Origin of the sequence: Achromobacter mucicolens, from assembly GCF_029866465.1 — a bacterium.
In the GTDB taxonomy this organism is placed as follows: domain Bacteria; phylum Pseudomonadota; class Gammaproteobacteria; order Burkholderiales; family Burkholderiaceae_B; genus Achromobacter; species Achromobacter mucicolens.
This window is the reverse complement of the sequence record NZ_CP123364.1, coordinates 3,397,193-3,454,569: the sequence shown is the minus strand read 5'-3', so window position 1 is coordinate 3,454,569 and position 57,377 is coordinate 3,397,193. Positions and strand designations below refer to the sequence as shown.

49 protein-coding genes and 1 pseudogene (2 of these 50 running past the window's edge) are annotated in these 57,377 nt (G+C 67.1%); 27 read left to right on the top strand and 23 right to left on the bottom strand.

Annotated elements, in window-relative coordinates; genetic code table 11:
• Together QEP15_RS15730 and QEP15_RS15725 are read left to right on the top strand one after the other, a co-directional pair.
• Positions 1–777 carry the 3' portion of a Bug family tripartite tricarboxylate transporter substrate binding protein gene (locus QEP15_RS15730; RefSeq protein WP_280147679.1) on the top strand. 222 nt of this gene lie to the left of the window's left edge, so only the last 777 of its 999 coding nucleotides appear in the window; its start codon lies beyond the left edge, outside the window; its stop codon occupies positions 775–777.
• Positions 778–843: 66 nt separating this feature from the next.
• Positions 844–1,290 (top strand): carboxymuconolactone decarboxylase family protein, encoded by a 447-nt coding sequence (locus QEP15_RS15725; protein ID WP_152384824.1) that lies wholly within the window; start codon positions 844–846, stop codon positions 1,288–1,290.
• 57 nt (positions 1,291–1,347) lie between these two features.
• Here QEP15_RS15725 and hpnE read toward each other — a convergent pair whose 3' ends face one another.
• The 3 genes from hpnE to hpnC are packed head-to-tail and all read right to left on the bottom strand — an operon-like array spanning position 1,348 to position 4,374.
• A complete protein-coding gene (hpnE, locus tag QEP15_RS15720) occupies positions 1,348–2,670 on the bottom strand; it encodes a hydroxysqualene dehydroxylase HpnE (RefSeq protein ID WP_280147678.1) in 1,323 nt (440 codons plus the stop codon).
• On the bottom strand, positions 2,667–3,530 hold the full coding sequence (gene hpnD, locus QEP15_RS15715; protein WP_056324191.1) for a presqualene diphosphate synthase HpnD: 864 nt from the start codon (positions 3,528–3,530) through the stop codon (positions 2,667–2,669). The genes hpnE and hpnD overlap by 4 nt, the downstream gene beginning before the upstream one ends.
• A gap of 13 nt (positions 3,531–3,543) precedes the next feature.
• The gene (gene hpnC, locus QEP15_RS15710; RefSeq protein ID WP_142054634.1) at positions 3,544–4,374 is read right to left on the bottom strand and encodes a squalene synthase HpnC; all 831 of its coding nucleotides are present in this window, start codon (positions 4,372–4,374) and stop codon (positions 3,544–3,546) included.
• Positions 4,375–4,523: 149 nt separating this feature from the next.
• On the opposite strand from hpnC, the gene alr reads away from it, so the two are divergent.
• The 6 genes and pseudogenes from alr to QEP15_RS15680 form a co-directional block, all read left to right on the top strand.
• Complete coding sequence (gene alr / locus QEP15_RS15705) at positions 4,524–5,651, top strand: alanine racemase (protein ID WP_056324196.1); 1,128 nt, start codon at positions 4,524–4,526, stop codon at positions 5,649–5,651.
• Positions 5,652–5,778: 127 nt separating this feature from the next.
• Complete coding sequence (locus QEP15_RS15700) at positions 5,779–6,498, top strand: SDR family oxidoreductase (RefSeq protein ID WP_056324199.1); 720 nt, start codon at positions 5,779–5,781, stop codon at positions 6,496–6,498.
• A 167-nt stretch (positions 6,499–6,665) separates the two neighbouring features.
• Positions 6,666–7,217, top strand: a complete 552-nt coding sequence (locus QEP15_RS15695; RefSeq protein ID WP_280147677.1) for a sigma-70 family RNA polymerase sigma factor — start codon at positions 6,666–6,668, stop codon at positions 7,215–7,217.
• Entirely contained in the window at positions 7,214–8,197 is a 984-nt protein-coding gene (locus QEP15_RS15690) for a FecR domain-containing protein (protein WP_217617505.1), read from the top strand. Before QEP15_RS15695 ends, QEP15_RS15690 begins: the two co-directional genes overlap by 4 nt.
• A gap of 87 nt (positions 8,198–8,284) precedes the next feature.
• Positions 8,285–10,711 (top strand): TonB-dependent siderophore receptor, encoded by a 2,427-nt coding sequence (locus QEP15_RS15685; RefSeq protein ID WP_217617506.1) that lies wholly within the window; start codon positions 8,285–8,287, stop codon positions 10,709–10,711.
• Positions 10,708–11,817, top strand: a pseudogene (locus QEP15_RS15680) (PepSY-associated TM helix domain-containing protein); the annotation flags it as partial. The gene QEP15_RS15685 and the pseudogene QEP15_RS15680, both read left to right, overlap by 4 nt.
• A 71-nt stretch (positions 11,818–11,888) precedes the next feature.
• Here QEP15_RS15680 and hpaI read toward each other — a convergent pair.
• The 3 genes from hpaI to QEP15_RS15665 all read right to left on the bottom strand — a co-directional run bounded on the left by hpaI (position 11,889) and on the right by QEP15_RS15665 (position 13,973).
• A complete protein-coding gene (gene hpaI, locus QEP15_RS15675; protein ID WP_152384817.1) occupies positions 11,889–12,689 on the bottom strand; it encodes a 4-hydroxy-2-oxoheptanedioate aldolase in 801 nt (266 codons plus the stop codon).
• 37 nt (positions 12,690–12,726) lie between these two features.
• Positions 12,727–13,188 carry a homoprotocatechuate degradation operon regulator HpaR gene (hpaR, locus tag QEP15_RS15670; RefSeq protein WP_056324211.1) on the bottom strand — a complete coding sequence of 154 codons (462 nt, stop codon included), beginning with the start codon at positions 13,186–13,188 and terminating at the stop codon, positions 12,727–12,729.
• A 107-nt stretch (positions 13,189–13,295) separates the two neighbouring features.
• Positions 13,296–13,973 (bottom strand): hypothetical protein, encoded by a 678-nt coding sequence (locus tag QEP15_RS15665; RefSeq protein WP_280147676.1) that lies wholly within the window; start codon positions 13,971–13,973, stop codon positions 13,296–13,298.
• Positions 13,974–14,392: 419 nt separating this feature from the next.
• Here QEP15_RS15665 and radA point away from each other — a divergent pair, with 419 nt between their 5' ends.
• The 3 genes from radA to QEP15_RS15650 all read left to right on the top strand — a co-directional run bounded on the left by radA (position 14,393) and on the right by QEP15_RS15650 (position 16,927).
• Entirely contained in the window at positions 14,393–15,754 is a 1,362-nt protein-coding gene (radA, locus tag QEP15_RS15660) for a DNA repair protein RadA (protein WP_056324216.1), read from the top strand.
• A gap of 28 nt (positions 15,755–15,782) precedes the next feature.
• On the top strand, positions 15,783–16,562 hold the full coding sequence (locus tag QEP15_RS15655; protein WP_280147675.1) for a sulfite exporter TauE/SafE family protein: 780 nt from the start codon (positions 15,783–15,785) through the stop codon (positions 16,560–16,562).
• A 146-nt stretch (positions 16,563–16,708) separates the two neighbouring features.
• Positions 16,709–16,927, top strand: a complete 219-nt coding sequence (locus QEP15_RS15650) for a hypothetical protein (RefSeq protein ID WP_056324221.1) — start codon at positions 16,709–16,711, stop codon at positions 16,925–16,927.
• A gap of 161 nt (positions 16,928–17,088) precedes the next feature.
• Here the strand turns inward: QEP15_RS15650 and QEP15_RS15645 are convergent, their stop codons facing one another.
• The 3 genes from QEP15_RS15645 to QEP15_RS15635 all read right to left on the bottom strand — a co-directional run bounded on the left by QEP15_RS15645 (position 17,089) and on the right by QEP15_RS15635 (position 20,224).
• Positions 17,089–18,045 (bottom strand): 2-hydroxyacid dehydrogenase, encoded by a 957-nt coding sequence (locus QEP15_RS15645; RefSeq protein WP_217617508.1) that lies wholly within the window; start codon positions 18,043–18,045, stop codon positions 17,089–17,091.
• Between the two features lie 130 nt (positions 18,046–18,175).
• Positions 18,176–19,147, bottom strand: a complete 972-nt coding sequence (locus tag QEP15_RS15640) for a Bug family tripartite tricarboxylate transporter substrate binding protein (RefSeq protein ID WP_152384813.1) — start codon at positions 19,145–19,147, stop codon at positions 18,176–18,178.
• Between the two features lie 75 nt (positions 19,148–19,222).
• A complete protein-coding gene (locus tag QEP15_RS15635) occupies positions 19,223–20,224 on the bottom strand; it encodes a Bug family tripartite tricarboxylate transporter substrate binding protein (RefSeq protein ID WP_280147674.1) in 1,002 nt (333 codons plus the stop codon).
• A gap of 223 nt (positions 20,225–20,447) precedes the next feature.
• On the opposite strand from QEP15_RS15635, the gene QEP15_RS15630 reads away from it, so the two are divergent.
• The 5 genes from QEP15_RS15630 (at position 20,448) to garL (ending at position 26,073) form a co-directional block, all read left to right on the top strand.
• On the top strand, positions 20,448–21,377 hold the full coding sequence (locus QEP15_RS15630; RefSeq protein WP_056324227.1) for a dihydrodipicolinate synthase family protein: 930 nt from the start codon (positions 20,448–20,450) through the stop codon (positions 21,375–21,377).
• Between the two features lie 187 nt (positions 21,378–21,564).
• Positions 21,565–22,266, top strand: coding sequence for a FadR/GntR family transcriptional regulator (locus tag QEP15_RS15625; RefSeq protein ID WP_175155985.1), 702 nt, complete (start codon positions 21,565–21,567; stop codon positions 22,264–22,266).
• A gap of 119 nt (positions 22,267–22,385) precedes the next feature.
• Positions 22,386–23,426 (top strand): Ldh family oxidoreductase, encoded by a 1,041-nt coding sequence (locus QEP15_RS15620; protein WP_280148916.1) that lies wholly within the window; start codon positions 22,386–22,388, stop codon positions 23,424–23,426.
• A gap of 84 nt (positions 23,427–23,510) precedes the next feature.
• Positions 23,511–25,256, top strand: a complete 1,746-nt coding sequence (gene araD, locus QEP15_RS15615; protein WP_280147673.1) for an L-arabinonate dehydratase — start codon at positions 23,511–23,513, stop codon at positions 25,254–25,256.
• Between the two features lie 49 nt (positions 25,257–25,305).
• Positions 25,306–26,073: a 2-dehydro-3-deoxyglucarate aldolase gene (gene garL / locus QEP15_RS15610; protein WP_142054657.1), complete on the top strand. Its 768-nt coding sequence runs from the start codon at positions 25,306–25,308 to the stop codon at positions 26,071–26,073.
• 13 nt (positions 26,074–26,086) lie between these two features.
• Here the strand turns inward: garL and lysA are convergent, their stop codons facing one another.
• Positions 26,087–27,319 carry a diaminopimelate decarboxylase gene (lysA, locus tag QEP15_RS15605; RefSeq protein WP_152385536.1) on the bottom strand — a complete coding sequence of 411 codons (1,233 nt, stop codon included), beginning with the start codon at positions 27,317–27,319 and terminating at the stop codon, positions 26,087–26,089.
• Positions 27,320–27,433: 114 nt separating this feature from the next.
• Between lysA and QEP15_RS15600 the strand changes: the two genes are divergently transcribed.
• Positions 27,434–28,351, top strand: coding sequence for a LysR family transcriptional regulator (locus QEP15_RS15600; protein ID WP_152384810.1), 918 nt, complete (start codon positions 27,434–27,436; stop codon positions 28,349–28,351).
• A gap of 127 nt (positions 28,352–28,478) precedes the next feature.
• Here the strand turns inward: QEP15_RS15600 and rpsT are convergent, their stop codons facing one another.
• The 10 genes from rpsT to QEP15_RS15550 form a co-directional block, all read right to left on the bottom strand.
• A complete protein-coding gene (gene rpsT, locus QEP15_RS15595) occupies positions 28,479–28,742 on the bottom strand; it encodes a 30S ribosomal protein S20 (protein WP_043542310.1) in 264 nt (87 codons plus the stop codon).
• Between the two features lie 264 nt (positions 28,743–29,006).
• A complete protein-coding gene (locus tag QEP15_RS15590; protein WP_062840668.1) occupies positions 29,007–29,978 on the bottom strand; it encodes a FecR family protein in 972 nt (323 codons plus the stop codon).
• Between the two features lie 195 nt (positions 29,979–30,173).
• Positions 30,174–31,733 (bottom strand): murein biosynthesis integral membrane protein MurJ, encoded by a 1,560-nt coding sequence (gene murJ, locus QEP15_RS15585; protein WP_152384809.1) that lies wholly within the window; start codon positions 31,731–31,733, stop codon positions 30,174–30,176.
• Between the two features lie 103 nt (positions 31,734–31,836).
• The gene (locus tag QEP15_RS15580; protein ID WP_056324250.1) at positions 31,837–32,595 is read right to left on the bottom strand and encodes a 3-hydroxyacyl-CoA dehydrogenase; all 759 of its coding nucleotides are present in this window, start codon (positions 32,593–32,595) and stop codon (positions 31,837–31,839) included.
• A gap of 134 nt (positions 32,596–32,729) precedes the next feature.
• Positions 32,730–33,386, bottom strand: coding sequence for an adenylate kinase (adk, locus tag QEP15_RS15575; RefSeq protein ID WP_056324253.1), 657 nt, complete (start codon positions 33,384–33,386; stop codon positions 32,730–32,732).
• 91 nt (positions 33,387–33,477) lie between these two features.
• Positions 33,478–34,242, bottom strand: a complete 765-nt coding sequence (kdsB, locus tag QEP15_RS15570) for a 3-deoxy-manno-octulosonate cytidylyltransferase (protein ID WP_062840671.1) — start codon at positions 34,240–34,242, stop codon at positions 33,478–33,480.
• Positions 34,243–34,252: 10 nt separating this feature from the next.
• The gene (locus QEP15_RS15565) at positions 34,253–34,435 is read right to left on the bottom strand and encodes a Trm112 family protein (RefSeq protein WP_056324258.1); all 183 of its coding nucleotides are present in this window, start codon (positions 34,433–34,435) and stop codon (positions 34,253–34,255) included.
• A 69-nt stretch (positions 34,436–34,504) separates the two neighbouring features.
• Positions 34,505–35,686, bottom strand: a complete 1,182-nt coding sequence (gene lpxK / locus QEP15_RS15560) for a tetraacyldisaccharide 4'-kinase (protein WP_280147672.1) — start codon at positions 35,684–35,686, stop codon at positions 34,505–34,507.
• Entirely contained in the window at positions 35,683–36,096 is a 414-nt protein-coding gene (locus tag QEP15_RS15555; RefSeq protein ID WP_056562648.1) for an ExbD/TolR family protein, read from the bottom strand. Before QEP15_RS15555 ends, lpxK begins: the two co-directional genes overlap by 4 nt.
• Positions 36,093–36,716, bottom strand: a complete 624-nt coding sequence (locus QEP15_RS15550) for a MotA/TolQ/ExbB proton channel family protein (protein WP_152384807.1) — start codon at positions 36,714–36,716, stop codon at positions 36,093–36,095. The genes QEP15_RS15555 and QEP15_RS15550 overlap by 4 nt, the downstream gene beginning before the upstream one ends.
• Positions 36,717–37,066: 350 nt before the next feature.
• Here QEP15_RS15550 and xseA point away from each other — a divergent pair, with 350 nt between their 5' ends.
• The 3 genes from xseA to sodB all read left to right on the top strand — a co-directional run bounded on the left by xseA (position 37,067) and on the right by sodB (position 42,416).
• Positions 37,067–38,434, top strand: a complete 1,368-nt coding sequence (gene xseA, locus QEP15_RS15545; RefSeq protein ID WP_152384806.1) for an exodeoxyribonuclease VII large subunit — start codon at positions 37,067–37,069, stop codon at positions 38,432–38,434.
• 45 nt (positions 38,435–38,479) lie between these two features.
• A complete protein-coding gene (locus tag QEP15_RS15540) occupies positions 38,480–41,683 on the top strand; it encodes an ankyrin repeat domain-containing protein (RefSeq protein ID WP_152384805.1) in 3,204 nt (1,067 codons plus the stop codon).
• Between the two features lie 154 nt (positions 41,684–41,837).
• The gene (sodB, locus tag QEP15_RS15535; protein ID WP_056324270.1) at positions 41,838–42,416 is read left to right on the top strand and encodes a superoxide dismutase [Fe]; all 579 of its coding nucleotides are present in this window, start codon (positions 41,838–41,840) and stop codon (positions 42,414–42,416) included.
• Positions 42,417–42,500: 84 nt separating this feature from the next.
• Here the strand turns inward: sodB and QEP15_RS15530 are convergent, their stop codons facing one another.
• Positions 42,501–42,725 carry a hypothetical protein gene (locus QEP15_RS15530; RefSeq protein ID WP_193725382.1) on the bottom strand — a complete coding sequence of 75 codons (225 nt, stop codon included), beginning with the start codon at positions 42,723–42,725 and terminating at the stop codon, positions 42,501–42,503.
• Here QEP15_RS15530 and QEP15_RS15525 point away from each other — a divergent pair.
• From QEP15_RS15525 to pcaF, 3 genes are all read left to right on the top strand, one after another.
• Positions 42,697–44,412, top strand: coding sequence for a methyl-accepting chemotaxis protein (locus QEP15_RS15525; RefSeq protein WP_152384804.1), 1,716 nt, complete (start codon positions 42,697–42,699; stop codon positions 44,410–44,412). The two genes, QEP15_RS15530 and QEP15_RS15525, sit on opposite strands and share 29 nt — an antisense overlap.
• A gap of 94 nt (positions 44,413–44,506) precedes the next feature.
• Positions 44,507–45,901 (top strand): chloride channel protein, encoded by a 1,395-nt coding sequence (locus tag QEP15_RS15520; protein ID WP_152385535.1) that lies wholly within the window; start codon positions 44,507–44,509, stop codon positions 45,899–45,901.
• Positions 45,902–46,067: 166 nt separating this feature from the next.
• Positions 46,068–47,273 carry a 3-oxoadipyl-CoA thiolase gene (gene pcaF, locus QEP15_RS15515; protein WP_142054672.1) on the top strand — a complete coding sequence of 402 codons (1,206 nt, stop codon included), beginning with the start codon at positions 46,068–46,070 and terminating at the stop codon, positions 47,271–47,273.
• A gap of 101 nt (positions 47,274–47,374) precedes the next feature.
• Here the strand turns inward: pcaF and QEP15_RS15510 are convergent, their stop codons facing one another.
• Both QEP15_RS15510 and QEP15_RS15505 read right to left on the bottom strand, forming a co-directional pair.
• On the bottom strand, positions 47,375–47,818 hold the full coding sequence (locus QEP15_RS15510; protein WP_371825557.1) for a DUF192 domain-containing protein: 444 nt from the start codon (positions 47,816–47,818) through the stop codon (positions 47,375–47,377).
• Between the two features lie 195 nt (positions 47,819–48,013).
• Positions 48,014–48,259, bottom strand: coding sequence for a cold-shock protein (locus QEP15_RS15505; RefSeq protein ID WP_006220277.1), 246 nt, complete (start codon positions 48,257–48,259; stop codon positions 48,014–48,016).
• A gap of 226 nt (positions 48,260–48,485) precedes the next feature.
• On the opposite strand from QEP15_RS15505, the gene clpS reads away from it, so the two are divergent.
• The 4 genes from clpS to clpA form a co-directional block, all read left to right on the top strand.
• A complete protein-coding gene (gene clpS, locus QEP15_RS15500) occupies positions 48,486–48,800 on the top strand; it encodes an ATP-dependent Clp protease adapter ClpS (RefSeq protein ID WP_056324280.1) in 315 nt (104 codons plus the stop codon).
• A 168-nt stretch (positions 48,801–48,968) separates the two neighbouring features.
• On the top strand, positions 48,969–54,191 hold the full coding sequence (locus QEP15_RS15495; RefSeq protein ID WP_425285956.1) for an alpha-2-macroglobulin family protein: 5,223 nt from the start codon (positions 48,969–48,971) through the stop codon (positions 54,189–54,191).
• Positions 54,188–56,398, top strand: a complete 2,211-nt coding sequence (gene pbpC, locus QEP15_RS15490; protein WP_262760856.1) for a penicillin-binding protein 1C — start codon at positions 54,188–54,190, stop codon at positions 56,396–56,398. Before QEP15_RS15495 ends, pbpC begins: the two co-directional genes overlap by 4 nt.
• Positions 56,399–56,453: 55 nt before the next feature.
• Positions 56,454–57,377 carry the start of an ATP-dependent Clp protease ATP-binding subunit ClpA gene (clpA, locus tag QEP15_RS15485; RefSeq protein ID WP_056324674.1) on the top strand. The gene runs 1,389 nt beyond the window's last position, so the window shows 924 of its 2,313 coding nt (coding positions 1–924); the start codon lies at positions 56,454–56,456; its stop codon lies beyond the right edge, outside the window.

Genomic DNA, 57,377 nt, shown 5'->3' with positions numbered 1-57,377 from the left:
ATCGAGAACAAGGGCGGCGCCAGCGGTTCCATCGGCGCGGCGTTTGTGGCGCGGGCCAAACCCGACGGCTACACGGTGCTGTTCGACGCGTCGTCCTTCGCGATCAATCCGGTGCTGCGCAAGCTGCCCTACGACGCCAAGAAAGACTTCATCCCGGTTTCGCAGGCCATCAGCGTGCCCAACATCCTGGTGGCCGCGCCGGGCTCCAGCTTCAACAACCTGCAGGACTTCATTGATGCCGCGCGCGCCAAGCCCGGCCGTATGACGTTTGCGTCCTATGGACCGGGCAGCCTTGCGCAGATGGCCGCCGAGCTGCTCAAGAAGGATGCGGGCCTGGATATGGTGCACGTGCCCTACAAGGGCGGCGCACCGGCCATCGTGGACGTCATGGGCGGTCAGGTCGACGTCTACTTCGCCAACGCCGCGTCCAGCCTGAACTACGTCAGCGGCGGCAAGTTGAAGGCGCTGGCGGTCTCGTCGGACAAGCGCATGCCCGAACTGCCCAATGTGGCGACGGTGGGCGAAGCCGGCATCAAGAACTTCAACGTGGTCGAGTGGAACGGCTTCTTCCTGCCGGCTGGCACCAGCCCGGAAGTGGTGGCCAAGCTGCAGGAACTCGTGCAAAAGGCGCTGACGCGTCCCGATACCCGCGAGAAGCTCGCCAAGCTGGGCCTGACGCCGGTCGGCAGCAGCGCCGCCGATTTCGCCAAGTTTGTCGATGCGGAACAGTCCCGCTGGGCCGAGGTCGTGAAAACCAATAACATCCAGGTGAATTGATCCTCCGGGGGCGGGCGCGGCATCGTTTGCACGCGCCAGCCCCCGATCCGAATGGAGATTGACCTGATGAGCCGGCAAGACGATTTCGAACGCGGCCTGGCGAACCGCCGCGCCGTGCTGGGCGATGAATGGGTGCAGCGATCGCTCGATCGCGCCACTACGTTCACTGCCGACTACCAGAACATGATCACGCGCTACGCGTGGCACGACATCTGGAGCCGCCCCGGCCTGCCGCACAAGGCGCGGCGCATGATGGTGCTGGCGGTGACGTTGTCGCTGGGCCGATGGGAAGAATTCGAGCTGCACGTGCGCGCCGCGCTGACGGTGCAGGATGCCTCGCGCCTGACACCCGACGAACTCAAGGAAGTGCTGCTGCAGAACGCCATCTATGCAGGCGTGCCGGCGGCCAATACCGCCTTCAATCTTGCGCAGAACATCCTGCGCGATGTCGCCGCGCAGATCGGCCATGAATTGGCCCCGGCGGACCCGCGCCAAGCCGACCTGTTCGACTAGCAGGCCGGCTGACCGGCCTTTTCAAGGCGAGGGCGACGCGCGATTCGTCCGGCCTTTTCAGTCCGCGCGGGGGTTGAGCACGCGGGCAGCCAGCAAGCCGCTGCGCACGGCGCCTTCCAGCACCCCGGGGTAGCCCGTGTCGGTCCAGTCGCCGGCCAGCGCCAGCGTGGGCCACGGCGTGGAGTTCAGCGGGCGGATAAGTCCTGGCACCGCGGCGAACGTCGCGCGCTTTTCAATGAAGAGTTCGGCGGCCGACACGTCCGGCATCGGCGGCAGCCTGAGCGGATGCGCGGCGGCCTGTTCGGCCACCTGGTCGATCAGGGCTTCGATCACCTGCCGCCGGTTGCGTTCGCCCATGCCGACCGCGGCGCTGGCTACGAGCGCCAGTTCGCCGGCCTTGGTATCGCCGGCAAGCTGGGCGCGGTCGAACACCCACTGGCCGGCATGACCGCGGGCCGCGTCCTCACGCAGCATCATCATCGGCTCGGGCAAGCGCCACGGGCTTGCCAGGCGGATGTTCAGCGTCGCGATGGGCAGGTAGTCGAAGGCCTTGAGCGCATCGAGCAGCCCGGGGGCGCCGGCCTTGCGTAGCGGGCCGTCCAGCAGCCGCGCGGCGAAGGTGGGCGGCACGGCCAGCACGGCGGCGTCAAAGCGTTCCTGGTTGATGTCGATGCCATCGGCTGACGGATGCAGCTGGCGCACCGTGCTGCCATACCGCATGGTGACCTGGCGGGCGGCGGCGTCCGGCCACAGCGCCGACAGGTCGGTGCAGGGCAGAAGCAGATCGCTGTCCTCGCGCGCGCCGGCCAGGCTGTCGCGCAGCACCCGGGCGAACAGCACGGCGCTGGCCTTGGCGATCGGTGTGTTCAGCGCGGCCAGGCATAGCGGTTCCCATACCTGCCGGATCAGCACGTCGGACTGCGCGTGATAGTGCAAGAGGTGCAGCACCGTCCAGTCGCGCGGCGGCGTCCAGGACATGGTCTTCAAGCCGCGCATCAGGCGCAGCATCGCAAACCGGTCGCCCCACGAAAGGCCGCGCGCACGCAGCACGGCCAGGGCCATGTTCAGCGGCGCCGGAATGCGAGGTGCGGACAGGTTAAAGCGCCCATCCAGGCTGGCAAGCCGCAAGGGGCGCCGCATCAGCAGGGCGTCCGGGTTGCGGCCCACGCGGCGCATCAGCGCCAGGGTTTCCTTGTAGGCGCCGCACAAGAGGTGCTGGCCGTTGTCCAGCGGTGCATCGAATTCGTCGTGAAAGACGCGTCGCGCGCGTCCGCCCGGGGTGTGCCCGGCCTCGAACACCGTGACTTTCGCGCCAGCTTCACGCAGGGCGACGCTGGCCGCCAGCCCGGCCCAGCCCGCGCCAATGACTGCCGCCTTCACCGCGCCAACCGGCGGACCAGGCCGCGTCCGCCGCCCACCCAGGTTTTCCAGGCAAGCCAGAGTTTGCGCAGGGGCGTGAGCGAAATGCGCTGGTGCAGCACCTGCCAGTTGTCACGCTCGATCTCGTCGAGCAGCGCGTGGTAGATGGCGGCCATCATGAGTCCGGGCCGCTGCGCGCGGCGGTCCGCCTCGGGCAGGTTGCTCATCGCCTCGCGGTACAGCTCGCGGGCGCGGTCGGCCTGGAACTTCATCAGCGCGCTGAAGCGGTCGGAATACTCGCCATTCAGGATGTCCGAGGCCTTGACCTCGAACTGCTGCATGTCGTTGACCGGGATATAGATGCGGCCGCGGCGCGCGTCGTCGCCCACGTCGCGGATGATGTTGGTCATCTGGAACGCCAGGCCCAGCTTTTCGGCGTACACCAGCGTCTTGGGATCGGAATAGCCGAACACGCCGGCGGACAGCTCGCCCACCACGCCGGCGGCATGCCAGCAATACTTGCGCAGGCCGGGCCAGTCCAGGTAGCGGGTCTGGTCCAGGTCCATTTCCATGCCGTCGATCACGGCCAGCAGGCGGGCGCGGGTGATCGAACAGGTCTCCAGATGCGGCTGAAGTGCGCGCGTCACGGGGTGATCGGGCTTGCCGTCGAACATCTGGTCGACCTGCGTGCGCCACCACGCGAGCTTGATGCGCGCCAGCGACGGATCGGTGCATTCGTCGACCACGTCGTCCACTTCGCGGCAGTACGCGTACAGGGCCGTGATGGCGCGCCGGCGCTCGGGAGGCAGGAACAGGAAGGAATAGTAGAAGCTGGAACCGCTTTTGGCGGCTTTTTCCTGGCAATACTCGTCAGGGGTCATTAGGCACGGCCTGTTACTTGATGGAGCGCCACAACATGATGGCCCAGTCTTTGGCGCCCAATTCGGGGCGATTCATGAAAACATCGTAGCCGCTCGCCTCGATCCGCTCCAGGACGCGCAGCCCGCCTTGCACCACCAGGCGCAGCTCCAGGCCGATGCGGCCGGGCAGGCGGCGCGCCAGCGGAGCGCCGAAGTGTAGCAGCGCCCGCGTGCGTTCGACCTGGAAGGCCATCAGCTCGCGCCAGGCGGGCGTAAGGCGGCAGGCGGCCAGGTCTTCGTCCGAGACGCCGTGGCGGCGCAGGTCTTCCTGTGGCAGATAGACGCGGTGCTTGTGCCAGTCCACCCGCACGTCCTGCCAGAAGTTCACCTGCTGCAGGCCCGTGCAGATGGCGTCGGACTCGGTGATGTTCTGCGGCGTGCTGGCTTCAAAAAGGTGCAGCATCAGGCGCCCGACCGGATTGGCCGAGCGGCTGCAGTAGTCCATGAGGGCAGGGTAGTCTTCGTAGCGCTTGACGGTGAGGTCCTGCTCGAAGGCGGACAGCAGGTCGTAGAAGGGCGTGATCGGCAACTGGTGCCGGGCGATCGTCTGCGCCAGCGGCGCGAAGATGTCGGACAGGGGCGGCAGGCCGGGCGCCGGGGGCGTGCCGGGTTCGGCGCCGATGCGGTGCAACTCGGTGCGGAACGCGGCCAGTTGGGCCAGGCGCTCCTCGTCGGTCGCGCTGCCTTCGTCGGCAATGTCGTCCGCGGCGCGGGCGAACCGGTAGATATCGGTCACGGCGCCGCGAAGCCTGCGCGGCAGCAGCAGCGAGGCAACGGGAAAATTCTCGTAGTGATCGATGGACATGGAAAGTAGCCTGTGAACAGACCAGGTCTGCAAAGACGGCGCAAAGCGGAAAACGGTCTCATTTTAGAGTAGTCGCCCGCGCTTGATCTGACCGCCTGCCGACGGGGGCGCCGGATCAGTTAGACTTGGACGCCACAGGATCTCACACCATGCCGCGCCCAATCTCCGCTACCGTTTCCGTTTCTGCCCTTGCGCACAACCTTGACGCCGTGCGCCGCCACCTGGACCAGACCGCCGCCGCTGCCGGCGGGGTGCCGCCATCGATCTGGGCCGTCATCAAGGCCAACGCCTACGGACACGGCATCGAACAGGCGGTGGCCGGCTTTTCCAAGGCGCAGGGCCTGGCCATGCTCGACCTCGAAGAGGCCGTGCGCTGCCGCGAGGCCGGCTGGGGCGGGCCGATCCTGCTGCTCGAAGGGTTCTTCAACCCCTCCGACCTGGACATCGTCGACCGCTACCACCTCAGCACCACCGTCCATCAACGCGATCAGCTCGACATGCTGGCCCGCGCCCGCCTGTCGCGCCGCGTGGACATCATGCTCAAGCTCAACAGCGGCATGAACCGCCTCGGTTTCACCCCGGCGGCCTTTCCCGCCGCCTTCGAGCGCGCCATGCTGCTTCAACAGCAGGGCACGCTGGGCTCGGTCGGCAAGATGACCCATTTCGCTTGCGCGGACGGGCCGCAGGGCGTGAACGAACAACTCAGCGTCTTCAATTCGGTGACACATAAGCTGCCGGGCGCGATCAGCGTCTGCAACTCGGCCGCCGCCTTGCGCTTTGCCGACATCGCCGTCGGCTCCGAGAGCCAGTCGCACTGGGTGCGCCCGGGCATCTGCCTCTACGGCGCGTCGCCGTTTGCGGACGCCGAAGCCGCGTCGTTCGGGCTCAAGCCCGCCATGTCGCTCAATTCGGAAATCATCGCCGTCCAGGAAATCAAGGCCGGGGACTCGGTGGGCTATGGCGCCTTGTTCCGCGCGGAACGCGCCATGCGCATTGGCATCGTGGCCTGCGGCTACGCTGACGGCTACCCCCGTCACGCCTCCACCGGCACGCCGGTCGTGGTCGCCGGCATCCGTACCCAATTGCTGGGCCGGGTGTCGATGGACATGCTGGTCGTGGACCTGGGGCCCGTGCCGTCCGCAGGCGTTGGCTCGCCGGTTTGCCTATGGGGCGAAGACGGCCCCTCGGTGGATGAGGTCGCCAGCGCGGCCGGCACCATCGGCTACGAATTGCTCTGCGCCCTGGCCCCGCGGGTCCCGGTCACCCGGGATGCCTGACGCGTCCGGTGGGCAAGAATTGCTACGCAAATTACAAGACACACGACGCCGGATGGTGTCTACTTTGAAAACCGGGCGCTCAGGGGCCCGTTTTTGACCAAGAAAACAGACTGCGAGGTTTCATCCCATGAAGGACAAATGTGTGCTCATTACGGGCGCCACCAAAGGCATAGGCTGGGCGCTTACTCAGCGGTTGTCCGACATGGGCTGTCATGTGGTGGGCATCGCGCGCAACACGGCCGACGTCGATTTTCCGGGGTACCTGTACGCCTGTGATCTGGCCGACGCCGGCCGTACCGAAGAAGTCCTGCGCGAAATCCGCGAAAAATTCCCGGTCGACGCCGTCGTCAACAATGTGGGCATCGTGTCGCCGCAGCCCCTGGGCGAAATCGACCTGGCCACGCTGTACAACGTGCTGGACTTGAACGTGCGCGTGGCGGTGCAGGTGACGCAGGCGTTCATCGAATCCATGAAGGCCCGCCGCGCCGGGCGCATCGTCAACGTGGTCAGCCGTTCCATCCACGGCGCACTGGACCGCACCGCCTATTCCGCCGCCAAGAGCGCGCTGGTGGGCTGCACGCGCACCTGGGCGCTGGAACTGGCCGAATACGGCATCACCGCCAATGCCGTGGCGCCGGGCCCCATCGAAACCGAAATGTTCCGCGCCACCCGGCCCGCCGGCAGCGACAACGAAAAGCGGGCGCTGGCATCGGTGCCCATGAAGCGGCTGGGCACGCCGGCCGAAGTGGCGGCAGCAATTGCCTTCCTGCTGTCGGACGACGCCGGCTTCATTACCGGCCAGGTCCTGGGCGTGGACGGCGGCGGCAGCCTGGCCGGGCGTTCATGAATCCCGGCGCTGCCCGCATGAACAACGCACCTTCGGGTGCGTTTTTTTTGGCCGGCGGTGCTTGCGAACGTTTCGCGCGCGCGTCCCGCCGGGCAGGGGAACCTGTCCAACCGGACCCGCCATTGTTTGTATAATAATAACTATCATTTCCATTTTGGATGCTCGCCGTGTCGGACCGAGAGCACGCAGTTGCCGCATCGCTTTCCGCCCTGTACACCGCGCACTGCGGCTGGTTGCAGAAATGGCTGAATCGCCGTCTTCAGGACAATCATCAGGCCGCCGACCTGACGCAAGACACCTTCGTGACCTTGATGGTGCGGCGGCAGGCGCTGGCCGACGTGCGCGAGCCGCGCGCATTCCTGACCACCATCGCGCGCGGCCTGCTGGTCGATTTCTGGCGCCGCCGCGACATCGAGCACGCATGGGCCGAGACCCTGGCGGCGCGTCCTGAAGTCACCCACCCATCCCCCGAAGTGCAGGTCCAGGCGCTCCAGGCGCTGGTCGAGATCGATCGCAAGCTTCATCGCCTGGGCGTGCGCGCGCGCGCAGCCTTCCTGATGCATCGCATCCACGGCATGACGCACGAGGCGATCGCGGCGCAATTGCGGGTGTCCGAACGGACCGTCCGCAACGACATTGCACAGGCCATGCTGTGCTTTCTGCTCGACACCGACCTGCAGCCGGACGGCTTGTGCCGCGGCACGGCGAGTAGCCGATGAGCGCCGCCGCCGTCGACTCACGCATCCTGGAAGCGGCCGCGCGTTGGTACGCGCTGCTCACCTCGGGCGCGGCCAGCGCGGCGGATCGCGCGCGCTGGCAGGCCTGGCTGGACGCCGATACGGCGCATCGCCGGGCGTGGCAGCGCGTTGAGGACGTGGGCGCGCAATTCGATGCGTTGATCGCGCAGCCGATGGGCCGGGAGGCCAGCGTCGCCAGCCTGAACGCCGCGGCGCAGGGCCGGCGTGAGCGCCGCCGGCTGCTGACGGTTGCGCTGATCGCGGGCGCGGCAGGACTGCTGGGCCTGGGCGCCGCGCAGTCGCCGGTGGGGCGCCGCACCTGGGCGGCCTGGCAAGCGGACCTGGTCACGCCGGTGGGTGGCTCGCACGAGGCCCAGCTTGCCGATGGCACCCGAGTCCGGCTCAATACCGATACCGCGGTGAAGGTGGACTACACCCGCGACCAGCGCCGCCTGGTGCTGCTGCGCGGCGAGATCATGATCGCCACCGCGGCCGACCCGGGGCGCACCTTCGTGGTGGACACACCTGAAGGCCGGATGCAGGCGCTGGGCACGCGGTTCAACGTGCGCAGCCTCGATGGAGAAACCACGCTGGCGGTGCTGGAGGGCGCGGTGCAGGCGCATTTCACGGGCGCGCCGCCGGCGGGCTATCGGGTCGACGCCGGCATGCGCATGCGTGGCGGCGCGCAAGGCATCGAGGCGCCCGCGGCGCTGCGAGCCGCCGACCACAACTGGACGCGCGGCATCGTGCAATTCGAGGAGGCACCGCTGGCGCAGGTCGTGGCGGAACTGGCGCGATACCGCCGCGGGCATCTGGGCTGCGCCGACGACGTGGCCGCGCTGCGCGTGACGGGCACGTTCCCTCTGCATGACAGCGATCGCGCGCTGCGCCTGCTGAGCGAGGCCTTGCCGCTGCGGATCAGTCAGCCGATGCCGTGGTGGACGACCCTGCAGCCACGCTGAGATCCCGCCGTTACAAATTAGTTTGCCGCTTTTGCCGCGCTCATCCGGCCTATGGGCAATTCAACACCCATATCGCGGATTCGTGGCATGACCAACCCCCTGATTGTTTTTCCCCTCCGTCCGATCCGCCGTGCGCGCATCCTTCCGCTGGCGCTGGCGATCGGCGTGGCGCTGGGCGTCGCGGCGCCCGTCAGCGCTGTCCACGCGCAGGCGGCCGAAACCCAGGTCCGCCAGTTCGACATTCCACCCGGCCCATTGAGCCAGGTGCTCAATCTGTACTCGGCCGAAGCCGGTCTGTTCGTCAGCGGCCACGGCGACCTGAGCGCCGGCCGCCATAGCCCCGGCGTGCGCGGCCGCTATTCGCCCGAAGCCGGCATGGCGGCGCTGCTGACCGGCACGGGTCTCGTGGCCGAACGCCTGCCCGACGGCGGTTTTGTGCTGCGGCAGGGGCGCCAGGACGTGACCTTGCTGGAACCCATTGCGGTCACCGCCCAGATCGAACGCCCGGACGGCCCGGTGCTGGGCATCGCGGCCACGCGCAGCGCGACGGCCACCAAGACCGACACGCCGATCATCGAAACGCCGCAATCGATTTCCGTGGTGAGCGCAGCGCAGATCAGTGATCAAAAGGCGCAGAGCCTGCAAGAGGCGCTGGGCTACACCCCCGGCATCATGCCCGGCCTCGTCGCCAAGAGCTCGGTGTTCGAAGACACGATGTTCATCCGCGGCTTCGAGGCCAACCCGCAGACCGGCAGCTACTACCGCGACGGCATGCGCTACATGATCAATCAGTACAACGGCAAGCAGGAGCCGTACGGCCTGGAACGCGTGGAGGTGTTGCGGGGCCCGTCATCGGTGCTGTACGGCGCCGCGGCGCCGGGCGGCATCGTCAACACCGTGACCAAGCGCCCGCCCGGCGAATCGATGGGTGAAATCAATGTGGACGGCGGCAGCTTCGACCGCCGGCAGATTTCCGCGGACATCGGCGGCCCCATCGATGAGGCTGGCGTGTGGTCCTATCGTCTGACCGGCCTGTTCCGCGAAAGCAAGCAGTTCGTCGATTACGGCTCCGATGATCGCACCTACTTCGCGCCCGCCCTGACGTGGCGTCCGACGGCGGCCACTTCGGTCACGCTCCTGGCCAACTATCAGCGCAGCAAGACGTTCAATCCGCCGGAAGTGCCGGTCACCGGTTCGCTCTGGACCAACCCGAACGGCCAGATCCCGCGGTCGCGCTTTCTGGGCGAGCCCAACCACAATCGATTCGATATCGAATCGACCTCGCTGGCCGTGCTGATCGAGCACGCGTTCGACGACACGTTGAAGTTCCGCCAGTCGATGCGCTATTACGACGCAGACCTCAACATGCGCTATGTCCTGTTGCAGGGCGACGTGGATGCGGCGACGCAGCGCCGGGTGGCCCGCTCCGCACGCGGCTTTAACGACCGCACCACGGTGCAGACGATCGACACCAACATCGAGAAGCGCTTCGAGACCGGCCCCGTCACGCAGACGTTTCTTGCAGGCTTCGACTACACGCGTTCGACCTACAACAGCGACCGCCTGCGCGGCAATCTGCCGCCCATCGATGTTTTCGATCCGGTGTACCTGCCCGGCGACGTCGTGGCCTTGCCTTGGCAGCAGCGCCGCAACACCGAGCATCGCCTTGGCATCTACCTGCAAGATCAGATCAAGATTGCGGACAAGGTCGTGGTGCTGCTGGGCGGGCGGCATGACAACGTGCGCGCGGAGAATCGCGCCCTGCATGCGCCGTCCACCAATTCGAACGACAAGGACTCGGCATTCACGGGCCGCGCGGGTGTCGTGTACCTGGCCGACAACGGCCTGGCGCCGTATGCCAGTTTCAGCCAGTCGTTCGAACCCACCAGCGGCCGCGATCGCAACGACGGCAGCTTCGAGCCCAGCCGCGGGACGCAGTACGAAGTCGGCATCCGATACCAGCCCGCGGGTGAAGACGTGATGCTGAGCGCCGCGCTCTTCAACCTGGAGCGCAAGAACGTGCTCACGCCGGATCCGGTCGATCCGACCTTTCTGGTGCAGACCGGCAAGGTGCGCTCTCGCGGCCTGGAGCTCGAGGCGCGAGCCCGCGTCACGCCGCAGGTCGATGTGATTGCCGCCTACACCTACACCGACGCCCGCGTGGTCCAGAGCAACCTGCCGGGCGAGGAGGGCGAGCGCTTCAACACGCCCCGGCATGCCGCGTCCGTGTGGACCGACGTGAACCTGTCGGAATGGGTGTTGATGGGTTTGAAGGCCGGCGCGGGCGTGCGCTATGTGTCGGCGCGCCCAGACCGGCCGTCCAGCGGTTCGCTCGGGGGCGCGGGCTACACCCTGATTGATGCGCGCGTCAGTTATGAAAGCGGTCCGTGGCTGTATGCGCTGAACGTCACCAACCTGATGGACAAGACCTACATCCCGTCCATTTGCTACAACGGCCTCTGCAACTACGGCGAGCCGCGCCGCATCATCGGCACGGTGAGCTACCGCTGGTGACCGTGCGCGCGGCGCTGCTGCGTCTGCATCGCTGGACCGGCCTGGTGCTGGCGGGCTTTCTCGGCCTGGTGGCCCTGACTGGCATTCCGCTCGCGTGGTATGAAGCGCTGGACGCCGCCGCGGCCCCCGCGCTGCACCGCGTGTCGCCGCCAACGGCCGACGACGCGCGGCTTGACGCCCTGACGCTGCGCGAGCGCGTGGCCCGCTTTGTGCCGGGGGCGGCGATGCCCGCCACGCCGCTTGGCGGACAGGCCGGACGCAGCGTGGCGTTCCCGGTCTGGCTGCATGAGGACGGCGCCGCAGGACCCGTGTTGCACGAGGTATTTGTCGACCCGTACGATGGCGCCATTCTGGGCCAACGCCGCTGGGGCGATCTGCGCGAAGGGCTGCGCAATCTGATGCCGTTCTTGCATCGCATCCATACGGCGTTGCTGTTCGAGGGCATCGGCGAACTGTTGCTCGGCATCGTCGCATTGGCCTGGACGCTCGATGGATTTGTCGGCGCCTGGCTCACGCTGCCGCCTCGAAACCGCTCGCGCAAGCCGGCCATGTCCTCGTCCCTGTGGCAGCGTTGGGCGCCGGCCTGGCGCATCCGTTGGCAGGGCGGTCCGCACAAACGCAATTTCGATCTGCACCGCGCCGGCGGGTTGTGGCTGTGGGCGGCCTTGACGGTGATGGCGTGGAGCAGCGTCGCGCTCAACCTGCCGGCGGTCTACGATCCGGTGATGCGCGCCGGTTTGAGCTATCAGCCCGATCCGCGGCGCGGCGCATCCGGCACGGCCGGCGATCCGATGCCGCCCGTGCAGGCGCGCGATGCCGGCCGGCAACTGATGGCGCAGCTGGTCGCCCGAGAGGGGTTTGCCGTGCTTGGCGAACATTGGTTGGCGCTGGATGCGCGCCGCAATCTCTATCGCTACAGTGTGCGCAGCAGCCGCGATCTGCGCACCCGCAGCGGGGCCACGTCAGTGGTGTTCAGTGCCGCGGACGGACAGCTGGCGGGCAGCCATCTGCCAACGGGTCGGGCAGCGGGCGACACGGTCAAGCATTGGTTGACCAGCCTGCACATGGCGGCGCTTTGGGGCTGGCCCTTGCAGTTGGCGGTCGCGCTGGTCGGCGTCGTTACCTTGGTGCTGAGCGTGACCGGCGTCTGGTTGTGGTGGACGCGCCGCCGCGCGCGTCAGTACGGACCCTTGCCCGCGGCCACTGCCGCCGCTTCCTTGAACTCGCCCGCCAGCGCTTCGGCCGCGCGTGCCAGCAGCACTGCGTCCACGCCCACCGCCACGAAGGTGGCGCCCAAGGACAGATAATGCTTGGCCTGCGCCACCCCGCTGTGCAGGATGCCCGCGGCCTTGCCGGACTGCACGATGCGCGCAATCGCGTCATCGATGGTCTTTTCGACCACCGGATGCTCCGGCTGGCCCAGATATCCCATGCTGGCCGACAGATCGGCAGGTCCGATGAAGACGCCATCCACGCCGTCCACGGCAAGGATCGCATCCAGGGCCTCGATGCCGGCGGGCGTTTCGATCTGCACCAGCACGCACATTTCGTCGTTGGCGCGTTCAAGGTAGTTCGGGATGCGGTTCCAGCGCGACGCGCGCGCCAGCGCGCTGCCCACGCCGCGAATGCCTTGCGGCGGATAGCGCACGGCGGCCACCGCGTCGGCGGCTTCCTCGGCCGACTGGATCATGGGGACCAGCACCGTCTGCGCGCCGGTGTCCAGGATCTGCTTGATCTGGACCGGGTCGTTCCAGGCCGGGCGCACCACGGGCGCCACCGGGTAGGCCGCCACGGATTGCAGTTGGGCCAAGGTGGAGTCCAGCGTGTTGGGCGCGTGTTCGCCGTCGATCAGCAGCCAGTCGAAGCCGGCGCCCGCAAGAATTTCCGAGGTGTACGCGCTGGCCAGGCCGGCCCACAGGCCGATCTGAGGTTTGCGGTCGCGCAGGGCTTGCTTGAACGAATTCGTCAGGAGGTCCATGGACGTCGGATTGTCTAAGAGGGAAGGGGGAACGGCGTCAGGGCGTGCCGGCATCGCGCGTGGGGCCGTCGCGCTTGATGAGATCGACCATCGCGTCCACGTCGCGGTACAGGCGATCGAGCAATTCCTTGCCGATCCTTTCTTCGATTTCCTGGTACTTGGCGTCAACCATGGGACGCATGCGGTCGATGAGCTTGTTGCTTTTGACGGTCAGGGAGATTTCCTGACGGCGCTGGTCGGCGCTGGAGCGCGTGCGCTTGATGAGTCCTTGCTCTTCCATGCCGGCCAGCATGCGCGTCAGGCTGGGGCTCAGGATCTGACAGGCGCGGGCGATCTGGTTGGGTTCCAGCGAGCCCACCTCGCTCAGCGTGCGCAACACCCGCCATTGCTGTTCGGTGACGCCCGCCGCGTGCAGCACGGGACGGAAATGCGCCATCAGCGTTTCGCGCGCATAGAGCAGCAAATGGGGAAGATTGCGGTGGTGGAAGCTCGGACTCATGGCGGCTATGTTAGCAAGAAGCCGCCCAAAAATTGCTCAATTCTTCGGGCCTGTGGGTGGCCCGCGCCGGCGCGGGGGCGGGCCGGCGCAGGGGCCGGCCCGGTGGGTCACGCCGGGTTCTGGCGGGACAGCTCCTGCAGGTCGTCCGGCAGGGTGAAATCCGGCGCGCCGCGCTGCAACTCGCGCAATGCGTGAACGGCGTCTTCTTCGCGGTCGTCCACGATCAGGCCCCGAATCTGGGCCACCCGGGCCTCGATGTCCTGCTCGGTGAAGGCGACGACCTGTTGCGATTCCGCGGGGGCTTCCTGGGCAGCGGCCGGCGCCGCTTCCTGGGCCGCAGTCTCGGCTGCCGCCGTTTCAGCCGCTGCCGGGGCGGGCGCGGCCGCAACGACGGCCACAGCAGGCTGCGCCGTGGCCGGTTGGGCGGGAACCGCCGGTTCTTGCTGCAAGGCGACGACGCGGCGCAGGGGCGGCGCGTCGCTGGCTGGTGTGGCCGGCGTCGAGGCGGCCTCCGGGGTTGCCTCGTTTGCCTGCACGGCAACCAGTTGCATTTGGGGTTCGGTGTCGTCGATGGCTTCGCGCATGTCGGTCCAGGCGAAAAGCCCTGCCACCATCACGGCGCAAGCGGCTGCGCCCCAACCGGGGTGCCAGCTATGGCCAGGGTGCCATCTGCGGCGCACCGCTGCATCCAGTTCCGGATTGGCGCCGGGACCCGGCTTGCGGTACAGGGCGCGCAGATCCCGTTCATCGTCTTCGTCAAAAGGGGGGCGATAGGTAATGCTCATGCGCGTACTCCTCGCATATACGCCGGGTGGCACGACGTATCCGCGTTTGACCTTTGCGTGCGCCGCGCCGGTGATCCGGCGTCTAGTCGTGCTGGGGTCCTGTTCCGGTTTGAGCGGCCTCCGGGGAGGCTGCGGGTGATTGCGCCGCGATTCGCCACGAAGTGCGTCGCAAAGGACGTCCGTCGTGCCGTATGCCGTCCGATCTGGACGGTTCGACAATATGCGCTGCACTTGGCGATTATGCGCGATTTGAAACGGATCGGGCAGTAAATTTCTTGTGTTTGCATCATGTAACTGCTGTACGTCCCTTTTTGTGAAAGCTGTCTGAAAGAAATGGCCTACGCGGGACGTGGCGGCGCGTGACAAGCGGGTCCTCGTCCTCGCGCGACGCCGGCAAGTTGCCGGGTACACTTTCGCGCATGGCTAAAACCCGAACCGTATATGTGTGCGCCGACTGTGGCGGCACCACCCCGAAGTGGCAGGGCAAATGCCCGCATTGCAATGCCTGGAACACGCTTGAAGAAACGGTGGAGTCGTCCGCGCCCGCGGCGGCCGCACATCGTTATGCGCCGCTGGCCTCGTCCAGCCCGGTGCGCAGCCTGTCCGAGATCGAGGCCCGCGAAACGCCACGCCAGCCCACCGGCCTGGACGAATTCGACCGCGTGCTTGGCGGCGGCCTGGTGGCCGGCGCCGTGGTGCTGATCGGCGGCGATCCCGGCATCGGCAAGTCAACGCTGCTCTTGCAGGCGCTGGCCTCGCTGTCCGAAACCACCAACGTGCTGTACGTGACGGGCGAAGAGTCCGCCGAACAGGTCGCATTGCGCGCGCGCCGGCTGGGCCTGCAGACCGGCAACGTCAATCTGCTGGCCGAAATCCGCCTCGAAGCCATCCAGGCCGCGGTGTCGGAACAAAAGCCCACCGTCGCCGTCATCGACTCCATCCAGACGCTCTATAGCGGCGAACTCACTGCGGCGCCGGGATCGGTGTCGCAGGTGCGTGAATGCGCCGCGCAGCTCACGCGGCTGGCCAAGCAAACCGGCATCGCCATCGTCATGATCGGCCACGTCACCAAGGACGGCGCGCTGGCCGGACCGCGCGTGCTCGAGCACATCGTGGATACCGTGCTGTATTTCGAGGGCGACACGCATTCGTCGTTCCGCCTCGTGCGTGCCTTCAAGAACCGCTTTGGCGCCGTCAATGAGCTGGGTGTGTTCGCCATGACCGACCGCGGCCTGCGCGGCGTGGCGAATCCTTCCGCGCTCTTCCTGTCGCAGCACGAGCAGCAGGTCGCCGGTTCGTGCGTCATGGCCACGCAGGAAGGCACGCGTCCGCTCCTCGTTGAAATCCAGGCGCTGGTCGACAGTTCCCACGCACCCAATCCGCGCCGTCTGACGGTCGGCCTGGAAGGCAACCGTCTTGCCATGCTGCTGGCCGTGCTGCACCGGCACGCGGGCGTGTCGACCTTTGACCAGGACGTTTTTGTCAACGCGGTCGGCGGCGTGCGCATTACCGAACCCGCGGCCGACCTGCCGGTGCTGCTGGCCATCATGTCGTCGCTGCGCGACCGGCCGCTGCCGCGCGGGTTGATCGCATTCGGCGAGGTGGGCCTGGCCGGCGAGATCCGGCCCGCCCCGCGCGGCCAGGAACGTCTGCGCGAAGCCGCCAAACTGGGTTTCTCGGTGGCGCTCATTCCCAAGGCCAACGCGCCGCGCCAGCCCATCGAGGGCCTGGAGATCTGGGCGGTCGATCGCCTGGACGCGGCACTGGAAAAGCTGCGTTGATGCGTCGCGACGTCTGTTGGAGCAACACGTGAGTCTGTTCGTCATCGCCGCCTGCCTGGCAGCCGGCGGCCTGATCGGTTTCATGGGCGGCGTGCTGGGCATCGGGGGCGGACTGATCGCCATTCCTGTCCTCGTCCTCCTGATGGGAATGTCCCAACAGCTTGCGCAGGGCACGGCGCTCATCATGGTGTTGCCGACCATCATGATGGCAGTGCGCAAGTACAACCAGCAGACCCGCATCGACAAGCGCGTCGCGCTGGCGGGCGCGGCGGGCGCCGTGGTGTTCACGTGGGTGGGCGCGCGGATGGCGCTGGGCATCGACTCGACCTTGCTGCGCCAGAGCTTCGCGGTGTTCCTGTTCTTCATCGCACTGTTCTACGTCTGGCAGACCTGGCGCGCCTCGCGTCCGGCGGCGCGCCGCGCGCCACCGCCAAAGCGCCCCGCGCCGGTCTTCACGCCGCGCCGCGCAAGTGTGCTGGGCATCCTGTGCGGAACGCTGGGCGGATTCTTTGGCGTCGGCGGCGCCGTGCTGGCCGTGCCCATCATCACCACGGTCTTTCGCCTGCCGCAGACCACCGCACAGGCGCTTGCGCTCAGCATGGTGATCCCGGGTTCCACGATCGCGCTCATCACCTACACGTGGGCGGGACAGGCGAACTGGATGGTCGGCGCGCCGCTAGCCATCGGCAGCCTGATCTTCGTGCCCATTGGCGTGCGGCTAGCCTACCGGCTTCCTGAACGCAAGCTGAGAGCCTGCTTCGCGCTGATGCTGTTCGCCACCGTGGCGTTGCTGGCGTTCGAGGGATAGCAACAATTCTTGAGTGACGGAAAAATTGTGGTTCTTCGTTGAACCTTCTGAAGGGGCAGGCTTCAAACCGCATACGGGACTTGCGGCATCGTGCCGCCCCGTAACGGCAAAAGGCCTTCGGCCTTCACCAACCAGGAGTACCACAAATGACGACTCACTCCCGCATTGCTGCGTTTCTTTCCACCTCGGCCCTGTGCCTGGGCCTCGCCGCCGCACCGTCGGCGTTTGCGGCCGGCGCCAGCAAGACCGGCGACACCAAGACCCAGGCGCATCACAAGCATCACAAGGCTGACAAGTCGTCCGCCAAGCATTCGGCAGGCGCAGCAAACACGCACAAGTCTGGCGCCACGACGCCGACGAAGTAACCGCGCCGGGCGGCAACGCCCACGTTCATTTGCGCGACAAAGACTGACCGGACACGCGGGGGCCGGAAAGTCGAAAGCCTCTCGGTATGGGCGCCGAGAGGCTTTTTTGTGTCTGAGGCCCGGCTGGGCGCCGCGCAGGCGGCCCGGACGAACAAAGCCGGTTATTCCACCGGCGTGATCACGCGGCCGGTTTCAAAGAACGACTGCAGGTTTTCCAGCATCATGTTTTCCATGGCCAGGCGCGTTTCCTCGGTGGCGCTGCCGATGTGCGGTAGCAGCACGGCCTTGTCGCTCTTCATCAGCGCTTCGGGCACCTTGGGTTCGTGCTCGAAGACGTCGAGCGCCGCGCAGCCCAGCTTGCCGTCTTCCAGGGCCGCGACCAGCGCGGTTTCGTCGATGACCGGGCCGCGCGCGATGTTGACGATGATGCCCTTCGGGCCCAGTGCTTCCAGCACGTCGCGATTCACAAGGTGGCGCGTGCTGGGACCGCCCACGGTGGCCACGATCAGGAAATCGGCCCACTTGGCCAGGTCCGTCAGCGACGCTTCGTAGCCGTAGGCCACGTCGTCGCGCTTTCTGCGGTTGTGATACCGCACGTCCATGTCAAAGCCCGTGCCGCGCTTGGCGATCGCTTCGCCGATGCGGCCCAGGCCGACGATGCCCAGTTTTTTGCCGCTGACACGCAGGCCCAGGGGGATGCTGCCGTGCACCTGGCCCCATTGGCCGGCGCGCACGAAGCGTTCGCCTTGTCCCATGCGGCGGGCGCCTGCGATGAGCAGGCCCCAGGCAAGGTCTGCCACGCAATCGGTCAGCACGTCGGGCGTATTGCTGACCAGCACGCCACGCTTGCGCGCGGCCTCGACGTCGATCGTCTCGTAGCCCACGCCCCAGCTGCAGATGGCCTTCAGGTCCGGCAGCGCGTTGATGAGCTCGGCGTTGGCGCCGAAATTGGCGGACGTGACGACGGCGGTGATGCCCTTGCCGTGCTCGGCCAGCGCAGCCTTGCGGTCCGGGTACTTCCACAATTCGATGACGTCATAGCCATCGGCCAGGCGCTGGTTGGCGGAAGGGGAGCCGGCCAGCGAGCCGACCTGGATGATGCGTTGCTTGGTGGTCATGTTGTCGTACGGTTGGGTGGCGAAGGTTTCATGCTACTTGATTCAAGCGGGGACCTTGCGGGCCGGGCGCGCAGCCAAGGCGGCTGCGCACCCGCTGCGGGATGCCCGCATGCAGGCATCCGGCGAAGCGTTACTCCAGCTGAATGTTGGCCTTCTGGATCACGTCCTTCCAGCGCTTGACTTCAGCCTGCTGGAAATCGGCGAACTGCTGCGGCGTGTTGGCGACGACCTCGAAGCCCATGCCTTGCAGCGTTTTCTGGGTCTGGGGCTCTCGCAGTGCGGTGCGCAGCGCCTCGGCCAGCTTGTCGACGACCGGCTGCGGCGTGCCCTTGGGCACGGCAAAGCCCTGCCAGGAATACACCACCATGTCCTTGATGCCGGCCTCCGTCAGCGTCGGCACATCGGGCAGGTCCGGCGTGCGGGCGTCGCCCGTGATGGCCAGCGCCTTGAGCTTGCCTGCCTTGATGTGGTTCTGCACCGCGCCCAGGTTCTGGAAGGACACGTTGACCTGCCCGCCGATGAGGTCCGCGATGGCCGCGCCGCCGCCCTTGTAAGGCACGTCCACGCCGGTGCTTTGCGTGCGCTGGCGGAACAGTACGGCCGACAGGTGATCCGACGAGCCCGTGCCCGACGAGGCGTACGACACGCGATTCGGATTCTTCTTCGCGTAGTCGACCAGCTCGGCGACGGTGCTGGCCGGGAACGAAGGCGCCGCGACCAGCACGTTGGGATTGCGCACTGCCTGCGTCAGGTAGGCGAAATCCTTGCTGGGGTTGTACGACAGGTTCTTGTACAGGGCTTCGTTGATGGCGAAGGTGCCGATGGAGCCGACCATCATGGTGTAGCCGTCCGGCGTGGAGCGGGCCAACGCCTGGGCGCCGATAGCGCTGTTCGCGCCCGGCTTGTTCTCGACGACGAAGGTCTGTCCCAGGATCTTGGACAGCGCCGGCGTGACCGAACGCGCGGTGATGTCGGAGGACCCGCCGGGCACGAAGGGCACGATCATGGTGACGGGCTTTTCGGGGTAACCGGCGGCATGGGCCGCCGGCGACCCAAGCACAACGGCGCCCGCCGCGAATACGGCGCTGATCAGTTTGTTCATGGTGTCTCCTGGTTCGCGTGATGATGAAGAGCCCGCCGCTCACGCGTTGCGGGCAGGCCCCGGATCGGTGCAGGGTCAGTCGACCTTGGCGCCGGATTTCTTCACAACGTCGGCCCACTTGACGGTTTCCTGGGCCATGAACTGCTTGAACTGGGCGGGCGTGTTGCCGGACGGCGTCGCGCCTTGCGCCTGAAGCTGCGCGCGCACGGGCTCCTGCTGCAAGGCGGCGGCCACGTCGCGCTGGACCTTCTCGACGATCTCGGGCGGTGTGCCGGCCGGCGCCATCAGCCCGAACCAGCTCGATGCCTCATACCCCTTCACGCCGGCTTCGGCCATCGTGGGCACGTCGGGCAGGGCAGGCGAGCGATTGGCCGTCGTAACGGCCAGGGGGCGAAGCTTGCCGGCCTTCAGAAATCCCATGGACGAGGGCAGGTTGTCGAAGATCAGGTCCGCCGATCCGGCCATCACGTCCGTCAGCGCGGGGCTGCTGCCCTTGTAGGGCACGTGCGTCATGCGCGTGCCGGTCATGCTCTGGAAGAGTTCGCCTGAAAGGTGCGTGGAAGTGCCGTTGCCCGTGGACGCCATGTTGACGCTGTCGGGATTGGCCTTCAGGTACTTGATCAGATCGGCCACGGTGCGGATGCCGTGCTTGTCGGCAAACTTGGGATTGAGCTCAAGGATGTTGGGCACCGGAATCACCAGCGTGACGGGCACGAAGTCCTTGACCGGGTCATACGGCAGCTTGGCGTACACGGACTGGTTGATGGCGTGCGTGCTGACGGTGCCCATCAAAAAGGTGTAGCCGTCGGGCGTGGCGCGCGCGGCTTCGGCCGAGCCGACGTTGCCGCCGGCGCCCGCCTTGTTGTCCACCACCACGGGCTTGTTCCAGCTTTTGCCCAACTCGGCCGCCACCACGCGCGCGGCGATGTCGGCGGTGCCGCCGGCGGGGAAGGGGACGATGATCTTGACTTCCCGCTCGGGGTAGTCGGCGAAGGCCGGCGAGGCCGGCAGGGCAAAGGCGGTGGCCGTCAGGAGGGCGGCGGCAAGAAGCCGGCCTCGCGCAGGGGCTGCATACATGGAATTCGTCTCCTCGGTGTGCGCGTGGCCGCGCATCGTTTCTGGGGGTATTCCGCTCCCGGCGAGCCGGGAACTCGAAGACGCATGCGGCCCGCGCCTCATGCGCCTTGCGTGCTGCCGATCAACTTGTAAAACAAATATAGGTATTGAGCTATAGCTTGTCAACCAAGTATACTTTTTCGACCCTACTTCTCTGACAACTGCACCCGCCAGGAGCCCTTCCATGAAAACCACCCCGGTCACCGCCCAGGATCTGCAGCGCTCGGTCATCGCCGTGCCGCCGCTGGCCCGCAATGCCGACCTGTCGCTCAACGAATCGGCCAACAAGGCGTTGCTCGGCCACCTGGAAGCGGGCGGCGTGCGCAACGTCATGTATGGCGGCAATGCCAACTTCTACAACGTGGGTGTGAGCGAATATGCCCGCATCGTGGACATGCTGGCAAGCCTGGCGGGCCCTGACACCTGGATCCTGCCGTCGGTGGGGCCCGACTACGGCAAGATGATGGACCAGGCCGCCATCCTGCGTTCGCGCGCGTTCCCGACGGCGATGCTGCTGCCCATGTCCTTTCCGTACACCGACGCGGGGCTTGCCGACGGCGTGCGCCGTTTCACGGATGCGCTGGGCAAGCCGGCGGTGGTCTACATCAAGTCGGCGGACTACCTGGCGCCGGAAACCGCGGCGCGCCTGATCGAGGAAGGCCGCCTGGTCGCCTTCAAGTACGCCGTCGTGCGCGACGATCCGTCCGAAGACGCCTACCTGTCGGCGCTGCTGCAGGCCGTGGATTCGCGCTGGGTCGTCAGCGGCATCGGCGAGCGCCCGGCCATCGTCCACTACCGCGAATTCGGGCTCAAGAGCTTTACGTCCGGATCGGTCTGCGTGGCGCCGCGCGGGTCGATGCGCCTGCTGCATCTGCTGCAGGAAGGCCGCTACGACGAGGCCGAAGCCGTGCGCGAACAGTACCTCGGGCTGGAAGACTGCCGCGACAGCATCAGTCCCATCCGTGTGCTGCACGACGCCGTGACGCTGTCGGGCGTGGCGGACATGGGCCCGATGCTGCCGCTCTTGACCGGCATCTCCAGCGCCGAGCGCGAGCGCGTGGCACCGGTGGCCCGCGCGCTGGCCGCCTGGGACCGCGAGACCGCCACGGCGTGACGGCCGCGGCGCGCCGGACCCGCATTGCGGGTACGATGAGCGCCGTCCGCGTGTCGCAGCAGTCTGTCAGGGCCTGTTCCCCGCGCGTGGACAGGCCCTACTACCAGGAGGTTACGTGGCTCGACCCAAAGCATCCCCCCAACCCGCGCCGACTGCGTCCGGCGAACCGGAGGCGTCCGCCGCGCCGGTGCTGGAACGCGGGCACCGGGTACGGCTGGCGGACCAGCTTTACGGCCAGATCTTCGAACAGATCGTCTCCGGCGGACTGAACGTCGGCGACAAGCTTCCCTCCGAAAACGAAATTTCCGAACGCTACGGCGTGTCGCGGCCGGTCGTGCGCGAAGCCTTGCTGCGGCTGCGCGCCGACGGCCTCATTACCGCGCACCAGGGCCTGGGCACCTTCGTGAGCCACCAGCCCGCGCCGCGCCTGAAGGCGTTCAACGACGTGCAGAATGTCGGCGCCTATCTGCGCGCGCAAGAAGTGCGCGTGGCGCTTGAAGGCGACGCCGCGCGCCTGGCGGCCTTGCGGCGCACCGACGAGCAGCTGGGCAAGATCGCCGACGCGCATGCGGCATTTGCCGATACGCTTGCCAAGGGCCAGGTCTCGGCGGAAGCGGACCTGGCGTTTCATGCCAGCATCGCCGAGGCCAGCGGCAACGACTTCTATCTGGGCGTGCTGGAAAGCATCCATGAATCCATCAGCGGCTTCATGCGCCTGACGCTCAATCTGACGCGCACGGGTTCGCGCCAGCGCGCGCAGCGCGTCGTGGACGAGCACGCGACCATCCTGGATGCGATCCGCGAACAGGACGGCGAACGCGCGCGCGTCGCGATGCAGTTCCATCTGGGCCAGGCCCGTCACCGGTTGGTCGACCGGGACCGGGACTGACGCCGCCAACGCCGCCCGCCACACCACAAGACAACAGGAGACAGACAGTGTCAGGGAACGGAGCAAACGCCACGGCCGTGCCGGTGGAAGAGGTGCGTGAACAGATCTTGCAGGTGCTGATGGCGTGGGGCATGGCCGAGGATCTGGCCCACACCACGGCCGGCCTGATGGCGCGCACGGACCTCTTTGGCATCGATTCGCACGGCATCTCCATGCTGCCCGCCTACGAGGAAAAATGGCGCGCCGGCACGCTGCGGCTGGACGCTCGCGCGCGCGTCGTGCGCGACGGCGGCGCCAGCGCGCTGATCGACGGCATGGGCGGGCTGGGCTATCCGGTTGCGGCGCAGGCCATGAACCTGGCCGTGGACAAGGCGCTGGAGCATGGCGTGGGCGCGGTCTCGGTCTGCAACTCGCATCACTTCGGCGCGGCGGGCGTCTACGCGCGCATCGCAGTCGAACGCGGCGTGGTCGGGCTGGTCACCAGCAGCGCCAACGGCGTCATCATGGTCCCCACGCGCGGCGCGATGCCGATGCTGGGCACCAATCCCATCGCGTTCGGCGCGCCCGCGGCCTACAACGAGCCCTTCGTGCTCGACATGGCCACGACCACCGTGGCGGCCAACAAGGTCAAGGTCTACGACTTCCTGGACAAGCCCTTGCCGCCGGGCTGGGCGGTGGACGGGCAGGGTGCGCCGGTCACGGACGCGGACGCCGCGATGCAGTTCATCTTCAAGCGTCCCGAAGGCGGCCTCACGCCGCTGGGCGGCACCACCGCCATGAGCAGCCACAAAGGCTATGGCCTGGCGATGATGGCGCAGATCCTGGGCGGCACGCTCAGCGGCAGCGCGTTCGCGGCCCGTCGCGCCGCCACGCGCCGTCCCGGCGAACCCGACGACGTCGGGCACTTCTTTCTCGCGCTCAATCCCGACGCCTTCCGCGCGGCGGGGTCGTTCGAGTCGGACATGGACGACATGATCGACGCCATGCACGACACGCCGCCGGCCGACCCGTCCGAACCGGTGCTGGTGGCCGGCGAGCCCGAAGCGGCCGAGCGCGTGCGCCGGTTGCGCGAAGGCATTCCGATTCCTGCGGCGCTGGCCGAACGCCTGCGCGGCATCTGCGAGCGCGCCGGCACGCCGTACCTGCTGGATCCCGCCTGAGTCCGTCTTGGCGATCGCGCCCCGACGGGGCGTCTTATGGTATGAACACGCATTGACCCCGCCACAGAGCAGAGGAAGCGAGACATGAGCCATTCCAACAATCGCAAGAAACCCGAAGACCTGCGCAGCCACCGCTGGTACGGCGTGAAGGACCTGCGGTCCTTCGGCCACCGGTCGCGGACCGCGCAGATGGGCTATCACCGCTCCGATTACGCCGGCAAGCCGGTGATTGCCATCATCAACACCTGGAGCGACATCAACCCCTGTCACAGCCACTTCAAGCAGCGCGTCGAAGAGGTCAAGCGCGGCATCTGGCAGGCGGGCGGATTTCCGGTGGAGATGCCGGCGATGAGCCTGTCCGAGCCCTTCCAGAAGCCCACGACGATGCTCTACCGCAACCTGCTGGCGATGGAGACCGAGGAGCTGCTGCGCTCGTATCCCGCCGATGGCTGCGTGCTGATGGGCGGCTGCGACAAGACCACACCGGCGCTCATCATGGGTGCGGTGTCGATGGACCTGCCCACCATCTTCGTGCCGGCCGGGCCGATGCTGCGCGGCAACTGGAATGGCAACACGCTGGGCTCGGGGTCCGACACCTGGAAGTATTGGGCGGAACTGCGCGCGGGCAACATCACCGAGGAAGACTGGCAGGGCGTGGAAGACGGCATCGCGCGTTCGCCCGGCCATTGCATGACGATGGGCACGGCGTCCACCATGACGGGCGCGGTCGAGGCCCTGGGCTTGTGCCTGTCGGGCGCATCGTCAATCCCCGCGCCGGATTCACGCCATGCGCAGATGGCCAGTCTGACGGGCAAGCGCATCGTCGACATGGTCTGGGAAGACCTGAAGCCCTCGGACCTGCTGACCGCGGCCTCTTATGACAATGCCGTGCGCACCGTGCTGGCGTTGTCGGGCTCGACCAATGCCGTGGTGCACCTGATCGCCATGGCGCGGCGCAGCGGCTTCGGGCTGGACCTGGACCGCTTCGATCACCTGGCGCGCACCACGCCCGTCCTGGCCAATCTGCGGCCGGCGGGCAAGTACCTGATGGAAGACTTCTACTACGCCGGGGGCCTGCGCGCGATGCTGGTGCAGCTGGGCGACCTGCTGGACACCGCGCAGCGCACGGTGGATGGGCGCACGCTGGGCGAGAACATTGCGGGGGCGCGCATCTTCAACGAGGACGTGATCCGTCCGCGGGCGCAGGCGCTCATCGAACGCGATGGCCTGGCGGTGCTGCGCGGCAATCTTGCGCCCGATGGCGCGGTGATCAAGCCGCCCGCGATGGAGGCGCGCCTGCAGGTGCACACCGGCCGCGCCGTCGTCTTCAAGGATTACAACGACATGGCCGAGCGCATCGACGATCCGGATCTGGATGTGGATGCCGATAGCGTCATCGTGCTGCAGAACGCCGGACCGCAAGGCGCGCCGGGCATGCCGGAATGGGGGCAGCTTCCCATCCCGCAAAAGCTGCTCAAGCAAGGCGTGCGCGACATGGTGCGCATTTCCGATGCGCGCATGAGCGGCACCAGCTATGGCGCCTGTGTGTTGCACGTCGCACCCGAATCGTATGTGGGCGGACCGCTCGCGCTGGTGAAAGACGGCGACCGCATTACGCTGGATGTGCCGAACCGCCGGCTGGACCTCTTGATTCCGGACGCGGAGCTGGCCGAGCGGCGTGCGGCCTGGCAAGCGCCGCCGCCCCGCTTCGAGCGCGGCTATGGCGTGCTGTATCTCAAGCACATCGGCCAGGCCGACACCGGGTGCGACTTCGATTTTCTGCAGTCCGAGGAGCGCGCCGCGCCCGCGGGCGAACCCGAGATCCATTGATGCCGATCGTCCGGGAGACACGGCATTTTTTTCTGACATGAAGGCGGCAATGAACTCACCTCTTCCCAATCGGTTCCGGCAGCGCATCCTGGCCCGCGAACGGCTTATCGGATTCTGGATGTGCATGTCCAGCCACATCACCGCCGAGCTCGTCGGCCTGGCCGATTTCGACTGGCTGCTTCTGGATGGCGAGCATTCGCCCAACGAGGTGCCGATGTTCCTGCAGCAGCTCCAGGCCCTGCAGGGAAGCGCCAGCGCGGCCGTCGGCCGTCCGTCCTGGAACGATCCGGTCGAGATCAAGCGCCTGCTGGATATCGGCTTCTACAACCTGCTGATTCCCTTCATAGAATCCGAAGAGGATGCGCGCCGCGCGGTGGCCGCCACGCGATATCCGCCGCAAGGCATCCGTGGCGTGGCGGGTGCGCAGCGCAGCAACCGATATGGCACGGTGCCCGACTATCTGCACACGATCAACGACAACATCTGCGTGCTGTTGCAGATCGAAAGCCGTCCCGGCATCGAGGCCGTGGATGAGATCGCCGCCGTCGAGGGCGTGGACGGCGTGTTCATCGGCCCGTCGGATCTGGCGGCGGCGCTTGGCCATCTGGGCAATCCCGGCCACCCCGAAGTGCAGGAAGCGATCCGCCATCTGTACCAGCGGGTGACCGCGCAGGGCAAGGCCGTGGGCATTCTGGCCCCCGTGCATGCCGACGCGCGGCGCTACCTGGACATGGGCATGCACTTCGTGGCCGTGGGCACCGACCTGGGCGTGTTCAAGCAGGCGACCTTCGCGTTGCGCGAGGCGTTCCCCACCTGAGGCCCAGGTTCGCTCAAGCCTCCAGCGCCAGCAACTCCGCGACGGTCTGGCGCCGACGGATCAGGCGCGCCTCGCCCTTGTCCAGCAGGACTTCGGGCGCCAGCGGGCGGCTGTTGTAGTTCGAGGACATCGACGAGCCGTACGCGCCGGCGTTGTGAAAGACCATGAAGTCGCCGATGCGCGGACGCGGCAGCAACTGGTCGGACATGACGCCGCCTTCGTTCTGCGTGAACACATCGCCCGATTCGCACAGCGGACCGGCCACCGCGATGCGCGTTTCGGGCGCGTCCTGCGGATGTGAGCCATCCGGCGCATGCACCGAGATCCGGTGATAGCTGCCGTACATGGCGGGGCGCATCAGGTCGTTGAAGCCCGCGTCGACCAGCGCGAAATCGCGCTCGGGACGGCGGTTGATGGCATGCACCTCGGCGACCAGCACGCCGGATTCGGCGACCAGGAAGCGTCCGGGTTCGATCTCCAGGCGAATCTCGTGGCCCAGATACGCCGCGATGCGCTGGCGCGCCGCATCCCATTGCGAGAAGTAGTGATCGCAGTCGATGCGCGGCTCGCCATCGCGGTAGGGGATCGACAGCCCGCCGCCCGCCGAGATGGCCTCGATGTCGTGATCCAGCGACTTCACCACGTCCACCATGGCATCGCACACGCTGGACAGGTGGCCGTAGTCGACGCCCGAGCCGATGTGCATGTGCACGCCCACCAGCTTCAGGCCGTGGCGGCGCACGATGGAAATAGCCTCGGCCACGTCGCCGATCCAGATGCCGTGCTTGCTTTGCGGGCCGCCGGTATTGGTTTTGTTGCTATGGCCGTGGCCAAAGCCGGGGTTGATGCGCAGCCAGACGCGATGGCCCGGCGATGCCTTGCCCACGCGGTCCAGCATGTCCAGCGACCCGGCGTTGACCGTGATGCCGTGCTTGAGCGCGGTAGCCAGCGTGGCGTGGTCGATGAGGTCCGCCGTGAAGACGATGCCTTCGGGTTCGCTGCGCGGATCAAAGCCGGCCGCCAGGCTGCGCTCGATCTCGCCCAGGGACACCGCGTCCACCACCACGCCTTGCTCGCGCATCAGGCGCAGGATGTGCAGGTTGGAGCACGCCTTCTGGGCGTAGCGGATCGTGTCGAAGCGGCGCAATTGCGCAATGCGTTCGCGGATGACGGCGGCGTCGTACACCCAGAGCGGCGTGCCGTGTTCGGCGGCAAGTTGGGTGAGCTGGCGCGGATCGAAGGTCATGATGGAAGCGGAACCGTGAGGAAAGTGAATCGAAGGCGGCATGATGCCTGCCCTACGTCATCCAGTAAAATGCTTTGATTTTCGGGATCGATTCATTCCTGATATGGAGTTGGGATGCTGACGCATCGCCACATCGAAGTCTTCCGTGCCGTGATGATCGCCGGCAGTGTGACCCGCGCGGCGGAATTTCTGAATACGTCGCAGCCAACCGTCAGCCGCGAGCTGGCGCGGATGGAACAGACCATCGGCTTCGCGCTGTTTGAACGCGTCGCGGGGCGTCTGCGCGCCACCAGGCCCGCGCTGGCGCTCTTCGAAGAGGTGCGGCAGTCCTACGCCGGCCTGGAGCGCGTGGCGTCCGCCGCCGCGCGTCTGCGGGCGTTCCGGGAAGGGCAGCTCTCGGTGATCTCGCTGCCGGCGTTCTCGCATTCGATCCTGCCCGATGCGTTTCTGCGCTTTCACGGCCGCCACCCCGGGGTGAGCCTATCAGTCGAAACGCAGGAGTCGCCGCTGCTCGAAGAATGGCTGACCGCGCAGCGCTACGATCTGGGCCTGACCGAGCAGGATTCGGCTCCCGCCGGCACGCGGCTGGAATTGCTGACGCAGGTTGATGAGGTCTGCGTGCTGCCTGACGGCCATCCGCTGCTGGCCCACGCCGCCATCGGCCTGGCCGATTTCGAAGGGCAGGCGTTCGTCAGCCTGTCCGCCAACGATCCCTACCGCGTCCAGATCGACGACGCATTCGCCCAGGCGGGCGTGCTGCCCCGGTCCATCGTGGAAACGCCCACGGCGGTGTCGGTTTGCACGTTCGTGCGTCAGGGGCTGGGCGTGGCCATCGTCAATCCATTGACGGCGCTGGACTTCGTGGGGCGGGGGCTGCACATCCGGCCGCTGACGCGGTCGTTTCCGTTCCGCGTCAACGTGGTGTTTCCGGAGCATCGTCCCGGCAACCCGCTGGTCGGCGCCTTCATGGAATCGCTGCGCGACGCCGCGGCCGCCATCGAGGCCAAGCTGGCAGCCGCGCAGGGCACGTAGCAGGGACGGTGGCCTGCGGCGTCTTGCCGCCGCGAAAACCGGCAGCCAACAAAAAAGGATGCCCGCGGGCATCCTTCTTCATTTGCCGTATTCGTGACGCCCCGAAAACCGGGGGCGGCAGAATGGCTTAGGCCAGCGCCTTGATGGCGGCAGCCAGGCGGCTCTTGTGGCGAGCGGCCTTGTTCTTGTGGATGATGTTCTTGTCAGCCACGCGATCGATCACGCTGGTGGCCTTCTGGAACACTTCGCCAGCCGCAGCCTTGTCGCCAGCGGCGATGGATTGGCGAACGCGCTTGATGGCGGTGCGCAGCATCGAGCGCAGGCTGGAATTGTGCTTGTTGCGCTCAACGGATTGGCGAGCGCGCTTGCGGGCTTGGGCGGTATTGGCCATGTTGCTTTGTAAGTTGAATTCGGCAAAGTCGAACATTGTAGCAAGCCCCGTGGGGAATGCAAGCTTTTAATGTCGCTTTAACCGATGGAGCGCCCGTCAACCGGGCGGGAGGGCGCTGCTGGGAAGAATTCCCGGGTTGGAGAACCCTTGCGAGTGATCCTCTTGAAAACGCGAGGAAAATTCGCGGCGCCTACTGGATAAAAACACGGTGCGTAGTATACAACGGAAAGCGCCGCGCCCGGCAGACCTTCGTGGCCGTCGTTGTCAGGCCGCGACGCTGATGGACACGAACCAGGGCGTGAACCGGCGCACCTGGATCGGCATCAGGTCCTGCAGGCTGTCCAGCGCGGCGTCGGTGTCGTCCAGGGGGAAGTGGCCCGACACGGGCAGGCCCCCGGCGGCCATCGACACGCGCAGGGTGCCGCTGCGGTAGGGGCGCAGCGCGGCGATGACTTCCGCCAGCGGGCGGCCGCGGGCTTCGACCCACCCGGACTCCCAGGCGGCTTCGGCCATCAGTTCGGCGCGGGGGGTGTCCATGCGGGCATTGTCGAAGCGGGCGCCGGTGCCGGCGCGGATGGTGCCGTGAGCGCCCGACATGGTCTCGACTTCGACTTCGTGCTCGTGCACGACCACGACCGTGCGCTGCGCCTGCTGGCGCACCATGTAGCGGGTGCCCAGTGCGCGGACCGTGCCCTGCGCCGTCTGGACGAGGAACGGACGGCGGGCGTCCGGCGCGACGGACACGGTGACCGCGCCATCCAGAAGCCGGACCTGGCGGTACGCGGCTGTGAAATCCAGGTCGACGCGGCTGCGGGCGTCGAGCAGAAGCTGGCTGCCGTCGGACAGCAGGTAGCGGCGGCGTTCGCCGGTTGCCGTGGCTGCGTCGGCGGCGACGTTGTTCAGCGGGTAGAAGGCGTTGCCGACGTAAGCGGCGGCCGCGCCCGTACCGGCGAGCGCAAGCGCACCAGTCAGGAATCGGCGGCGGGGCGGCATGATGGCCGCGGGCGGGGGAGGGATCAGCGAGGGGGCAGCGCCCGAGGCGCCGCCGCCGCTGCCGGTGGCGTAAACATCGCCAAGCCGGCCGAACGACGATCCCGCCAGGGTGCCCGTCAATTGCTGCCAGGCGTTCTCATGGACAGGGTCGGCCGCTCGCCACGCCAGGAAGTCGTTGTAGTCCTGGGCCGTTGCTTTGCCGGAGCGCAGCAATAACAGCCAATTGATCACCTGGTCCGCCATGGGTTGTCCTTGGGCGTACTTCACTTCATATTCCCGCCAGCCGGGGCCAGCAGGGGATCCTCTCAGTCGCGATTTTTAAATCATAAAGGTTTTTTACCAAAGATTACGGCCCGCTTGTCAATTCTTGACGAATTTAGTGCGAAAAGCCGGCGTTTGGCCGGCTTTTGGATGGCAATGTAGCCCAAACAGGGGGAATTACGGCTTCGGGCGTCGTCCGAAGTCCTTGGGACGGAATCCAAACAGTAACAACATGCCGAAATACACCACGCCGCTGGCGGCCAGAACGCCGGCCAAAAGGAGCGCGCGCTGGCCGGCATGCGCCTGCAGGGCGATCCAATCGATGCGGGTGTCCGCATACCAGAGCAGCGCGGCCAGTCCGGCCAGGGCGGGCACCAGGCGCAAGGCAAACGCCGTCCAGCCGGCGCCCGGCTGGTAGACGCCGCGGCGGCGAAGGCCGATCAACAGCGCCAGGGCATTCAGGCACGCGCCCAGGCCGATCGCCAGGGCAAGTCCGGCATGCGCCAGCGTGGGGACCAGCGCCACGTTCAGCAGCTGCGTCACCACCAGCACGGCGATGGCGATCTTCACGGGCGTGCGGATGTCCTGTTTGGCGTAAAACCCGGGGGCCAGGATCTTGACCGCAAGCAGGCCGATCAATCCCGCCGAGTAAGAGATCACCGCCAAGCGCGTCTGCAACACGTCCTGCGCGTCGAAGGCGCCGTAATGGAACAGCGTCGCGACCAGCCCGTCGGACAGCAGCGCCATGCCGACCGCGGCGGGCAGGCCCAAGAGCAGGACCAGGCGCAGCCCCCAGTCGAGCAGTGCGCTGTAGCCGCCGTGGTCGTCGCGGGCGTGCGCGGCGGACAGGCTCGGCAGCAGGACGGTACCCAATGCCACGCCCAGAAGCGCCGTGGGAAATTCCATCAGGCGGTCGGCGAACGACAGCCACGTCACGCTGCCGGGCGTCAGCCACGTCGCGATATTGGTGTTGATGAGCAGCGAGATCTGCGCGACGGATACGCCCAGCGTGGCGGGCGCCATCTGCTTGAGGATGCGCTGCACGGTGGGATCTGCCCAGGCCTGGCCAAAGCGCAGCGAAAACCGCGGCGTGAGGCCCAGGCGCGCCAGCGCGACCCACTGAACGGCCAGTTGCGCCACGCCGCCGATCATGACGCCGACCGCCAACGCATACACCGGCACGTCCATGCGCGGCGCAAGCCAGATGCAGGCGCCGATCATGGACAGGTTCAGCAGCACGGGCGTGAAGGCCGGAACCGCGAAGCGGCGCCATGTGTTGAGTACGCCCGATGCGAAGGCGATCAGGGACATGCAGAGGATGTAGGGGAACATCATCCGCGTCATCCAGACCGCCGCACCGAATTCGGTGTCGCGCGCCGCCCCGCGCAGGCCGCTGGCCATCGCCGACACCACCCAGGGCGCCGCGATGATGCCGATCAGCGTGACCAGCATCAATGCGGCGGTCAGCAGCAGGGCGACGCGGTCCAGCAGCGTGCGGACTTCGTCCTCGGAGCGGTTGTTGCGCGCGGCGCCCAGGATGGGCACGAAAGCCTGGGCGAAGGCGCCTTCGGCGAACAGGCGGCGCAGCAGGTTGGGAATGCGGAAGGCAACCCAGAACGCGTCGGTAATGGGGCCGGCGCCAAAGGCGCGGGCCACCAGGATGTCGCGGACCAGGCCGGAAATGCGGGACAGCAACGTGAAACTGCTGACCGTGGCGGCCGAACGGAACAGGCTCATGGATGACTACTGAAGAGAATGCGGGCCGGATCGCCGCGGAGGATGGGGACGGAATGCCGGCCGCCAGCACGGCCGGCCCAGGCGGGCCGGCCATTGCGCTGGATTACTTCGGCGGCATGCGGATGGCGCCGTCCAGACGGATCGTTTCGCCGTTGAGCATGTCGTTGGTGATGATGCTGTGGACCAGCTTGGCGTAGTCTTCCGGCCGGCCCAGGCGTGCGGGGAAGGGGATGCTGGCGGCCAGCGAATCCTGCACTTCCTGCGGCATGCCAAAGATCATCGGGGTGCCGAAAATGCCCGGGGCGATGGTCATGCAGCGGATGCCGGTCTTGGCCAGGTCGCGCGCGATGGGCAGCGTCATGCCGGCCACGCCCGCCTTGGAGGCGGCATAGGCTGCCTGACCGATCTGGCCGTCAAACGCGGCGACCGACGCCGTGTTGATCATCACGCCGCGCTCGCCGGTGGGCTCGGGCGTATTGGCGCTCATGGCCTCGGCGGCCAGGCGCATCATGTTGAAGCTGCCGATCAGGTTGATCGACACGACCTTCTGGAACAGGTCCAGCGGATGCGCGCCGTTCTTGCCGACGATCTTGGCGGCGGGGGCAACGCCCGCGCAGTTCACCAGACCGAACAGCGAGCCCAGTTCCAGCGCGGCGGCCACGACCTTCTTGCCGTCGGCTTCCTGCGTCACGTCGCAGTGCACGTAGCGCTGGCCGAGTTCCTTGGCGAGGGCTTCGCCGGGCTCGTCCTGCAGGTCTGCAATGACGACCTTGGCGCCGTTTTCAACCAGCATGCGGGCGGTGCCGGCGCCCAGGCCGGATGCGCCGCCGGTAACGATGAATACCTTGTTCGCGATTTCCATGTGTGTACCACCAGATCAGTTCAAGGGAAGGAAGGCGGCGCGCCGGGCGCCGGATGCGACAAGGCCTTCGGGCCAGGGCCGGAACGCGGTGCGTCCGGCCGGCGCCGAAGGCCTTTGGGCCGTCGAGGCGCCGATCAGCTTTGAACGGCTTCGAACAGGCGCGACTTGATTTCGTCGACCGCGCCCACGCCGGAGATCTTGCGGTACTTGGGGGCGGCGGCGGGATCCTGCTGCGCCCAGGCCGAGTAGTAGTCGACCAGGGGACGGGTCTGTTCGCGATAGACGGACAGGCGGTGGCGCACGGTTTCCTCGCGGTCGTCGTCGCGCTGGACCAGGTCTTCCCCGGTCACGTCGTCCTTGCCTTCGGTCTTGGGCGGGTTGAAGCGCACGTGGTAGCTGCGGCCGCTGGGCTGGTGCACGCGGCGGCCGCTCATGCGTTCGATGATGTCTTCTTCGGGAACGGCGATTTCCACGACGTAGTCCAGCTTGACGCCGGCGCTCTTGAGCGCGTCGGCCTGCGGGATCGTGCGGGGGAAGCCGTCGAACAGGTAACCGTTGGCGCAGTCGGGCTGCGTCAGGCGGTCTTGCACCAGGCCGATGATGATCTCGTCGGAAACCAGGCCGCCGGCGTCCATGACCTTCTTGGCTTCAATACCCAGCGGGGTGCCCGCTTTCACGGCGGCGCGCAGCATGTCGCCGGTGGAGATTTGGGGAATGCCGAAGTGCTGCGTTAGAAACGCAGCCTGGGTGCCTTTGCCGGCGCCGGGGGGTCCGAGCAAGATGAGACGCATGAGTGCTCCTGAAGGGGTTTATTTTTTGTGATCCGGGGGATTATGCCGCAACGCAGCAGCCAATGCGGGGCTGCGCCATGCGAAATAACCCTTATATCGGTTTGCTGTAGATCAAGCGGACGCGCTCCAGGTCGGCCGGGGTATCTACCCCGCCTGCAGGAGGCGTCGACGCCCGATGGACGACGATCGTGTGGCCATGCTCCATGGCGCGCAGTTGTTCCAGCGATTCGAAGCGTTCCAGCGTGCCTTGCGGCAGCGTGGGGAACCGGCGCAGGAACGAGGCGCGGTAGGCGTACAGGCCGATGTGATGCCAGGCGGGCAGGCCGTCGGCCAGCACGCGTGCGCCGCCGGCCAGCGCGTCGCGCGCCCACGGAATGGGGGCGCGCGAAAAGTACAGCGCGCGATCGTCCGCGGCGCAGACGAGCTTGACGACATTGGGATTGAACAGCGCCTCGGCGTCGGCCAGCGGGCACGCGCAGGTGGCGATGTCCGCCTGCGGATAGGCCTGCAGCTTGGCGGCGACTGCGTCGATGAGTTCGGGCTCGATGAGGGGCTCGTCGCCTTGCACGTTCACGACGATCGCGTCGTCGGGCAGGCCCAGTTGCTCGACCGCCTCGGCCAATCGGTCCGTGCCGGTGGGGTGGTCGCCGCGGGTCATCAGGGCGCGCAGCCCGTGCGCCTGCACCGCCTGCTGCACGCGCAGGTCATCGGTGGCGACGAAGATCTGCGAGGCGCCCGACAGCGCGGCGCGATCCGCGGTGCGCACGACCATGGGTTTGCCGGCGATGTCGGCAAGCGGCTTGTCGGGCAGGCGGGTCGAGGCGGTGCGCGCCGGAATGATGGCGATGAAGCTCACGATGCGGCGGTCAGCGGGGGGCTGCGGCGTCGTCCAGCGCGCGCGCTTCGGACTCCAGCATGACCGGAATGCCGTCGCGGATCGGGAAGGCCAGGCGATCCGCACGGCAGATCAGCTCGGCCTGCTGGCGGTCGTGTTCGAGGCGGCCCTTGCACAAGGGGCAAACGAGGATGTCGAGAAGGCGGGATTCCATGACCGGGATTCTAAAACAGTTTTGCCGCCGGACAGCGCGCGGCTCGTCGGGCTTGCGGCAAGCCGCCGGTTACGCCGTTGGGTTGCGGCCCCGGCTTTTGGCGCCGCTGTTCTGGCCGCCGCCCGGGCGCGCTTTTCGGGCGCGCAGCGCGTCGGCCAGCCAGTCAAAGAGCGCCGGGTCGGAGAACGCGGCTTGCACGGGCACTTCCCACAGCCGGGGATCGTTCAGGGCGCCGCACTTGATGGCGTCCTTGGCGGTGACGAGGATGACGTCGGCGTCCAGCGCCTGGAACGGCGACGTGGCGAAGTCGTGGTGGTCGGGTAGCGGGAGCGTCGCGGACAGCGTGATGCCGGCTGCCCGCAGCGTGGTGAAAAAGCGCTCCGGATTGCCGATACCGGCCGCGGCCGCGATGCGGGTCTGGCCGGCAAAGGCGGAGAGCGGCTGCGTGTCGCGTCCCCCGATATGGCGCGCCAGACCGGGTTCGAGCCACATCTGGACCTGGCGGGGGAGGGTGCTGGCGGTGTCTGACACCCTGGGGAGACGGCCGTCAGGCTGCGAACGTGCCTCAAGGGTGTCAGACACGGACAGAGGGGTGTCAGACACCGAAAGGGATGCCGCAGGACCGGCGTCGGGCGTGCCGATATTGGTCACCACCGCGTCCACGTCGGCCAGCCGGCTGGCGGGCTCGCGTAGCGGGCCGGCCGGCAGCAGGCGCCGGTTGCCCACCCCGCGCTGGTCCTGCACCACGATTTCGATGTCGCGCGCTAGCGCCAGGTGTTGCAGGCCGTCGTCCGAGACGATGACGTCCACCCGGGGATGGGCGTCGAGCAAGGCCTGGGCGGCGAGGGCGCGCCTGGGGTGGATGGACACCGGCGCACCCGTGGCGCGGGCGATCAACGCCGGTTCGTCGCCGAAGCGGGCGGCTTCCAGGTCGCCCAGTCCCACGCGGGGGTGTGGGCCGACCTTGACTCCGTAGCCCCGGCTGACCACGCCCGGCGTGTAGCCGCGCGCCCGCAGGTTCTCGACCGTGGCGATCACCATCGGCGTCTTGCCCGTGCCGCCGACGTAGATGTTGCCGATCACGACCACCGGCACAGGGGCGCGGTACGCCACCTTGGCGCCGCTGGTGTAGCGTTCGCGCTTGCGCGCCACCGCCCAGGCGGTCAGCGCGGACAGGGGGCGCAGGGCGGTGGACAGCCAGCCGCCGCGCTGCCATTGGCGGGCCAGCAGTGATGCGCGTCTGGTTTTCAACGGTTGGTCTGGGCAGCGAAATTGACGCGGCCGATGCCGGCGAGCCGGGCCGCTTCCATGATGTTGATCACGGACTGGTGGGTGGCCTGGGCGTCGGCGTTGATGATGATGAGCGGCTCGGTCTTGCCGGCCGCGGCCTGGCGCAGGGCCTCGGCGATTTCGGGCGGGGTCGAGACGTCGATCAGGGTGCCATTCAGGGCGTAGCGGCCATCCTGGCTGACCGCGACTTCCAGCGCGGGCGGCGTGTCCTGTTCGGAGGACGCCTGCGGCAGCGTCACCTTCAACTGCGTGAAGCGCGTGAACGAGGTGGTGGCCGCCAGGAAGATCAGGATGACCAGCAGGACGTCGATGAGCGGGATCAGGTTGATGTCCAGCTCATCGCGATCGCCCCGGGATCCGCGGAAATTCATGGACGGGCCTCGCGGGGGGCGCGCGCCGGCGCGAGGGCGCGGATCAGGCGCGAGGCGGCCTGTTCCATCGCATTGAGGTAGCTGTCGACGCGGCCGCGCAGGTAGCGGTGCGCGATCATGGCGGGAATGGCGATAAGAATGCCGAAACCGGTGTTGTACAAGGCGATCGAGATGCCACGCGCCAATTGGGCCGGATCGCCGCCGCCGGGGGTGTAGGAGCCGAAGATTTCGATCATGCCGACGACGGTGCCGAACAGGCCCATCAGCGGCGCGACCACGGCGATGGTGCCGATGGCGGAAATGTAGCGGGAGAGATCATGCGCGACGGCGCGGCCCGTGTCTTCGACCACGTTGCGCAGCTCTTCGCGGGGCAGGTGACGGTGACGCATCACTTCGGCCAGCACGCGGCCCAGCGGCGAATTGCGTTCCAGCCGGTGGATCGATTCGGGTGTGTCCTGGTGATTGCGCAGCATATCGGCGACCTGATCGTTCAGGCCGCGCGGCATCACCAGGCTTCGGCGCAGGGACAGGAAGCGCTCGAAGATCAGCGCCAAGCCCAGCACGGATGTCGCCAGCAGGGGCCAGATGGGCCAGCCGGCCTCGCGCAGAATGGAAAGCAAAGCGTCAACTCCTGAGAAGCCGAAGGCGCCGGAGGGGGCGCATCGTGGCGTCTGAACAAGCCGAAACTGTAACGGCGCGGCGCGCATGTGGCAAGGCGGGGCGATCCCAAACTATCCACAGAATCTGTGGATAATTCTGTGTAGAACTCAGCCAGAAGGCTTATGGGCACAGGGCTTGCGCTTGTTTGCTTCAATTGAGCGCAGCGCCTTATCGCATAAAAGAATATATAAATCATGTACTTACACCGAATTTGCTGCGTTTCTGGGCCGTTGCTGCAAATTCCTGGGGACGCGGTATCATTGCGGCCCGCTCCGCCTGCCCTGTGGACAGGTTCGCATCGGAAAGCCTCATGACAATTGAACTCCCAGTCACAAACAACGCATTTGCGCGGGAAATCCTTACAGTTGCCCAGTTGAACCAAGCAGTGGGGCAGTTGTTGGAGCGCAGCATCCCGGCGCTGTGGGTGCGTGGAGAGATTTCCAACTTCACGCAGGCGGCATCCGGGCATTGGTACTTCACGCTCAAGGACAGCCGGGCCGCCGTGCGGGCGGTCATGTTCCGCAGCCGCGCCAGCGCCGTGGGTTTCGTGCCCCGGGCGGGCGACCAGGTCGAGATCCGCGCCCGGGTTTCCCTGTACGAGCCGCGGGGCGACTATCAGCTGCAGGCTGACGCCATGCGACGGGCAGGATTAGGCAATCTGTACGAGGCCTTTTTGCGACTGAAAGAGCAGCTTGCTTCCGAGGGGCTGTTCGATCCGGCCCGCAAGCGCGAGCCGGTCCGGCTGCCCCGCGCGATCGGCGTGATCACCTCGCTGCATGCGGCGGCGCTGCGCGACGTGCTGTCGGCGCTGGCCCGGCGGGCGCCGCAGGTTCCGGTCATCATCTACCCGGCCCCGGTTCAGGGTGCGGACGCCGCGAGCAAGCTGGCCGCCCAATTGCGTCTGGCCAATGAACGAGCCGAAGTGGACACGCTGCTGCTCGTGCGCGGCGGCGGCAGCATCGAAGACCTCTGGAGCTTCAACGACGAGGACCTGGCGCGCCAGGTGGCGGTCAGCGAGATCCCCGTCATCAGCGGCGTGGGCCACGAGACCGACTTCACCATCGTGGACTTCGTATCCGACCTGCGGGCGCCCACGCCTACTGCCGCTGCAGAACTGGCATGCGCGCCGCGCGCCGAATTGCTCGGCCGCGTCATGCAGACCCTGCAGACCATGGTGCGGGGCCAGCAACGGCGGCTGGAGCGGGCGGCGCAGCGCCTGGATCGCGCCACCGCGCAGCTCGTTTCCCCGGCGCAGCGCTTGCAGCACCAGCGCGAACGCCTGAACAGCCTGCAGTACCGCCTGGCCTCGGGCTGGTCGGCGCCGCAAGGGCGGCGCACCGCGCGGGTCAATCTGCTGGCGCAGCGCCTCAGTCATCGCGTGCCCGACACGGGCCGGGCGGCGGAACGCCTGGCCGGCGCCGTGCGCCGTCTGGGCCAGGCCCAGACGCGATTGCTCGTCGAGCGTCGCAACCGGCTTGCCGCCGCATCCGCGCAGTTGCGCGCGTTGGATCCTGGCAACACGCTGGCGCGCGGATACGCGATTGCCCGAGACGAGCAGGGCCGCATTGTTCGCGACGCGGCCGCGCTATCGGCGGGCCAGCCGCTGGACCTGAGCTTCGCGCAGGGCGGCGCGCAGGTCCAGGTGCAATCCACGCGTTCCACGCGCGACCCAAGCTGATCTTTCCGCGCCGCAAATCCTTTCCCCCCAAACCATGGCGGCAGGATGTTCCAAAACAGAAACCTGAAATGGGCGGCTACCGGTCTGGCCGCGGCGATATGGGCAACGGGGGTTGGCTCCGTGTCGGCGGCGGCAGCGCCCGCAGCCACCGCGCCCTCAGTCACGCCGACCGCAGCCGCCGATTGCAACTGTGCGTCGCCGTACCGCGAGTACAAAAACGCCGATACCCCGCAGACCGAGGCGCTGTTCGCGGCGGTCGGCCGCAACGATGAGGCGGCGTTTCTGGCCGCGCTGGCGCAGGTGGAACGCCCTGGCAACTATGCCTTGAACGGCGTGCCGTTGCTGCACGCTCTGCTGATGCCGCCTCGCGGCCTGCGATCGCAGTACGTGTATTGGGACCTGACGCCGGAAGATTCCGCGCGGCTGCGCCAGGCTCACGAGGCCGGCCTGCCGGCCCGCGCGCGGATGCTGGCGGCATTGCTGGCCACCAAGCCCGCGCTGGATGACATCACGTACGAGTCGCGGCGCCCGCCGCTGCACCTGGCCCTGCTGTACGGCTCGCCAGAGACGATCGAGGCGCTGCTGGCCGCGGGCGCCAACCCGGACCAGCGCGGCGACGCCAACGACACGCCCCTGGAATTCCTGCTGAATCGCGACTTCGAATATGCGGTGCGCATGACCTATCTGCCGCGCCTTGTCGATCGCAAGAACATGACGCGGATGGTGGTGGCCTTGTTCGGCGCCGGCGCCAGCCGTCCCTATGCGGCGCTGGACGCCGCGGACAAGGCCGCCGCGTCTAGCGCGATGACGGACGGACAAGGCCGGGTGCGGCCGGCGGCCGACTTCCTGTGCTGGCTCCCGTTGGTGGAATTGACCGAAGGGGCAGAAGCGCTGCGCGCGTTGGCCGCCTCGGGCAGCCGCCCCGCTTATGAAGAGGAGCTGACCGCGCTGGCGTTCGCCGCCTACCAGGGGGATGCGCAGGCAGTGTCGTTCTTGATGGAGCAGGGTCCGCGCACGATCCCCGCCACGGGGTGGGGCGAGAGCGGGGAACGCGATGTGTGGCTGGACGCGGCGCAGGCGGCGGTCGAGGGCGGGCACCCCGAGGCCGCCGGGTTGCTGTTGCGCGCGGACATGCCCTTTGCGCAACGCGGCCCGCAGGTGGGCTCAGGCGGTCTGCTCTTCGCCAAACCCGAGATGGGCAACCGGCCCATCATGAACCTGGCCGCACAGCGCGGCGACGCGCAGACGGTGCGGCGCCTGCTGGCCCTGGGGGCGCCGGTCGATGGCGACGCCGCGGAGCCGCATGGCAACACCCCGCTGGCCGATGCCGTGCAAGCCGGCAAGCCTGACGTCGTCAAGACGCTGCTCGCCGGGGGCGCCAATCCCGGCTTGCGGCGCGATGGCTACGACCGCCAGTCGGCGCTGGATGCCGCGGTGCGGGCCGGGGACACGACGATGCTGCGCACCCTCTTGTCCGCGATGACGCCCGACGCCTTGCGCGCGGCGTTGCAGGATCCCGGCAACTCGCCGGTGGCGCAGCTGTTGCGGCAACCGGGCGGGCAGGGCGCGGCGGTCCTGCGCATGTTCGCGGACGCGGGGTTCGACATGAAAACCCTGGACGCGGGCGCCATCCGCCAGGCGCTGGAAAACAACGATACGACGCTGGCTCTGATGCTGATCAACGCTGGCGTGCCGGTGAATCCGCCGGCGCCGGCGGCCGGGCGGAATGCCGCGCCAGCGGGGCCGGAGGATGCGGGCGGCACGCCGCCCCTGTTGCTGGCGGCCACGTCCGGCCACGTCGCCGTCGTCGACGCGCTGCTCGCCAAGGGCGCGGACCCGGCCGCCATCGCACCGGACGGCGAGAGCGCCTTGTATTGGCTGATCGGCCGTCAGGACGCCACCATGCTGGATCGGCTGCTGCGCGCCGGCGCCCGGTTCGACGACCCGCGGCTACCGGCAGCGCCCAACCCGTACGCGTTGCTCAACGCCGCCGTGGTGTCAGGGGACATCGACACGGTGCGCCGCGTGAGTGCCGCGAATGGCCAGGCGATCGCGCAGGCCTGCCTGCCGGACAACGCCGAGTTCGTGCTGGTCGACAAGCCCGGCTACTTTGCGCAACTGCATGCGGCCGGGTTCACCGGCCACGAATCGGCATGCGCGCGTGATGGACGCCGCCTGCCCGAGCGCGTCGTGTCGATGCTGTTGCAAAGCCGGCAACTGATCACCGCGCGGCACGACACCGTGGTCCAGGTGCTGCGCCAGTTCAAGGACGCGGGAACCGACCTGGACGCGCCGGTGGCCGGCGACGACACGCCGCTGACGGCCGCGATACGGCTGGGCCGCCAGGATTTGGCGAATGCGCTGCTGGAGGCGGGCGCGAGCCCTGACGCCGGCGCCGCCTCGGGTCGTGGGCCTGCGTGGGTTGCGCTCGAAACCGGCCAGCCCGGGATGTTGGCCCTGCTGGCTCGGCATCACGCGCGGTTCGACGCGGCCGTGGCGCCGTCCGGGCAGTCGTTTCGCATGGCGCTCGTCTGCCAGTCCGATCCGATCTTCGCGCAGACCTTGCAGCACGCGGGCGTCACGCTGCAGGCGGACTGCGCGCCACCGGCCGCGCAAGGCCGGCGCCTGGGCGCGAAGGCCGCGAACAAATCCACCGAAGCCATCCGTGTTCCAGGGCACTATTTCCTCGTCGGTGTTCGGGAGGTCGGCAGCGAATTGCTGCTGCGCGAGGACGGCAGCTTCGAATACTTCCTGAGCTATGGCGCCGTCGACATCAACGCGCATGGAGCCTGGCGCGCCGACGGCAAGCAGGTTTTCCTGGACACGCCGCCGCTGCGGCCGTTTTCAACCATCGCCAGCGTGCGCGCCGACAGCCTGCCCGCCGAGCCCGGCATGCTGACGGTGCGGGTGTATCACCGGGGCAGGCCGGTCAGCATCGATGTGGCGGCGTCGTCGGCGGATGCCGATTACGGCGGCGGGCCGCGCCGATCGGAAGGCGCGGACGGCGTCAGCGTGCCCATCTCCGAGGGCGCGCTGAAGTCCCTGGCCGTGTTCGTGCCGTTGCCGGCTGGCGAACGCTGGCATGAGGTGGATGTGAGCCGCATCGATCCGGCCACGCGGTCCATTCGCATCGATATCGACGTGCCGGACGGCGCGGCCAGCGCGCCGCTGCACAAAGTCCTGGCCGTGGCCGACGACGGCGCCTTGGTGGAAACGGTTGGCGGCAGGGAACTGCGCTACACGAAGTGACGCGATGCCCGCGGTCGCGCGCGGGCGCCTGGAAGGCCCGGTAATAAGCATGTGCCCGTTAACCCCGCGCCAGCGCGGGGTTAACACGGTATCCTCAGGAGTTGCCGATACAATTGACCGGCTTGATCGTGCTCTCAACAGAAGGAACCATCACATGGCACATACTCTTCCCCCCCTGCCTTACGAACTCGACGCCCTGGCGCCGCACATCTCCAAGGAAACGCTGGAGTTCCACTACGGCAAGCATCACCAGACGTACGTCACGAATCTGAACAACCTGATCCCGGGCACGGAATTCGAAACGCTGTCGCTGGAAGACATCGTGAAGAAGTCCTCGGGTGGCATTTTCAACAACGCCGCTCAGGTCTGGAACCACACCTTCTACTGGAACAGCCTGGCTCCCAAGGCCGGCGGCGCTCCCACCGGCGCGCTGGCTGACGCCATCAACGCCAAGTGGGGCAGCTTCGACGCCTTCAAGGAAGCCTTCAACAAGTCGGCTGCCGGCAACTTCGGTTCGGGCTGGACCTGGCTGGTCAAGAAGGCCGACGGCTCGGTCGACATCGTCAACACCAGCAACGCCGCCACCCCGCTCACGACGGCCGACAAGCCGCTGCTCACCTGTGATGTCTGGGAACACGCGTACTACATCGACTACCGCAACGCGCGTCCCAAGTATCTGGAGAATTTCTGGGCACTGGCAAACTGGGATTTCGCGGCGAAGAACTTCGCCTGATTTCCCGTTCCGGGCGCCTTGCGGCCCCCCCCCGCCGCACCCCATGAAAATGACCCCTCGCCCCGGCGAGGGGTTTTCTTTTGTTCAGGAAAAATTCAGTTTCAAAAACCCCTGTCGATTGTCGAGTTCATTACACGAAACTGACGCGGGAACAGGCTTCTCTTCAGGGTAAGCCCTAAGCCAAACGTCGCTATCGTTTCCTCCGGCCTGCGCCTCTACCCCGGAGCGCAGGGCTGCGGCAGCGCCGCCATAAGCCGGGGCACTCACAGGGAAGGGAAGCATGTTGCGGTTATTTTCGGGAATGCGCATCGGGTCACGCCTGACGGGCGCGTTTTTGCTGGTGGCGGTGATAGGCGGTGCGATCGGGGCGTTCGGCGTATGGGGGCTGTCGCGAATCAATGAAATGAATGACAGGCTTTACAACACCGAACTGCGCGGCATTTCGGATCTGAAGGAAGCCAACCTCAACCTCATCTACGCGGGGCGTGCGCGTAACGCCTACCTTGCCGCCTCCTCCGAGGACGCGCGGCTGGCGCTGCGCAAGCAGTTCGACGATGCGGTCAAGACCATGGACGGCCTGCGGGACAAGGCGGCCGAGAATTTCTACGGCGAACCGGCCAAGCGCCTGCTGGCGCAGTTCAATGAAACCGAGCAGGCATGGAAGCGCGAGGCCATGGCGTTCTTCGAGGCGGCCAAGTCGCAGCCGTTGACGCACACCGACGCGCGCGTGGCCGAAACGGAAAAGCGCGTCATCGCGACGTCGCAAAAGCTCGATGACCTGATGACCGACCTGGCGGTCAACAAGGAAAAGTCCGCCGAGCTTTCCGTGCAGGACGGGACGGATCTTTACAAAACGGTCCGCACTGTCATGATCGCGCTTGCGATCGCCGGCGTGGCCATCGGCATGCTGCTGGGGTGGCTGGTGACGCGAGGCATCGTGCGTCCGCTGAGCGAGGCCGTGTCGGCGGCGCGCCAGGTGGCCGCGGGCGACCTGACTGCCGATATCCGCGTCGCCACGCGCGACGAAACCGGCGACCTGATGGCGGCGCTCAAGGCCATGAACGAAAGCCTGGCTCGCATCGTCAAGGACGTGCGCGACGGCTGTGAGAACATCGCTTCGGCGTCGTCCCAGATCGCGCAGGGCAACTCCGACCTGTCGCAGCGCACGGAAGAGCAGGCGTCCTCGCTGGAAGAGACCGCGGCGTCGATGGAGCAACTGACCAGCACGGTGCAGCAAAACGCCAACAACGCCGGGGAAGCCGACCGTCTGGTCAGCCAGGCGTCCAGCGTTGCCGTGCGCGGCGGCGAAGTGGTCGAAGGCGTGGTGCAGACCATGAGCGCAATTTCCGACAGCTCGCGCCGCATCGCCGACATCACGGGCGTGATCGACGGCATTGCATTCCAGACCAACATCCTGGCGCTCAACGCCGCGGTGGAAGCCGCGCGTGCGGGCGAGCAGGGCCGGGGCTTTGCCGTCGTGGCGGGCGAGGTGCGCACGCTGGCCCAGCGTTCCGCCGTGGCCGCCAAGGAGATCAAGGCCTTGATCGATGAATCGGTGACCCGCGTCGAAGGCGGCACGCGTCAGGTCGACGAAGCCGGACGCACGATGCGCGAAGTGGTCGACAGCGTGCGCCAGGTTGCAACCCTGGTGCGCGAGATCTCGGGCGCCTCGGAAGAGCAATCGGCCGGCATCGGCCAGGTGAATCAGGCCGTGTCGCAGATGGACGCCGTGACCCAGCAGAACGCCGCCCTGGTCGAGGAAGCGGCAGCGGCCGCAGCCAGCATGCAGGAGCAGGCCACCCGCCTGGCGCAGGAAGTGCGCCGCTTCAAGGTCGATGCGGGCGGCGCGACAGCGGTTCAGGCGCAAGCCCGGTTGCTGCCGTCGGAACGCACCGCCGCGCGCAAGCCCGCCGCTGCCGCGCAGGCCGCGCGCCCGGTGCAGGCCCGGCCCGCGCTGGCCAACGCCTCGCAGGACGACGACTGGTCGTCCTTCTAAGGCGGCCGGCCCCGCGATGGGCGGCGGCCGTTCGGTTACGGGTCAGGCGGGGATGGTATGGTTGGCAACCCGCCAAACCACCCCTTTCTCGTCCATGCCCCTGCCCGACCCCGTCCGCCGCGTCATTGCCCGAACACGCCGGCTCACGCGCCGCAAGGTGCGTCAGGTCAACCGGCTGTCACGCAAAAGCGTGCAACTGGGGCTGCTGCTGGGCGGTGCCGCGCTGGTGGCGCTCATGTCGCTGGGTTTTGCCTACCTTGCCGACAAGGCGCTGGCGTGGAACCGGCAGTGGGTGGCCTACAACGGATGGCTCGCGCTGCTGGTGATGCCGTTCGGCCTTGCCGCCTTGCGCTGGCTTACGTTGCGCTTCGCGCCCAACGCCTCGGGCAGCGGCATTCCCCAGGTCATTGGCGCGTTGTCGCTGCCGCCGGGGCCCAGCCAAAGCAGCCTGGTGTCCTTCGCGCAAAGCCTCTGGAAAATCCCGTTGGCGTTCTTTGGCATGCTGGCGGGCGCGTCGATTGGCCGCGAGGGGCCTTCGGTGCAGGTTGGCGCGGCGCTGATGCTGGCATGGGGCGACTTCTGGAAGCGCCGCGGCTTGCAGTTGCGCGGTTTTCACGCCAACGAGCTGATCGCCGCGGGCGCCGCGGGCGGCCTGGCGGCGGCGTTCAACGCGCCGCTGGCCGGGGTCATCTTCGCGATCGAGGAACTGGGCCGCGGCACGGTGCTGCGCTGGCAGCGGCTGGTGCTGATCGGCGTATTGGCCGCCGGCTTTCTGGTCGTGGCCGTTGAAGGCAACAATCCCTATTTCGGCGTGTTCGGCGGCGCGCCGCTGTCCCAGAACATGCTGCTGTGGATCGTCATCTGCGGCGCGCTTAACGGCGCGCTGGGCGGCATCTTCGCGCGGTTGCTGGGCAAGGGCCCCGTCCTGGCGGCGCCGCAATCGTGGCGCGGCTGGATCCGGGCGCATCCGGTCTGGACGGCGTTCATCATGGGCCTGGCCCTGGCGGTCATCGGCCTGTGCACCGCGGGCAGCGTGTACGGCACCGGCTACGCCGCCGCCGCCGATCTGCTCAACGGGAAGGACTCGGTGCCGGACGGGTTTGGCATCGCCAAGCTGTTCGCGACCGTGGCGTCGTACTGGGCGGGCATTCCCGGCGGCATCTTCACGCCGGCGCTGACCACGGGCGCGGGCATCGGCCACCACATCTGGGAGCTCGCGGGCAACGGCGTCGACCAGCGCGTGCTGGTTTTGGTGTCGATGGCCGCCTTTCTGGCGGCCGCCACGCAGGCGCCGTTGACGGCCAGCGTGGTGGTGATGGAAATGACGGGCAGCCAGCCCATGCTGTTCTGGCTGCTGGTGGCGTCGCTGCTGGCGTCCGGCGTGTCGCGCCAATTCTGCCCGCAACCTTTCTACCATCTGGCCGCCGGCCGTTTCCGCCGGCAAGCCATCGTCGAGGCGGGCCGCGCGGCCAAGGCCGGGACGCCCTGAACGCGTGCACAGGCGCCCGTTTTCGGGCGCGGCAAGGCCGGCTAATGTGAACGTCCATTGGACACTGTCCGTGCAGCGGACATCCGTGCAACGCACCAACTTGGCGCGAAACCGCTGCGTTAAGATCGTCCGATCCCGAGTTCTTTCACTTCACTCCGAGCTTCCCATGACCGTGAATGCCTTTATCTGTGATGCGATCCGTACCCCCTTCGGCCGCTATGGCGGTGCGCTGGCTTCCGTGCGGCCCGACGATCTGGCTGCCGTAGCCATCAAGGCCCTCGTGGCGCGCAACCCCGGCGTGCGCTGGGAAGAACTCGACGACGCCATCATGGGCTGCGCCAATCAGGCAGGCGAAGACAACCGCAACGTGGCCCGCATGGCCACGCTGCTGGCCGGCCTGCCGATCGAAGTGCCCGGCGCCACGGTCAACCGCCTGTGCGGTTCGGGCCTGGACGCCATCGGCACCGCGGCGCGGGCCATCCGCGCCGGTGAAGCCGGCCTGATGCTGGCCGGTGGCGTGGAAAGCATGAGCCGCGCCCCGTTCGTCATGGGCAAGGCCGACAGCGCGTTCTCGCGCAGCGCCGCCATCTACGACACCACCATCGGCTGGCGCTTCATCAACAAGCTGATGAAGGCGCAGTACGGCGTCGACTCGATGCCCGAGACCGCCGAAAACGTCGCCGACGACTTCAACATCAGCCGCGCCGACCAGGATCTGTTCGCGCTGGCCAGCCAGGAAAAGACGGCTCGCGCTCAGAAGGAAGGCGTCTTCGACGCCGAGATCGTGCCCGTGTCGATCGCCCAGAAGAAGGGCGATCCCATCGTCGTGTCCAAGGACGAACACCCGCGTGAAACCTCGCTGGAGTCGCTGGCCAAGCTCAAGGGTGTGGTCCGCGAAGGCGGCAGCGTCACCGCCGGCAATGCGTCGGGCGTGAACGACGGCGCCGCCGCGCTGCTGCTGGCCGACGAAAAGGCCGCCGCCCGTCATGGCCTGACCCCGCGCGCCCGCGTGGTCGGCATGGCGACCGCCGGCGTCGCGCCGCGCATCATGGGTATCGGCCCGGCGCCCGCCACGCAAAAGGTGCTGGCCCAGACCGGCCTGACGCTGGATCAGATGGACGTGATCGAACTGAACGAAGCGTTTGCGGCGCAAGGCCTGGCCGTGCTGCGTCAGCTTGGCATCGCCGACAACGACCCGCGCGTGAACCCCAACGGCGGCGCCATCGCCCTGGGCCACCCGCTGGGCGCCAGCGGCGCGCGTCTGGCCACCACGGCCATCAACCAGCTGCACCGCACGGGCGGCCGTTATGCCCTGTGCACGATGTGCATCGGCGTCGGCCAAGGCATCGCGCTGATCGTCGAGCGCGTGTAAGGCGGTTGCCCCGGACGGGCGGCCCCACACGCCGCCCCAACGACAAGGGAGCCCTCGGGCTCCCTTTGTCATTCATCGGTTCTGGCGCTTGCCATGATGCGTTACGGCAGCCCGTCCAGCTTCTTGCCCGCGGCGATGCCGTGCGCGTCGAACCACCCCTGCGCCATTTCCAGCGCGTAGCGCACCGGCTTTTTCGCGCAATGCGGATCCTCGGTCTGCGGCGCCATGTCCTCGATGTTGACGATCGTGCCGTCGTCGGCGATAAAGGCAATCGACAGGGGCAGCAGCGTGTTGCGCATCCAGAAGCACTGCACGTCCGGGCGGTCAAAGACGAACAGCATGCCGTCGTTGCCGGGCAGTTCCCTGCGGAACATCAGGCCGTCGCGCCGCGTGGCGTCCGTGTCTGCGACTTCCGCGCGGATAATATGGATGCCGGCCGACAGCTGTGTGGTCGGCAGCTTGGGTTGCGGACCGGTCTGTTGCTGGGCGCTGGCTGGCAAGGGCAGGGCGGCGGTCGCGAACGCGATGGCTGCGGCGGCAATCACCGAACCCTTGCGGCCCGCCGACGTTCCCGCTGACGATGCTTTGGTGAACGTTGTTTTGAACAGTGTGCGCACAATGGGAAACAAAACTGCAATCTTCAGCATGGTCCGGCGGAGTATTTAGAAAATAACAAGGCGGGGCCCGAAAGCCCCGCCTGGATAATGGCGCAACCTTACCGTTGCGCTTTAAAGGGTAACTCAGGCTGCCGTAATATTAAGCGCCTGTTTGCCTTTAGGCCCCTGAATAATCTCGAAGGCCACTTTCTGGCCTTCTTTCAGGGTTTTAAAACCATTCATCTGGATGGACGAGAAGTGGGCGAACAGATCTTCACCGCCATCGTCGGGCGTAATGAAGCCAAACCCCTTTGCATCGTTGAACCATTTGACGGTGCCCGTCGATTTGGGATTGTCCCCTTGGACGGCGGTTGCGGTCGTATCAGACATGCGGCCTGCCTCATTGAATCGTATGTTGACAGAAGGGCATTGTGGTCTAGACCCCTGTCCCCCCTCCGGCTTCCTGGCAGATTTTCGGTGAATTGAAAACCCCAGAATGCGTGGATAATGCGCCGCTTTTCTTGACCTAGTCAAGTATGGATACTACGTATTTCTGCGTGTAATTTTCAGTAAGTTGAGTGGTTGCCGTCCCCAGTTTAAATAGAATACCCGCCCTATGAGTTCTACCTTGGATTCCCAGCATGACTTGGTCGTCGAAAAGGCGCCGGCTCGCGCTGCGCCGCCACCGATGTACCAGGTGCTGCTGCTCAATGACGACTACACCCCGATGGAGTTCGTCGTGAAAGTGCTGCAGAAATTCTTCAATAAGAATCAGGAAGAGGCGACGCGGATCATGCTGCAGGTCCATCACGAAGGTCGAGGTGTCTGCGGGGTTTACCCGCGCGACCTCGCGGCCACGCGCATCGCGCAGGTCGGTCAATATGCTCGGGCGCGCCAGCACCCGTTGCAGTGCGTGATGGAACCGGTTTGAAAACGAAAAAAGACAGCGCCGCCAGCCATGGCGGCGTTGTGCTGCCGGTTGCATCCCGGATGACGGGATGAACGGTTTCGCCGCGTAACGGGAAGCGCGCGGCGCATGCGGGTCGGCAGCTCCGCCGCTAAGGAGCGTTGCATTCTAGTGGGCGGGGAGGGTTTCGCCGTGAGTGGAAAGTTCAACAAGACCTGGCTGGCAGTAGCCGGGGTCGCGGTCTTGGCCGGCGCCCTTGGCGTGGGCTGGTGGATGGGCAAGGGACAGCAACCGGCGACGCCGGCAGCGGTTCCGGCGGCGCAGACGGCAACTGCCGCTGCCCCGCAGGCGGCGAACGGCGGGGCGCCAGCGTTACCGGCCACCGCAACGGTGGGCGCCGCGGATCCCTTCGCCGCGTTGAACTGCCAGCCTCGCCAATACAACGATGCCTTGTCGCTGGCCGTGACCTTCACGCAGCCGGTGGATGCCAAGAGCAATCTGGACGCCTTCCTTCAGGTCACCGACACGGGTTCGACGGCCGGCAAGGCTGACGAGGACAGCGAATCGGCGGCCGCAACCGGCCAGCAGCCGGCCTCCGTGCGTCCTGGCGATTCCGCGCCCAAGGGCAAGATCGTCAAGGGCAACTGGGTCGTCGGCGACAATCCGCGTGTCGTGTACTTCCCCTACGTGCAGCCGCAGCGCTCGTACGCCATCACGGTCCGCTCGGGCCTGCCGGGCGCGGGCGAGAAGGTCGCGCTGGCCGAGGCCTCGCATTGCGAAGTCAGCACGCAGGCCATGCCGCCTTCGTTCTACTTCGCCAGCCGCGGCGTGGTACTGCCCGCCGGCCAGAACGGCGGCCTGCCCGTGGCCACGGTCAACGTGCCCGAGGTCGACGTGCAATTCCTGCGCGTATCGCCCGAACGTGTGCCCGAACTCTTCGACACCGTGTTGGGCGTGGGCCGCACGCCGGCCGCCTCGGACGACGAGGACGACCACGGCTACGACGAGAACGACTGGCGTTATGCCGGCAACCGCAGCCTGAAGGGCTCGGTCAGCAACTGGGACCTGGACCGGCTGAATTCGCTGACGACCAGCGTCTATCAGGGCCGCTTCATCACCGACGACAAGCCGAACCGCCGCCACGTCACGTTCCTGCCGGTCGAAGGCATCAAGGAACTGCAGGAGCCGGGCATCTATGTCGCGGTCATGAGCCAGCCGGGCCGGTTCCGTTACGAGTACCAGGTTACTTACTTCTATGTCAGCGATATCGGGCTGCACGCCCGCCGTTACAGCGATCGCATCGAAGCGTATTCGGTGTCGCTGAAGTCCGGTCAGGCCATCTCGGGCGCGGTGTTCGAACTGGTGGACGGCGCCGGCAAGCCGCTGGCCAAGGCGGCTGCCGATGCGCAAGGCCATGTCCGCTTTGACGGCAGCTTTGCCAACGCGCGCGTCATCCGCGCCTCGCGCGACAAGGAAATGACCGTGCTGGCGCTGGGCGAACCGGCGCTGGACCTGTCCGAGTTCGACACGGGCGGCCACGCTTCGCGCGCCAACAATCTGTTCGTCTATGCGGGCCGCAACCTGTACCGCCCTGGCGAAACGTTCCATGTGTCGGTGCTGCCGCGCGACCTGGACGGCCGCGTGCTGACGCCGTCGCCGCTGACCGCCACCATCAAGCGCCCCGATGGCCGCACGGTGCAGACCGCACTGTGGCAGCCGCAGAAAGACCTGCCCGGCTACGTCGAGCGCGCAATCGATCTGCCGCTGGATGCGCAGACCGGCACGTGGATGCTGGAATTGCGCGTCGATCCGGCCTCGCGCGCGCCGGATGCCTCCTGGAAATTCCAGGTCGAAGAATTTCTGCCCGAACGCATGAAGATGGCGCTGACCTCGGGCCAGGACGTGTTGTCCCCCGACGAGGAACTGACCGTCGATGTGCAGGGCGATTACCTGTATGGCGCGCCCGCGGCGGGCAACCGCCTGCTGGCAACCTTCCAGGTCAAGCGTGACCGTTTCGCGCTGGCCCAGCAATGGCCCGGCTTTATTTTCGGCGACGTGGCCGACGATACGCGGCGCAGCTTTGGCGAACTGCCGGAAACCGCGCTGGACGACAAAGGCCGCGCGCAACTGGACGTGAACCCGAACGCCTCCGGCACGCATTCGCCGATGAAGGTACGCGTGTCGGCCAGCTTGCTGGAATCCGGCGGCCGCCCGGTGGTGCGCTCCATCGAACGCACCGTCTGGCCCGCCGACAAGCTGATCGCCGTGCGTCCGCAGTTCGACAGCGACGTGGCCCGCGAGAACGCGCCGGCAGGCTTTGAAGTGATCCGCGCCAACGCGCAGGGCAAGGTCGAACCGCTTGCGCAGGCGCAAATGCGCCTGTTCCGCGAAGAGCGCCAATACTATTGGCGCTTCGACGACCAGCGCGGCTGGAACAGCGGCTATACCGAAACCGAGGAACTGGTCGATTCGCGCGAAATTGCGCTGAAGGATCGCACCCAGCTGACGGTGCCGGTCAAGTGGGGCCGTTACCGCCTGGAAATCACGGATCCGGAAACCGGCGAAACGATGCGTTATCGCTTCTATGCCGGTTGGAATGCGCAGGACGCCGACGCGATGGGCAACCGTCCCGACCGCGTGCAGATGAAGCTGGAAGGCGTGCCGGCCAAGCCGGGCGACACCGTCAAGCTGACGCTCACGCCGCCGCATGACGGCCAGGCGCTCATCACCGTCGAAGGCGACCGCATGTTGTGGTCCAAGTGGGTGGCGGTGAAGGCGACCGGCACCGAGGTCGAGATTCCGGTCGACAAGGAATGGAAGCGTCACGACCTGTACGTGGCGGCCGCGGTATTCCGCCCGGGCAGCGAAGGCGACCGCGTCACGCCGGCCCGTGCGCTGGGCCTGGCATTCCTGCCGATCGCCAGCGCCGACCGCAAGCTGGACGTCAAGCTCACCGCCGCGCCCAAGGTCGTGCCGGAGACGAAGACGACCGTGCGCGTGAAGGTCGACGGCGCGCAGGGCAAGCAGGCGATGGTGACGCTGTCCGCGGTCGACGTGGGCATCCTCAACATCAACCAGTACGCCACGCCCGATCCGCTGGATTACTTCTTCGGCAAGCACCGCTACGCGCCCGAGTTGCTGGACATGTACGGCAAGCTCATCGAAAAGATGGACGGCACCAAGGGCAAGCTGAAGTGGGGCGGCGACGCCGCGATGCGCGGTGACAGCAAGAGCCTGCCCAAGAAGGTCAAGCTGGTGGACCTGTTCTCGGGGCCCGTTGCGCTGAACGCGCAGGGCGAGGCCGACATCCCGCTGGACCTGCCCGACTTCAACGGCACCCTGCGCCTGATGGCCGTTGCGTTCACGCCCGACAACTACGGCAGCACCGACGCCGAAATGGTGGTGGCCGCGCCGATCGTGGCCGAACTGAACACCCCGCGTTTCATCACGCCGGGCGACCAGGCCGCCATTGCGCTGGACGTCACCAACCTGAGCGGCGCCGAGCAGAAGATCTCGGTCAAGCTCGAGGCGCTGGATCCGCTGGCCATCGTCGATGGCGTGCGCACCGTCACGCTGAAGGACAAGCAGCGCACGACCCTGCGCTTCACCGCCACCACCACCGGTTCGTACGGCCTTGGCCTGATGCGCCTGACGGTGGACGGGCAGGGCGGCGCCAAGCCTGTGCACATCGTGCGCGAGTCCGTGCTGCAGGTGCAGCCGGCGCACGCGCCCGAACGCCAGGTCCGGCGTCTGCGCCTGAATCCGGGCGAATCGCAGCCGGCGCAGGCATCGTGGGTCGCGTCCTACTACCCGGACTCCACCACCGTCAGCCTCACGGTGTCCAACCGTCCGCCGTTCAACGTCACCCGCCTGGTCGAGGACCTGCTCAACTATCCGTACGGATGCACCGAGCAGACCATCAGCGCAACCATGCCGTGGGTGATGCTCGATGAGGAGTCGGCCAAGCAGTTCGGCCTGAAGCCGCGCACCCAGGCCGAGCGCGCCGCCAAGGTGGCGGGCGCCATTGGCCGCCTGTCCGGCATGCGCAACTCGGTGGGTTCGTACAACCTCTGGAGCGGCTCGTCCTCGCGCGATGTGTGGCTGACGGCCTATGCGGTCGGCTTCATGCAGGACGCACGGGACCGCGGTTTCGACGTGCCCGAATCGTCGCTGGACCGTTCCCGCACCTGGCTGCTGGAACAGGTGCAGCAGAGCACGGGCGCGTTCGGCACGTGGTCGGCCAACCTGCGCCGCAACGTCGAGGCCAACCGCATCGACAGCAGCGATGCCAACGTGCTGCGCGAAGACCATCGCCGCTTCGCCGGCCTGGCCACCGCCGCGCTCGTGCTGGCGCGCGACAAGAAGGCCCCGTTGTCGACGGTGCGTCAGCTCTTTGACAACTATCAGGAACGCGCGCGTTCGCCGCTGCCGCTGGTGCAACTGGCTGCCGCCTTCAAGCTGATGGGCGACGAAGGGCGCATGAAGCAGGCGCTCGACCTGGCCATGACGCGCGCCTATGGCATCAACATCAACAACCGCAGCAGCGCCTACTACGACGAATGGATGGGCGATTACGGCAGCAGCGTGCGCGACTACGCGCTGTCCTATGCGCTGGTTTCGCAGTACGAGTTGCGTCACGAGCGCAGCGAGAACCTGCTGAACCAGCTCTCCAGCCGTCTGGGCAATCGTTCGTACCTGTCCACCCAGGAACAGATGGCGCTTCTGTTGGCCGCGCGCGCCGCGGGCGGCAGCAAGAACACGCCGTGGGAAGCCGTACTGACCGTCAATGGCGAGCGCAAGCCGCTGTCCGGCGGCAAGAGCGACCAGACGGTGTCGCTGGCCGCGGCGGATCTGGCGGGCACGCAGATCCAGAACACCGGCAGCCAGTCTCTGTTTGTCGAGTACGACATCCAGGGCAGCCCGACCGCGACCCCCGCGCCGCGCAACGACATCATCCAGCTCAAGCGCGGCTGGTACCGTCCGGATGGCCGCCCGTGGGATGGCGGCACGCTGCAGACCGGCGACATGCTGGTGGTGTGGGTCCAGGCCAGCGCCAACCAGAACATCCCGGACGGGCTGCTGGTTGATCGCGTGCCGGCGGGCTTCGAGGTCGAAAACCTGAACCTGTCGCAAAGCCCCGAGATGCAGGACTGGAAGATCGGCGGACGCCGCGTGGCCGACGCCATGTCGGATTCCAACATCAAGCATCGCGAGTTCCGCGACGACCGCTATGTGGCGGCGGTATCGCTGGGCCGTGGCAAGGTGGACGTGTTCTATCTGGTGCGCGTCGTGACGCCGGGCCGCTATGCGGTGCCGTCGACGGTGGCCGAGGATATGTACCGCCCCGAAATCCGCGGCGTGGGTGAGCAATGGAGCACGGTGGAAATCCGCGATCGCGGCGCCAAGCGTCCTTGAACGCCGCCGCCGCACCCGGGGCGGGCGCATCGCGCGCCCGCCGCTGGCGGCGGCGCGGCATCTTCGCGGCCAGCGCGTTGTCAGCGCTGGCCGCGTTGTTATTCGCGCTGGACCGCCTGTATCCGCTGCCCCCCATCGACTCGGGCGGGGCGGCGGTCGTCGTCGCGGCCGATGGCACGCCGCTGCGCAATTATCCCAGCCGCGACGGCATCTGGCGTTATCCGGTCCAGCCCGGCCAGGTCTCGCCCCGCTACCTGGAAACCTTGCTCACCTATGAGGACCGCTGGTTCTACTGGCATCCGGGGGTGAACCCCGTGGCCCTCGCGCGTGCCGGGTGGCAGTGGGCCACCAACCGCCGCATCGTGTCGGGCGGATCGACGCTGACCATGCAGGTGGCGCGGCTGATCGATCCGCAGCTTGCCGGCAAGCCGTCGCGCACGATGTCGGCCAAGCTGCGGCAGGCCTGGCGCGCCGTGCAGCTTGAAATGCACTACAGCAAGGACGAGATCCTGTCCCTGTACCTGACGCATGCGCCCATGGGCGGCATCGTCGAGGGCGTCGAAATGGGTTCGCGGCTGTGGCTGGGCAAGCCCGCCCGCGACCTGGGGCCCGCCGAAGCCGCCATGCTGACTGCCTTGCCGCAGGCGCCGTCGCGGCTGCGCCCCGACCGCCACCCCGAAGCCGCTCAAGCCGCGCGCGACAAGGTGCTGGACCGCATGGCCGAACTGGGCCGCTGGACGCCGGCCGAGGTGGCCGACGCCAAGATCGAGACCGTGATTGCGCCGCCGCTCAGGGCGCGCTGGCTGGCGCCCCTGGCCGCGCAGCGCCTGCTGCTGGAGGCGGGCGGCCCGCGCCGCGCCGGCGGACGGCCGCCACTCGTCACGTCCACGCTCGATGCCGACATGCAGGCGTCGGTGGAACAAATGTTGCTGGATCGGGTCGATAACCTTCCGCCCAAGGTATCGATGGCGGTGCTGGTCATGGACAACGACTCGCTGGAGGTCAAGGCTTACGCCGGATCGGCAGATTTTTCCGACGATTCCCGTTACTCGCATGTGGACATGGTGCGCGGCGTGCGTTCGCCGGGCTCCACGCTGAAACCGTTCCTGTATGCGCAGGCGTTGGACGAGGGGCTGATCCACTCGGAAAGCCTGCTGATGGACGCGCCCATGTCGTTTGGCGGGTACGCGCCCGGCAATTTCCAGGCGGCGTTCGCGGGGCCGGTGAGCGTGGCGCAGGCCTTGCAGCGGTCGCTCAACGTTCCTGCGGTGGACCTGCTGGACCGCGTCGGACCGGTCAGTTTTGCCTCGGTTATGCTGGCGGGAGGCGTGAAGTTACGTATGCCCGCAGGGGCGGAGCCGAATCTGAGCTTGATTTTGGGCGGGGGCGGCACCACATTGGAAGAACTGGTCGGCGCTTATCGCGCGTTGGCCCGGGGCGGCGTCTCGGGGCGGCCCCGCCTGACGGCGGAGCAACCCCTTGTCGAGTCCCGTATGATGAGTCCTGGCGCGGCCTGGATCGTCCGGGACATCCTCGAAGGCGGTGGACACCCGGACCGGCCGTTCTACCAGTCGGGCAGCCCCGGACGGCAACTGGCCTGGAAAACCGGGACCAGTTTTGGTTTCCGGGACGCCTGGGCGGTTGGAGTGACCGACAGATGGACGATCGGCGTATGGGTCGGCAGACCCGACGGTACGCCGAACCCGGGATTTTTCGGGGCGAATGTGGCGGCGCCGCTACTGCAAGACATTGTGGCGGCGTTGCCGGAAGGCGCCCAGCAGGTCCGCGTCAGGCCCGAAACGGTGCAGGCGGTGGTGACATGCTGGCCCCTGGGTTACAGACTGGGCAGCGAGCCCTCGGGCGCGTGTCCCGAGCAGCGGGCCGCCTGGATGCTCAATGAAACGGCGCCGCCCTCGTTTGCGGGCTATGCCGATGCCACCCAGGGACCGCTGCGGCTCGGCGGCGTGGCCAACGGTTCGGTGCTGCGGCCCGTGCCCGGCATGCGGCAAGTCGCGCTGGACGTCGACGTCCAGGGCGCTGAAGGCGATGTATGGTGGATGCTCGATGGTCGTGTCGCAAGTCATGGCGCCGCGGGTCATCCGTTTAATTTGGTGCTGGCGCACGACGGCCGGTATACGCTAACCGTCATGGATACACATGGCCGGCACGACAGCGTGGTTTTTGAAATCGCTGGCGTTACGCCATGATCGGCATAGAATATGAATCGTGTATTAGCCCGCTTCGATGCGTTACGGAGGAAGCGTGATTTCTCAAGAGCTTGAAGTCAGCCTGCATATGGCTTTCGTCGAGGCCCGTTCGGCCCGGCACGAATTTATTACCGTCGAGCACCTGCTGCTCGCCTTGCTCGACAACGCTTCGGCGGTCGAGGTCCTGCGCGCGTGCGCGGCCAACCTGGATGACCTGCGCCGCAACCTGCGCCAGTTCGTCTCGGAAAACACCCCGGTGATCCCCAGCGGCGCCGAAGTCGACACGCAACCCACGCTAGGTTTCCAGCGCGTCATTCAGCGCGCGATCATGCATGTTTCGGCCGGCGGCACGGGCAAGAAGCCCGTCACGGGCGCGAACGTGCTGGTGGCCATTTTTGGCGAAAAGGACTCGCATGCCGTGTACTACCTGCAACAGCAGGGCGTCACGCGTCTGGACGTGGTCAATTTCCTGTCTCATGGCATTACCAAACAGCCGCAGGTGGAGTCCGCCGCCGTGCAGAAAGAGCAACAGCCCAATGGTGAAGAGCAGGGCGATTCGCGTCAGTCGCCGCTGGATCAGTACGCCACCGACCTGAACGCCGCCGCGCTTGCGGGCCGGATCGATCCCCTGATCGGCCGCGAGCACGAAGTCGAGCGCGTCATCCAGGTGCTGTGCCGCCGCCGCAAGAACAACCCGCTGCTGGTGGGCGAGGCCGGCGTTGGCAAGACCGCCATCGCCGAAGGCCTGGCCTGGCGCATCACGCGCGGCGAAGTGCCCGAAGTTCTGCAGGCCGCTCAGGTCTATTCGCTGGACATGGGCGCGCTGCTGGCTGGCACCAAGTACCGCGGCGATTTCGAGCAGCGCCTGAAGGGCGTGCTCAAGCAGATCCGCGGCAACCCCGACGCCATTCTGTTCATTGACGAAATTCACACGCTGATCGGCGCGGGTTCCGCATCGGGCGGCACGCTGGATGCCTCC

Bases quoted from the DNA above. Each gene is read 5' to 3' on its own strand.
- QEP15_RS15725 (WP_152384824.1), top strand. From the start codon at position 844: ATGAGCCGGCAAGACGATTTCGAACGCGGCCTGGCGAACCGCCGCGCC.
- hpnD (WP_056324191.1), bottom strand. From the start codon at position 3,530: ATGACCCCTGACGAGTATTGCCAGGAAAAAGCCGCCAAAAGCGGTTCC.
- hpnC (WP_142054634.1), bottom strand. From the start codon at position 4,374: ATGTCCATCGATCACTACGAGAATTTTCCCGTTGCCTCGCTGCTGCTG.
- alr (WP_056324196.1), top strand. From the start codon at position 4,524: ATGCCGCGCCCAATCTCCGCTACCGTTTCCGTTTCTGCCCTTGCGCAC.
- QEP15_RS15700 (WP_056324199.1), top strand. From the start codon at position 5,779: ATGAAGGACAAATGTGTGCTCATTACGGGCGCCACCAAAGGCATAGGC.
- QEP15_RS15690 (WP_217617505.1), top strand. From the start codon at position 7,214: ATGAGCGCCGCCGCCGTCGACTCACGCATCCTGGAAGCGGCCGCGCGT.
- QEP15_RS15685 (WP_217617506.1), top strand. From the start codon at position 8,285: ATGACCAACCCCCTGATTGTTTTTCCCCTCCGTCCGATCCGCCGTGCG.
- hpaI (WP_152384817.1), bottom strand. From the start codon at position 12,689: ATGGACCTCCTGACGAATTCGTTCAAGCAAGCCCTGCGCGACCGCAAA.
- hpaR (WP_056324211.1), bottom strand. From the start codon at position 13,188: ATGAGTCCGAGCTTCCACCACCGCAATCTTCCCCATTTGCTGCTCTAT.
- QEP15_RS15665 (WP_280147676.1), bottom strand. From the start codon at position 13,973: ATGAGCATTACCTATCGCCCCCCTTTTGACGAAGACGATGAACGGGAT.
- radA (WP_056324216.1), top strand. From the start codon at position 14,393: ATGGCTAAAACCCGAACCGTATATGTGTGCGCCGACTGTGGCGGCACC.
- QEP15_RS15650 (WP_056324221.1), top strand. From the start codon at position 16,709: ATGACGACTCACTCCCGCATTGCTGCGTTTCTTTCCACCTCGGCCCTG.
- QEP15_RS15645 (WP_217617508.1), bottom strand. From the start codon at position 18,045: ATGACCACCAAGCAACGCATCATCCAGGTCGGCTCGCTGGCCGGCTCC.
- QEP15_RS15640 (WP_152384813.1), bottom strand. From the start codon at position 19,147: ATGAACAAACTGATCAGCGCCGTATTCGCGGCGGGCGCCGTTGTGCTT.
- QEP15_RS15635 (WP_280147674.1), bottom strand. From the start codon at position 20,224: ATGTATGCAGCCCCTGCGCGAGGCCGGCTTCTTGCCGCCGCCCTCCTG.
- QEP15_RS15630 (WP_056324227.1), top strand. From the start codon at position 20,448: ATGAAAACCACCCCGGTCACCGCCCAGGATCTGCAGCGCTCGGTCATC.
- QEP15_RS15620 (WP_280148916.1), top strand. From the start codon at position 22,386: ATGGCGTGGGGCATGGCCGAGGATCTGGCCCACACCACGGCCGGCCTG.
- araD (WP_280147673.1), top strand. From the start codon at position 23,511: ATGAGCCATTCCAACAATCGCAAGAAACCCGAAGACCTGCGCAGCCAC.
- garL (WP_142054657.1), top strand. From the start codon at position 25,306: ATGAACTCACCTCTTCCCAATCGGTTCCGGCAGCGCATCCTGGCCCGC.
- lysA (WP_152385536.1), bottom strand. From the start codon at position 27,319: ATGACCTTCGATCCGCGCCAGCTCACCCAACTTGCCGCCGAACACGGC.
- QEP15_RS15600 (WP_152384810.1), top strand. From the start codon at position 27,434: ATGCTGACGCATCGCCACATCGAAGTCTTCCGTGCCGTGATGATCGCC.
- rpsT (WP_043542310.1), bottom strand. From the start codon at position 28,742: ATGGCCAATACCGCCCAAGCCCGCAAGCGCGCTCGCCAATCCGTTGAG.
- QEP15_RS15590 (WP_062840668.1), bottom strand. From the start codon at position 29,978: ATGGCGGACCAGGTGATCAATTGGCTGTTATTGCTGCGCTCCGGCAAA.
- murJ (WP_152384809.1), bottom strand. From the start codon at position 31,733: ATGAGCCTGTTCCGTTCGGCCGCCACGGTCAGCAGTTTCACGTTGCTG.
- QEP15_RS15580 (WP_056324250.1), bottom strand. From the start codon at position 32,595: ATGGAAATCGCGAACAAGGTATTCATCGTTACCGGCGGCGCATCCGGC.
- adk (WP_056324253.1), bottom strand. From the start codon at position 33,386: ATGCGTCTCATCTTGCTCGGACCCCCCGGCGCCGGCAAAGGCACCCAG.
- QEP15_RS15565 (WP_056324258.1), bottom strand. From the start codon at position 34,435: ATGGAATCCCGCCTTCTCGACATCCTCGTTTGCCCCTTGTGCAAGGGC.
- QEP15_RS15555 (WP_056562648.1), bottom strand. From the start codon at position 36,096: ATGAATTTCCGCGGATCCCGGGGCGATCGCGATGAGCTGGACATCAAC.
- xseA (WP_152384806.1), top strand. From the start codon at position 37,067: ATGACAATTGAACTCCCAGTCACAAACAACGCATTTGCGCGGGAAATC.
- QEP15_RS15540 (WP_152384805.1), top strand. From the start codon at position 38,480: ATGTTCCAAAACAGAAACCTGAAATGGGCGGCTACCGGTCTGGCCGCG.
- sodB (WP_056324270.1), top strand. From the start codon at position 41,838: ATGGCACATACTCTTCCCCCCCTGCCTTACGAACTCGACGCCCTGGCG.
- QEP15_RS15525 (WP_152384804.1), top strand. From the start codon at position 42,697: ATGTTGCGGTTATTTTCGGGAATGCGCATCGGGTCACGCCTGACGGGC.
- QEP15_RS15530 (WP_193725382.1), bottom strand. From the start codon at position 42,725: ATGCGCATTCCCGAAAATAACCGCAACATGCTTCCCTTCCCTGTGAGT.
- QEP15_RS15520 (WP_152385535.1), top strand. From the start codon at position 44,507: ATGCCCCTGCCCGACCCCGTCCGCCGCGTCATTGCCCGAACACGCCGG.
- pcaF (WP_142054672.1), top strand. From the start codon at position 46,068: ATGACCGTGAATGCCTTTATCTGTGATGCGATCCGTACCCCCTTCGGC.
- QEP15_RS15505 (WP_006220277.1), bottom strand. From the start codon at position 48,259: ATGTCTGATACGACCGCAACCGCCGTCCAAGGGGACAATCCCAAATCG.
- clpS (WP_056324280.1), top strand. From the start codon at position 48,486: ATGAGTTCTACCTTGGATTCCCAGCATGACTTGGTCGTCGAAAAGGCG.